Below are 57,671 nucleotides of genomic sequence, written 5' to 3' on the forward strand. Positions count from 1 at the left end.
GGGACGACTGCGATGGCCGATACCGACACCGCTCCGGCAGCCCGGACGGAGTCCCGGAGTACCCGCAAAGTACGGAGGAAGGCACAGAACCGCAGACGCCTGGGCGTGGGCGTCGCCGTGATCGCCATGGCCGGGGCCACCGTCGCCGCGTTCGCCTTCACCCGGAGTGATCCCTCGGAGACCGCCCCACCCGATGCGAAGCTCGGGGCTCCGGGCGGTGCGGCCGACGGGGCCGCCGCCGCGAAGAAGGCCGAGGAGGCCTGGGACGGCAAGGTCAAGGTGTTGGGAGACGGCTCCACCTCCTACACCGGGCCACAGCCGGGACAGCTCAAGCCCGAGCGGCTGAAGCCCGGGGAGAAGCCGCCGCAGTTCGTGGTGTTCTCCTGGGACGGCGCGCTCGAGGGCGACGACCACCTCTTCTCCCACTTCCGCCAGGTCGCCCGCGAGAACAAGGCTCACATGACCTTCTTCCTCACGGGCATCTACCTGCTGCCGGAAAGCAAGAAGATGCTCTACCGGCCGCCGCAGCACAGCCAGGGTTCGGCCGCCATCTCCTACCCGACCGTCCCGCACGTGAAGGGCACGCTGGAGCAGTTGCGCGGCGCCTGGGGCGACGGCAACGAGATCGGTTCGCACTTCAACGGGCACTTCTGCGGGCCCAAGGGCGGCGGGGACTGGAGCCCCGCCGAGTGGAAGAGCGAGATCGACCAGACGTATTCCTTCGTCAAGAACTGGAAGACCAACACCGGTTTCACCAAGGAGGCGCCGCTGCCCTTCGACCCGGACCGGGAAGTGGTCGGGGGCCGGGCGCCCTGCCTGGAGGGCCAGAAGAACCTCCTGACGGCGATCAAGCCGTACGGCTGGCGCTACGACGCGAGTTCCGCGGGAGACTTCCAGCTGTGGCCGTCCAAGCAGGACGGCATCTGGAACTTCCCCCTGCAGCTCGTACCGCTCCAGGGCAAGGAGGTGCAGGTCCTCTCCATGGACTTCAACTTCCTCTTCAACCAGTCGGGCGACAGCACGCAGGGCGACCCGGCGAAGTTCGCGGCGTGGCAGGCGCAGACCCGGGCCTCGTACCTGAACGGCTTCAACCGTGTCTACAACGGCAGCCGCGCGCCCATGTTCATCGGCAACCACTTTGAGGACTGGAACGGCGGCATCTACATGAAGGCCGTCGAGGACGTGATGAAGGACGTCTGCCCGCGCCAGGACGTCCGCTGCGTGTCCTTCCGGGAGCTGTCGGACTGGCTCGACGCCCAGGACCCGAAGGTCCTGGCCCAACTGCGCACGCTGGACCCCGCGCAGGCACCGGACTGGGCTTCGCTCATCAAGTAGACGGGCCGGCGGGCGCCGGAGGGGGGCCGGGCAGCGTGCGCTGCCCGGCCTGCCTCACCGCCTTGATCCGGCCTACTTCACCGCTTTGATGTAGTCCGTCCACAGACGCACCGCCCGCTCGCTGCCGGGTGTGCCCGGGGCGTCGCCGCCCAGTCCCGTCAGCGGCAGCGGAACCAGGTCGGTCAGCGACATCCGGTAGACCACCACGGCCGTGGACTCCTGCTCGGTGCTCGCAACGAACCAGCCCGCCGTTTTCGCGGCCGTCGTTCCGGTCTTGCCCGCCGCCCCGGGATGCGCCTTGGCCGCCGTCTTGGCCGAACCCTCGGTGACCGCGTCCCGCAAGGCGTCCGTCACCGCCTGGGCGGTTTTGGCCGTCACGGCCCGGGTCGGCTGCGGCGTATCGAGCGGCACCGCAGCGCCGTTGCGGGTGGCCGAGCGCACCGAGTAGGGGTCGGTGTGCATTCCGTCGGCGGCGAAGGTCTCGTAGGCGCCGGCCATGCGGATCGCACTGGGCATCGAGTTCTCCCCGAGCGCGAACGTGGGGACCCGTGGCCCGAGGCTCGATCCGAGCAGGCCCGCTCGCTGGGCGAACGACTGCACCCCGTCGAGCCCCACGTCGAGGCCGAGTTGCAGCATGGGGGTGTTGACGGAGTTGGCGACGGCCTGGCGCAAGGTCACCTGGCCCCAGTTGCGCCCGTCGTCGTTGCGGCCCTTGACCACCTTGCCGCTGCGGTCCCAGTACGGCCCCTCGGGCGTCTGCACCGTGACCTGGTCGTCGCCGTTGTACGTGGTGGAGGGGGAGACGGGCGTACGGGTCTTGCCGCGTGAGCGCAGCACCCCTTCGTCGAGCGCGGCGGCGTAGACGATCGGCGTGAACGCCGTGCCGACCGGGATCGTCGTCGCGTTCGACTCGTTGAAGCCCTGCTTCAGGTAGTCGGGGCCGCCGTACACGGCGAGCAGCCGCCCATCGGGGGAGACGCTCGCCGCGCCGATCTTCGCGTGTTTGTCCGTGTCGGGACGCCGCTCGGCGTCGAAGTCCTTCTGCGCCTTCTGGACGGCGGAGGTCAGGGCCGTCATGCGGTTGCGGTCGAAGGTCGTGTAGATCTGGTAGCCGCCGAGGTCGAAGTCGGAGTCCGTGATGTGGCCCGCCTTGATGGCGTAGGCCTTGGCCAGCTCGACCAGATAGCCGGTCTGCGCGCCGGGAGTGCCGGGGAGCGCGGCCCCCAAGGGCTCGGGGAACGTGGTGTAGGTGGCGCGCTCGGCGCGCGAGAGCCGGCCCGTCTCGACCATGCGGTCCAGGATCCAGGCCCAGCGTTCGACGGCCCGGTCGTGGTTCTCCTTGCCGAGGGCCGGGTCGTACAGACCGGCGCCCTTGAGGAGGGAGGCCAGGAAGGCGCCCTCGCTGGCATTGAGCTGCGAGACGTCCTTGCCGAAGTACGCCTGGGACGCGCGCTGGATCCCGTAGGTCCCGCGCCCGAACCAACTGGTGTTGAGGTAGTCTTGGAGGATCTGCTTCTTGTCCCTCTGGTTGTCCAGTTTCACGGCGAGCAAGAGCTCGGTGAACTTCCGGGAAAGTGTGCGGTCCTGGTTCAGGTAGGCGTTCTTCACGTACTGCTGCGTGATGGTGGACCCGCCCTGGGTCTCACCCCCCGTCGCCGCGGCTCCCAGGGCGCGCAGGACGCCGGACGGTGACACGCCGGGATCCGAGTAGAAGCTCGCGTTCTCCGCGGAGAGTACGGCTCCCTGGACCTTGGGGGGCACCTTGTCCAGCGGCATCTCCTGCCGGCTGACCCAGCCCGTCCGGGCCATCGTGGAGCCGTCGGCCCAGTAGTAGACGTTGTCCTGCTGCTTGGCGAACGAGTTGAGGTCTTCGGGTATGTCCGTCGTCGCGTAGGCGTACGTGATGACGCCCGCCAGGACCATGAACGCGTACAGGCAGGCACCCAGCCACTGACGCCAGGAGGGTATCCACCGGCGCCAGCCGCTGCGGCCCGGTCTCGGGAAGGCGGGTCGCAGGCGCCGCAGTTGCGCGCGCGCCGCAGCGGCGGCCGGCGCGAGGCCGGCCGGCATGCCGGCCGCCGCCCGGGGCCGACGGCGCGTCCCCGCCTTCCTCCGGCGGCCCGACGGGGCTCCGCCGCTGCCCTCCGGAACCGCCCGCCTGCCCCACGATCGCCCTCTTGCGGACGTATCCTTCCTGCCCACTAGGAATGCCCCCCTTGCTGTGCTTTCCTGCATACCCTAGAGGCACTTGCTGTGAGGCCGGCGAGGTGGTGTCGGCTTCCGGCCGCGCAGTACTGCGCCGGTGGCGGAAGGGGAACCGGAGGCAGGCCGCCCGGCGCTCGAGGCGACTCCTGTCAGGTGACCGTCGGCGAAGCGGAACGCGCCGAAAGAGCCGTCTGGTTGTGCGAAGATTCCGTCCCCCGGTCCGTGTGGACCGGGTGACAAGGGGAAAAGCAGTGATACCAAAGAGGTTCAGGCTTGCCGTCGGCGCAGCCTTGACCGTGACCCTGTCGTCCGCGACGCTGTTCGCCTACTCCGCGAGTGCGGGTTCCGGGCCCGAAGCAGCCGACCGCGCGACCGTCGACGCCTTCGCCCGCATAGCCGACGACGTGCTCTCCCAGCGCACCCAGGCTCTGGTCGAGGACCAGCCGGGGCACCGCAACTCCGGCCCGTCCTCCGCGAAGACGCGCATGTCGGCACAGCTGAAGAAGGACGAGGACGCCGCGATCTCGTCGCTGCAGTCCCGTAAGACGCGCCTCGCGGCGCTCGGCGAGGCCTACACGGGTGCCACCACCCACGTCGCCGTGGACCGGGCCACGGTGACCGGCGGGAAGGCGACCGTCGAGGTCGCCGAGGACACCACGCTCACCTACAAGAAACTGCGCGGAGACGAGCCGGCCACCACCGACTTCCGGACGCGCTACGAACTGACCTTCACCAGCAAGCGGGGCGGTGCCTGGGAACTGACCTCGATCAAGTCCCAGGACAACGGCCCCGTCGCGATCAACGAGCCCGTGGCGGCCAAGACGAACGTCGCCAAGGACGACGGCAACCAGTATCCGGACGGCACGCCCGCGTCCACCAAGTACCCCGCCCCGGCGAAGCCCAAGGCGAAGACCGGCGGCGCGTACGACTACGCGGCCATGGCGAAGTACGCGGAGAAGTACTGGAGCAGCTACAACCCGGCGTACCGCAAGTTCAGCGGCGCGGGAGGCGACTGCACCAACTTCATCAGCCAGGCGCTCAAGGCGGGTGGCTGGAAGACCGTTCCGGGCCCCACGACGGACTACCGCAACTGGTCCTACGAGAGCACCCGCCAGACCGACTCCTGGGTCGGCGCGAACGAGTGGGCGTGGTTCACCCTCTCCAACAAGCGGGCCGCCAACCTGGCCAACGTCTACCAGACGGACGTCGGTGACATCGTGCAGGTGGACTTCAACAGGGACGGGTCCAAGGACCATTCCATGATGGTGACGTACCGCAGCAACGCCGGAATGCCGTACCTCACCTACCACTCCACCAACACCTACCGCAAGTCGCTCGCGAGCATCATCGCGTCCTACCCGGACGCGATCTACTACGCGTACCGCACCTGACGGTCGCCCCTCGGCTTCTCCTGCCGCGGAACCCCCGCGGCAGGAGAACGCCGGGACCTGGGTCTGGTGCGCGCTCCAGCAGGCAATCAGCGCAGCGACGAGGACTGTACGGAGTCCTGCTCATTGCCCGTGGTGAAGAAGAGCGGCCGAGGATCGGACGGGATGAAAAGCGCCGCGCCTTCCGTCGGCGGTTCGGTGCCCTCCGACGGAAGGCGGGTCTGCAGATCGATCCGTGTCGGCATCATGTCCATGAGACCGTGAGCGTCTGGGCGCTGATCCAAGTCGTCTGCGAACAAGATCAAGTGAATGCCGAGCCGCGGGCCGGTACGGGCGGCATCCTGCATCACGCTGAGCAATTCCGGCGCCGACCGGAGAATCCGCGGGAAGTTCTCCACGGCCACGACAAGACGCGGTAGCCGCGGCAGGAGGGGGTTCTCGGATGCCGCGTCCTCGAGCATCCCAATGTCGTCGTGAGTCGTGATCGTCTCCAGCACGTGCCGGCGACGGCTGAGCTCGTACTTGAGCTTCTCACCCAGTGAGAGAGCGTGCGTCGTGTCGTCGCGCAGGTTGAGGTAGGCCGAACCGCTCACGGCGCCCTCGAAGCGGGCGAGCCCGCTGTGGCCGTCGTGGTCGGCAAGGATGAGCTCCATGCCCGTCCGGGCTTGCCGCGTCAGCTGCTCCAGGACGCGGCCGATGACGTCCCTGCGTACACGAGCCGGACGCCCCAGGCACAGGAGGTGGGGGCCTTGTCCACCGCGGTGTTCGCTCTCAAGGGCCAGTTCCACCGTATCCAGTTCTGCGTTCAACCCGAGAGTCACCGTCAGCGGGTGACGCTGCAGACCCTGACCGTGGGCAAGGGAGTCGAAGGCTCGGACCAACCTGGCCGCGGAAGGTCTGCGGGCAGGATCGGTGTGCGTGCAGGCTCGAAGGATGGCAACCAGGTCGGACGAGAGCCTCGTGTTCGATGACCTCAGACCCTCGAGGAGGTCCACGCTCCCCTTCCGGCCTGTCGCCGCCTCCAAGAGCACGATGCCGAGTGCGTAGACATCGGCCTCCTCGGTCGGGTCGGTTGCGGGGTCCTCCAGTTCCGGGGCCCGATACAGGGGGTTGGGCTCATAGCGTGACCTGTACCGGCTGGACCTGCCATCGAGCGATGCCGTCGTCCACCTCGCGATCTGTACGTCGCGCCCCGCGATCAGCACGCAGTGGGGAGTGAGGGAGCCGTGGACGAGCCGTCTCTGGTGGGCCCTGGACAGCCCTTTCGCGAGCTGCCGGGCCACTGCGACCAGAGCCGCTTGGTGCAGGACCCCCTGCTGCCGCGTGAAGGCCCGTAGGTTCGGCGCCGGTTCCGTCGTGCCGTCCAGTGCGCAGTCGACCGCGAGCCATGGCCGGTCATGACTCGTGTCCCAGGCCATCAGTCGAGGCGCATGGACGCCGTCCATCCGCTTCAGCGCGGCGACTTCGGTCTCAACGAGCTCGTGGGCCTGCCGTGCATCCGGAATGCGGACGACGAGGACGCGGCCCTCTCCGTCGTGCGCCAGGAACATCCCGACCTCCGACCAGCCTCCGCCGTGCTCGGCGAACACGTCGTACGGCAGGTCGTCCCGTTCGAACCGAGGGTCGGCGACCGACAGCCGGCGCCATCCCGTCAGCTCGGGGTCGAGTGTGAAGCCCGCCGGAAGCTCTCGGAGCTCGCCGCGGGACGGCAGCGGCTCCGGCTCCGGCCCTGAGGTGTCGGGGAGCGAGACCCCGAGCCTGCGCCTGAGGGTGTCGTCCACCCAGCCGAACGGCCCACGCGTGCCGGATCGCACCTGGTCAGGGCCCTCGGGATGGGGCAGCCAGGCCGGAAATCCGGCCGACGAACCCGCGAGTTCAGCCAGGTGCGTCGTGACCGCCTGCGCGGTGCGAACCAGTTCGGCGGGCGGCACCGTGCCCAACAGGACCCTCCGGGTCTCGTCCGTGAAGTCGAAGGCCTTCTGGTGCGGGGCGTTCTCGGACCCGTCGACGCCGTGCATCAACCCACCGAGAAAGACCTCCGCCAGGTGGGACGTGTCGACGGCCGGAGTGACCGCGTGCTGGACGAGCCGCATCGCCGGGACGGGCAGTGGGGCCACGGCGGCCAGATGGGCCGCCAGGCGGTAGGCGTCCGAGGACGCTGCGGCCCTGAACCGCAGCACGGCCTCCTCCGCGTCGCCGGCCGTGTCTTGCTGGCCGAAGGCCCGGTCGCCGGTATTCGGGACTGGGGAGCCGGGAAGGGTCAGCAGGGGAAGCACCGCGGTGTCCTCGGGGGAGCCGATCAGTCGGGCCCAGGTGCCCAGGCTGCTCCCGTCCGTGGCCAGCACCGGGACCGGCACCCCGTCGTACGGTGCCAGTTCGGGCGGCAGCACGGGGTCCTCGATGTGCCAGGACCGGTTCGCCTCACCTCTGCGGCGGGTCGTCACCTTCCACGGCTCCGCATGGATGCCCGAGCCCGCCCAGAGGCGCTGCGGGAGCGCGTGCACCACCGCCGTCGGCCCAGCCGACGCGGCACGCAGGAGGGCCTGGTGCATGGAACCGTCCCGCCATGCCCGGCCGACCCCATCGCTCACGACGAGGAGCAGGGTGTTCCCCGAGGGATCGTGCACGGTTGACAGTGGCAGCGTCGTGACGAGCCCTCCGTACGGACGGCTGCTCAGTCGGGGACCAGCGGGATCGCGGCTGTCGAGGCCGTGGACGCGCACGTGCCGGAAGGCTCCGCAGCGCTCCATCAACCCTCGGAGCTCCCCCGCGAGCTGCTGCCACAGGAGCATGGAGACGCCGTCGTCGACGAGGAGTGCCAGATCGAGCCACCTGGTTTTCGCGGGGCGTAGCACGGCGTCCGGCAAGCCGGTCTCGGCAATGGCCGAGACCGTCGCATCGACGTCGAGTTCCGTGCGCAGCGCGTCGGTGCGTAGCTGTTTCAGTGGGCGAAGGGCCCGCCCGAGTCGGAGCTCCACGCCCTCCAGCGCCTTCACCCCGGGAGTGCGTACCGCCATGGCGGCCCGGTCGGTGTGCGCGGCCTGCCTCTCCGCGGAGGCGGGAGCGGCGTGCAGGCCGTTGCTCTGTGCGGCATCGGATCCGGCCCCCGTCGCCGCACTCGGGTGGGCCTTCTCCCGCCGGTCCTCGTCGTGGTCTTCGCTCGACGGCCCGGAGGCGGGCTCGGCAGTGGCGGCACCAGCCTTGCGAGCGGCCGCTGCGGTGCGTGACTCGGCGGCGGTCGCCACCCGCGCCAGCGCTGTGGCCGCTGCCGGGGGCAATCGGGCCGCCAGCCACAGCGCGTCAAGGAGCTCCTCGGCATCGAGGAGCTCGTCGTCGCCGGACAGGACACCGCGAACCCTGTGCAGCATGGATTCGGTCACAGCGTTCTGGCGAGCCGGTGCAGCACGGCGTCCAGCAGGCCGTCCGCGTCGAGTTGGACGCCACCCCGTCGCAGGAACACGGCGTTGAGCAGTTGGTCTGTCGCCAGTTCTCCGCGTGCTCTGCGGGCGAGGAAGGCCCTCATCAGGTCTTCGAGGCCGTCCGTGTCGGTGTCGCCATCGGGGTTCAGGTGTGCGGAGATGATGGCACGCAGACGGTCCTCGTCCGGTTCCGGTAGGTCCAGGCGTACGCAACGGCGCAGGAAGGCCGGCGGGAAGTCGCGCTCGCCGTTGCTGGTGATGACGACGACCGGGAACTCCGAGCAGCGTACGTGGCCGCGGACGACGTCCGTCCATGCGTCGGGATCGGCGGTCAGCACGCGTACCGAGGAGTGTTTCTCGGGGAGCCTCGCCAGCTCCGGGATCTCGAACTCGCCTTCCTCGAAGACGTTGAGCAGATCGTTCGGGAGGTCGACGTCTCCCTTGTCCAGCTCGTCCACGAGGAGCACGCGGGGGGTTTGCGACGCGACCAATGCCGTGCCGAGCGGTCCGAGACGTACGTACGAGCCGATGCTGGGCTCCTCCACCGCGGAGTCGTCCCCCGTGTGGGGTTCGCGTCTCATGTTCGTCTCGCGAAGCCTGCCGATTGCGTCGTACCGGTACAGCGCGTCCTGGAGGGCGGTGCGGCTGTTGACCGGCCAGTGCAGGACACGCCCCAGGGACAGCTCATGGGCGACGGCGTACGCGAGCGACGACTTGCCCGTTCCCGGGTGGCCTGTCACCAGCAGCGGGCGGCGCAGGAGCAGTGCGGCATTGACGACGTCCGCCTCCTGGGCTCCGATCAGGTACGGCCGATTGCGGTGGGAGTCGTCCGCTTCCGCCCCTCCGAACCGTCGCCACGGCGGGGCCTCGGGGAAGGAGATGCTCCTTGCTCGGCCATCGCCTTTGAACAACCGCCACTCGGCGCCTCGGCCGTCATCCGTCGTGTCGTGCTGCCCCTGGAGTTCCTGGGCCGTCATCGGGTGTCCGTTCCTTGTCCGTGAGTCCGTGGGTCCGTCGTACCGCGCACTGGCCGCATCGTCATGAGGGGTCCGCCAATTGCAGCGGACCCGGCAGCGCCAGGTCACCGTCTTCCCACACGAGCGCCGGTCTCGCGGCCGAGGAAGGGGCTTGGGATCCGTACAGGATCGACCTGAAGTCCTGGAGCCGTTGCGGGAGTTTGTGCAGCGATCCGGTCGGATCGAAATCGTTCAGCCGGGCGGCGTCCTCGTGTGACTCGGCGGCCCGGTCCCACAGCACGACGGGAACGCCCATGGCCAGGCATATGGGGAGAAGCCGAGAACGCTGTTCCGGCGAGCCATGGAGCACGACGCGTGTGGTGTCGTGGTGGGGCGCCTTCAGAAGGTCGTGCAGGCGCCGTATGTCGACGGACGGCTCGTCGACGACGAGCGTGCCGGTGCCGCCGGCCGCCCATCGCCTGCGCATGTCACGTGCGGCCGTGGGGACACGACCGCTCAGCTCGGGGCAGCGAAGTGCCACCTGGTACCGGCTGCCGAGCGCGACGCTGAGGTCCCCGAGGTCCGGGAAAACGTCCCCGAGCTCGCTCCCCGTCTGCCAGCTGTCGACAGGGATCTCCAGTCCGTCGGCTCCAACGACCACGTCCACCTGGGTCGGCGGATGGCCACTGCCCGCCTGGCTTCCCTCCGCCGCCCGACGGATCAGTCGTCCGATCTCGTCCGGCGGCAGGGAGCCCTGCGGGACGGTCACCGATGTCCGCGTCCCGTCGCGGCGGCCGAGCCAGATCTCGCACAGGAAGTTTTCCGGGCTGTCAGCTCCCGCCCGTGTCAGGCGGACGACGATCCGGGTGACGGGTGACGGGCGGTGGGACGCCCATGCCTCCGCATCCGCCCGCCGTTCCCCGAGCGCCGAGCGGCTGATTCCCAGGCGCCCGGCGACGCGGTCGCACCACGCGCGCAGGACCATGCGGCCGCCCGGGTCGGCCACCGCGGCCGCCACGAACTCCGCCAGTCTGAGCAGTGCCGGAACGGGCAGGGAATCCGCCGCGCCACCCCGCCCGTCGGGGTAATCCTCCAACGTCAGCACAACGTGGTCGACATCCGCATCGGTCAGTCGGGAAGTGTGTGCCAGCACTTCCGGAAGCTCCATGAAGCGCAGTGCTTCCCGTGCGGCGCGGGAGATCAGGTCCGGTTCCGCCGTGACGACCGTGCGCAGCGCCGTGACCAGCTGCCGGTGCTCCGTGACGGACAGCAGCCGCACGTCGGCCTCCAAGCGGCCGAATGCCAGCAGGTCGTTGAGCGTCCGGCGATCGCCGACGTGGTTCCCGACCGCAGGGGCCAGTGACTCCGTCAGCGTCGCCAGCGCACGCGCCTCGGTCAGCAACAGCGCCGCGAGCTCGTCCAAGGTGGGCGCCGAAAGTTCGTTCTCGGGCGGTGGTTCCCAACCGACGCCGACCGCGAGGTCCCGGCAATGGTCGGCGCGCCGTGCCGGGTCGTCCAGCAGGGCCCGCAGCATCGGCACGATCGCTTGTCCGGGTACCTCGCCGGGCCCGGTACAGGTGGGCCCACTCGGATCGGCGACCCGGCACTCGGCGACGACGTCGTCGGCCCCCGCGCCGGTCAGCTGCTCCCGGACCGTCTGCCAGGGCAGGGCCCAGCCCCGCCGGACGGTGTCCTGCGACCGCAGCGGGCCCGTGTCCGACAGCACCTGGGCAATGACGAGCCCAGCGACGGTGACGTCGGACCTGACCCACAGGGGGCCACCGCTGTACCCGGGCCCGATGGCGGCACCGGTGAGAGTTCCGTCGAGGTACCAGCACCCTCCGTCCTCATGGCCGGCCACGGTGTCGGCATAGGTGATGGCGACACCGCCGCCGTGCCAGGCCCGGAGCTTCAACCCCTCGGACATCTCGCGCCAGACCACGGGGGTGGCCCACTCGGGAGCTGCCTCCTCCAGGTCCAGTACCGCCAGGTCGCCGTCCCACGCGATGCTGTGCGGCCGTGGCCGGGGCGGCAGCCACACCGACAGACGCGCGGCGCCCTGACGCGTGGCCGCCCCAGAGCTGCGGAACGCGATGCTCAGGGGCTGTTCGGCCGCAGGCCTCTCGGTGCTCAGCGGCTCCCGCCCCAGAGCATCGTTGACGACGTGGGCACAGGTCAGAAGGCGGTTCGGCGAGAGGAGTACGGCAGCGCCCGCCGCCTTGGCGTCACTCTCGCGCAACAGCGCGGCGTGGAAGACCGGGGCTGCCGGCCGGCGGAACCAGCCCATCCCTACGCCTGGGAACCGTCGCCGGTGCCCTGGTTCTGCCAGGTGGCGCTGACGGTCATGGTGGCCTTGCCGTTGGCTCCGACGATCCCGAGCTTGAAGTCCTGGCCGATCTCGACGCCGAACTCGACCGTCAGCTCCTGCGGCGGGCGCCCGGTGCGGGTGACCGCGCCGTGGATCTCTTCGAGCAGTGGCCCGAGGGGGCGCAGGGTGGACTGCAGGACGTCCTGGGCGAGCGCGGCGGCACGTCCTCCGCGGGCCACCGGGGTGGCCGTGCCGAAGCCGTCGGGAAGGTCTGCCGTTTCGGAGGGGTCGGCCGGGACGAGGGCCGGTGCCGATTCTCCGGCGTCGGAGAGTTCGACACGTAACGCGGCGCCACCGAGATCGAGTTCGAGGTATTCGGGCATGCGCCACATTGTGCCCGAGAATATGCCCCTGTCGGGTCCGAAGTCTCAAGGATGTGCGGCCTCACCTTGGAGGAACGTTCACCCGCGATGGGTTCAGACGGGCACGAAGTGCCTTGGTTCCGACCCGGGGTGGCGGGCAGGACGTACTCCGCTCGCCGTCCGACGGTGGGCCGGCATACAGGGCCTGCGGCCAACCACAGCAGAGCTCTTGAGCAAAACCACCCGGCCCGATGTCACGCCCCACCAACTGCTCGCTGTGCCTCATCCGCACAAACGGCGGGCCGGGCAGAGAGTCACATACCTCCTCTCAGGACTGTCAGTCCAGGTGGAACACCTCCGTCAGCGGTGCCATCGCCTGGTCAGCCGGCGTTCCGTCCAGGTGCTGGAAGTAGCGGGACATCTCGGCCTGCCAGCGGGCATTGACCTCGGTGGCGGACATCGCCTCGCGGGCGCGATCGAAGTCCTCGGTCTCCAGGTAGCCGACGAGCAGGCCGTCCGGGCGCAGGAACAGGGAGTAGTTGGTCCAGCCGGTGGCCCGGAGGGCATCGAGCATCTCCGGCCACACCCGGGCGTGGCGCTCGCGGTACTCGTCTACGAGTTCGGCCTTCACCTGGAGCAGGAAGCAGATCCGGTGCTTCGTCATGAGGCACCGATCCCCGCCAGCTGCATGTAGTACACGCCGAACTGGTCGGCGGTGAGCGTGGTGCCGGTGACCTTCACGTACCGGGCGGTGGTGGCGGCGAAGGCGAAGGAAAGGCCACCGGCTCCGGGGCGCGGGTACGAGCTCCTCGACACCACGGTGGTCCAGTTCGTGCCGTCGGTCGAGAGCTCGACGGTGAAGGCCGACGGGAAGCCGCGCCCGGTGTTCGGGATGTCGTCGCGGGGGTACAACGTGACCTGGCTGATCCGTGACGGGCCGCCGAGGTCCACCCGCGCCCACTGCGTGGTGTTCGGGGAGCCGGCCCCTGCGCTGCTCCAGCCCGAGGAGTTCCACAGGTCGGTGTGATGGGTCCCGTTGGTGAGGTTGGCGGTCAGCCAGCCCTCGTTGGGATACTCGACCGAGCTGGAGGTGGTCGCCGTGCGGCCCGGTGCCAGATCTCCGCTGACAGCCTCGATCTCCGCGAACTGCATGTGGAAATTGCCGAACTGATCTGTGCTCAGGTTGGTCCCCGTCACCTTCACGTAGCGCGCGTTGACCGTCGCGAACGGGAAGGCCTGCGCCGTGGCGCCGGGCCTCGCGTACCCGGTCCGGGTGCTGACCGTGGTCCAGTTCGTGCCGTCGGTGGAGGTCTGGATGGTGAAGTCGACCGGGAAGCCCTGACCGGCGTTGGCCCCGTCGCTGCGCGGGTAGAGGTCCACCCGGCTCACCGGCCGGGTCGATCCCAGGTCCAGACGCACCCACTCGGTGTGGTTGGTGGCGATACTGCCGGAACTGCTCCACCCCGCGGCGTTCGGCGCCGACGGCCGCTGCCCGTCGACCGCCGAGCGGATACCCCAGCCGTCGGCCTCGTACGAGCTGGAGGCGGTGGCGGCGGCACTCTCGGCCGGGGCGAGAGAGGTCGGCATGATCCGGGCGTTCCAGAAGTTCGCGCTGGCGCCGCCGGTGACCAGACCCACGTCGCCTGCGGTGAACGCCGCGTCGGTGACGGTCAGCACCGGCGCCTGCCCGGTCCCGGAGTACACCGTCAGTGCGTTCCCGCGCGCCACTACGCGCAGGCGGGTGCGCTGCCCCGACACGTAGCCGGGCACGGACGCCGAGCCGATCCTTGTGCCGCTGCGGTAGACGAACACCTGGCCGTTGTCCCGTTGGGCGATCAGGTAGCCGGAGTCCAGGTCCGTGCCGTTGGCCGAACGCACCATCAGACCGGCCCAGTTGGTGTTTCCGCCGGACGAGCTCACTCCGGTGATCTGCAGGTCCACGCCGACCGATACGTCGGTGTAGCCCCGGCCGCGCAGGTAGGAGACGTCCCCCCAGTTCGCCGACGCGTCGGACTGCGTGTACCGGGCGCCGCTGGTCGACCAGGTCCCCCGGGTGTGGGTCCAGAAGTGGTCGCCGCCGCTGAAGTCGTCCGTGAACGGCAGCGCCAGGTCACCGGAGGCCGCGGCCAGTTCGTCGAGGATCTGCTTGTGCCGGCCCTCGACGTTCCACCCGGAGGTGTCGTACGCCGTCGGGTTGGTGATCACCGTCTCGGCCAGGGTGCGCGCCGCCTGCGGCTTGACCGCGGCCAGCTGCTGCAGCAGTTCGAAGTCCTGCAGGCCCGCGGTCTGAGCTTCGCTGCGGAGGCTGTCGTAGATGCCGTAGGCGGCCTTGTTCGGATAGACGAGCCAGTGGTCGCCGGTCTGCGGGGTGTTGAAGGTGTCGGCGGCCGGGTACGGCTCGCTGAAGCCGTCGTGCCAGTAATTCCAGCCCCAGTGCAGGTAGCCGTCGCCGCCGATCTTCCAGGTCAGCCAGGGGAGGAGCCTGGTCCCGCTGAGGTGGTTGCTGGTGAAGCGGTTCATGTACGAGCCCTGCGGGAGGATGCAGCTGTACAGCCACAGGTCCTTCCCGCTGATCCGGTAGCTCTGATAGAGCGCGACGTTCGCGTCGTAGTTCGACGAGAGCGGGGTCTGCGTCGACAGATGAGCCGCGTCCCCGGTGAAGGTGGTCAGCTGCGCCTCGTTGGTACGCGGGTTCGGGAAGTACTGCTCGTAGAGGGTGTAGAGCCAGTTGGCGGCCGTGGCCTGTTGCGTGGTGGTGGGCTCGTCCAGGGCGCTCATGTAGAAGTTGTTCGTCCAGCCCTTGGCGTCCAGGTGGGCCTTCAGCGCCGGGAAGAACTGGTTCAGCCAGTTGTTGGTGTCCGGGCAGCCATTGGCCGCAGCGGAGTTGGGCGGGCAGAGCGCGTGCTTGACCGCGCCGCCGACGCCGTTGGCCGGCACCAGGGTGTCGAGGTACGGAGCGGAGGCGGGCGGCTCCAGCAGGGTCGGGGTGTAGAGGTACTGCATGGCCCCGGCGCTGACGAAGAGGTTGACGAACCGGTCGAAGGTGGACCAGCCGAAGGTGAAGTGGCCCGCGGCGTCGACGGTGGTGTCCGGGATCAGCAGGGCCACCGCGTCGGCGTAGATCACGTTGTTCCGGTGCCGCGCCATGTTCGCCGCGATGTTCGCCTCGACGGTCCACCAGTTGGCGTCATACATCTGCACGCCGTACTCGTTCGGGATCGACGCCTCGGTGCCCGCGTAGTCCCAGCCCGCCGAGGAGAACCAGTTGTTCATCTTGAACGTGGACTGCGAGGTCGGCGGGATCGTGGCGCTGTAGACGGTCACCGACACCGGCACCGTGACGGCGCCCAGGCTGCTGTCCACCCTGGCGCTGCCGGTGTAGACGCCGGGCGCCTGACCGGCCGGCACGTAGACCTGGTAGTAGGCGGCGTACGTGGTGTTCGCCGCCACCGACTGCGGACTGTTGTTCATCAGCGCGTCGTAGTAGGCGATCCCACCGTCGGGCGGGTTCTGGACGTTGCCGACCTTCTGGATGTTCGGGTGGTTGTACTCGTAGCGCGTGGTGATGTTCGCAGCGGGAATGAACGCGCCGCCGGGGCCGGTCAGCGCCCCGGCGGTGACGGACACCCCGGTCTGCGCCGAACCGGACCGCACCAGGATCTGCGCCCCCTCGTAGGCGTTGCGGGCCGCGTACAGCTCGATCCCGGTCGGCGCCCAGCCCGGCGGGGTGGTCGAGGTGAAGGGCCGGTCGGTGGCGTCCAGGATCCACACCGTCGGCCCGTCGGCAGCGCCGGCCCGAGGCGCGGCGAGGACGGCCAGCGGCACTGCGGACAGTGACAGTGCCAGACACACCAGGAGACGCAGGGATCTGCGGCGACGCGTGCGCATGGAAACCCTCCGAACTCTGAGAAATGGCTTCGAGAGCCGAACAGGCCCTTTTTCTAAACCTGTTCGGGCCGCCCGCAATTGTTTTGCGGCGCGGCTTTCGGTCGACGCGGGGCCTCGCCGTTCGGCGTCCTGGTGACGGCATGCGGGCAGGTCACAGCAATGACAGCGAGGTCGGGATGACACGAAGGGCAGCCGCTGGTCGCGCGATCGCATCGGAAATATGCGCACCCGGCCACCTGACGGCCAGCACGTTGCCCTTCGGTAAATGGAGTATTTCCAGAATTACGATCCACAACCATGCGAACTTGAGCGACATTTGACCGATCGTCACTGTCCGGATGACGGGCGGTGACACCGCGTTCATGCCGTGCAGCCAAGGTCAGGCGAGCCCCACACGGGCGGCGGCGAGGTCCCACGCGCGGATGTCTCCGGCGGGCTCGTAGCGCCGCAGGCGCTGGGTGCGGGCGACCAGGCGACGCATGGCGCCGTGGTCCTCGACCAGGCCTTGAGTACGGGCCTGGACGAGGATGTTGCCGATGGCGGTGGCCTCGGCGGGGCCGGCGATGACGGGCAGGCCGGTGGCGTCGGCGGTGAGCCGGCACAGCAGGGCGTTGCGGCTGCCGCCGCCGACGAGATGCACGGCGCGGATCGCTCGGCCGGTCAAATGAGCGGCCTGAAACAGGGTGTGACGGTGCGCCAGGGCCAGGCTCTCCAGGATGCAGCGGACGACGGCGCCCTGGTCCTCGGGCAGGTGCTGGCCGGTGCGGGCGCAGTGCTCGGCGAGGCGGGCCGGCAGGTCGCCGGGGGCGAGGAACTCGGGGGCGCCGGGGTCGACGAGCGCCGCGAACGGGCGGGCGGCGGCGGCGCGTTCGAGCAGCTCTGGCAGGTGGTGCCCCTCGCCACGGGCGCGCCAGGTGCGCTGGCTCTCGCTGAGTAGCCAGAGGCCCATGACGTTGCGCAGGTAGCGGACGGTGCCGTCGATACCGAGTTCGTTGGTGAAGTTGGCGGCGCGCGAGGCGTCGGTGAGGACGGGCGCGTCGAGTTCGAGGCCGGCGAGCGACCAGGTGCCGCAGGAGATGTAGGCGAAGTCCTCGGTGCCGGCGGGGACGGCGGCGACCGCGGAGGCGGTGTCGTGGGAGGCAACCGCGACTACGGGCGTGTCGGGGCGCAGGCCGGTGGCGGCGGCGACGTGCGGAAGGACGGTGCCGGCGTGGTCGCCGGGGCGGCGCAGTGCGGGCAGGAGGGCCGGGTCCAGGTTGAGCGCGGAGAGGACCGGGGCGGACCAGGAGCCGGTGCGGGCGTCGTACAGGCCCGTGGTGGAGGCATTGGTGACCTCTGCGCCGACGGTGCCGGTGAGCCAGTGGGTGATCAGGTCGGGCAGCAGGAGCAGGGTGCGGGCGCGGTCGAGGTGCTTCTCGGCGGCGAGCTGGAAGATCGTGTTGAACGGCAGGTGCTGAAGGCCGGTGATCCGGTACAGCTCACGGGCCGGGAGGCGGCACCAGACCGCCTGGACGGCGGCGGCGCCGCGCGGATCGCGGTAGTGGAACGGATTGCCCAGGAGCGCGCCGTCGGCGTCGAGGAGCCCGTAGTCGACGGCCCAGCTGTCGATGCCGACGGAGGCGAGGTCCCAGCGCGCGGCGGCCTCCCGGAAGCCGTCCAGGACGCCTTGGTACAGGCCGAGGGCGTTCCAGTGCAATCCGTCCGGGAGTCGGACGGGAGTGTTGTCGAAGCGGTGGGTCTCGGTGAGGTCGAGGCGGTCAGGGCCGACCCGGCCGACGAGCACCCGTCCGCTGGTGGCGCCGAGGTCCGCCGCGGCGAAGGCGGCCGGGGTGTGTGGGGTGCGGGGCGTCACGGCCGCCTCAGCGCAGGAAGGCCGCGGCGACGCCGGCGTCGACGGGGATGTGGAGGCCGGTGGTGTGGGTGAGGTCGCCGCCGGTGAGGGCGAAGACGGCGGCGGCGACGTGCTCGGGCAGCACCTCGCGCTTGAGGAGGGTGCGCTGGGCGTAGAACGCGCCGAGCTGCTCCTCCGCGATGCCGTAGGTGGCGGCGCGCTGGGCGCCCCAGCCGCCGGCGAAGATGCCCGAGCCGCGGACCACGCCGTCCGGGTTGACGCCGTTGACGCGGATTCCGTGTTCACCCAACTCGGCGGCGAGTAGCCGAACTTGGTGGGCCTGGTCGGCCTTGGTGGCGGAGTACGCGATGTTGTTGGGGCCGGCGAAGACCGCGTTCTTCGAGGCGATGTAGACGAGGTCGCCGCCCAGGCCCTGCCGGATCATGGTGCGGGCGGCCTCCCGGGAGACGAGGAAGGAGCCGCGGGCCATGATGGCGTGCTGCCGGTCCCAGTCATCGGCGGTGGTCTCCAGCAGCGGCTTGGAGATGGAGATGCCCGCGTTGTTGACCACCAGGTCGACACCGCCGAAGGCGAGGACCGCGGTGCGGAACGCCTCGGCGATCTGCTCCTCGGAGGTGACGTCGACGGTGACGGCCACGGCCCGGTCCGGGCCGCCGAGTTCGCCGGCGACGGCCCGGGCGGTGGCGGCGTTGACGTCGGCGACGACGACGCAGGCGCCCTCGGCGGCCAGGCGGTGCGCGATGGCCTTGCCGATGCCGGAGCCGGCGCCGGTGACCAGGGCGACGCGGGTGTCCAGCGGTTTGGGCGCGGGCATCCGCCGCAGCTTCGCCTCCTCCAGTGCCCAGTACTCGATGGCGAACTTCTCGCGCTCCTCGATCGGGGCGTAGCTGGAGACCGCCTCCGCGCCGCGCATCACGTTGATCGCATTGAGGTAGAACTCGCCGGCCACGCGGGCGGTCTGCTTGTCCCTGCCAAAGGAGAACATGCCGACGCCCGGGACCAGGACGATCGCCGGGTCGGCGCCGCGCATGGGGGGCGAGTCCGCGGTGGCGTACCGCTCGTAGTAGGCCCGGTAGCCGGCCCGGTAGTCGGTGTGCAGCTCCCGCAGACGGGCGATCGTCTCGTCCAGGGGCGCGGTGGCGGGCAGGTCGAGGACCAGCGGGGCGACCTTGGTGCGCAGGAAGTGGTCGGGGCAGGAGGTGCCGAGGGCGGCCAGCCGGGGATGCTCGGCGCGGGCGAGGAAGTCCAACACGGGTGCGGCGTCGGTGAAGTGGCCGACCTGCGGGAGGTCGGTGGAGGCCAGACCGCGGATGACGGGGGCGAGCGAGGCGGCGCGCCGGCGGCGTTCGGCCTCTGGCAGGGCTTGGTAGCCGTCAAGCTGCGGGCCGAACGGCTCGGCCTTGCCGTGCCGGGCCAGGAAGGCCTCGGCGGTGCGGATGATGTGCAGGGCGTTGGCCTCGCACTCCTCGCTGGTGGCGCCCCAGGCGGTGATGCCGTGACCGCCGAGGACGCAGCCGACGGCCTGCGGGTGGGTCCGATTGATCTCGGCGATGTCCAGGCCGAGTTGGAAGCCGGGACGGCGCCAGGGAAGCCACGGCACGGCGTCGCCGAAGCAGGCGGCGGTGAGCCTTTCGCCGTCGGCGGCGGTGGCGAGCGCGATGCCGGAGTCGGGGTGCAGGTGGTCGACGTGCGCGGCGTCGACCAGACCGTGCATGGCGGTGTCGATGGACGGAGCCGCGCCGCCATTGCCGTGCAGGCAGTACGCGAACGCGGCGACCATCTCGTCTTCCTGTTCCACGCCCGGGTAGGTGTCGGCGAGGGCGCGCAGGCGGTCCAGTCGCAGCACGGCCAGGCCCGCCTCGGCGAGGGTGCCGAGGTCGCCGCCGGAGCCCTTCACCCACATCAGGTCGACGGGCTGCCCGGTGACGGGGTCGGTGGCTGCGCCCTTGGCAGAGGTGTTGCCGCCGGCGTAGTTGGTGTTGCGCGGATCCGATCCGAGCCGGTGGGAGCGGGCGAGGAGGGCGGCGACGACGGGGTGCTGGGCCATGGCGGGAGCGGCTTCCTTGTCTGGTGGCGGTGGCGCTCTCGTAGGGGTGCGCGAGGAGGGTGCGGGCCGGCCCGTGGGTACGAGGTGGTGCGGGCCGGCTCGCGTGCCGGACGGGTCAAGCCCCCCATCCGGCCTGGGCGCCGCCGACCCGCTCGGCGACGATCTTCTCGGCCCAGCCGCCGGCCCGGTAGGCCGCGACCGGGTTCGGGTCTCGCCCGGCCTCGGCGCGTACCTCGGCCAGCAGCGGACGGACGTCGGTGGCGTAGGCGTCCATCAGCACCTCGTTGGCGCCGAGTACATCGCCCGCGTTCTGAGCGGCCGTCAGGGCCGAGCGGTCGACCAACAGGGCCTTGGCCGTGGCCTCCTGGACGTTCATCACCGAGCGGATGATCGCAGGGATCTTCGCCTCGATGTTGTGACACTGGTCGAGCATGAACGCGACGCCGGCCTCGGGGGCGAAGCCGCCGTTGCCGGTGACCTCGTGCAGGATCCGGAACAGCTGGAACGGATCGGCGGCGCCGACCATCAGGTCGTCGTCCGCGTAGAAGCGGGAGTTGAAATCGAAGCCGCCGAGCTTCCCCTCGCGCAGCAGGAACGCGACGATGAACTCGATGTTGGTGCCGGGGGCGTGGTGGCCGGTGTCGACGACGACCGCGGCCCTGGGCCCGAGCCGCAGGCAGTGCGCGTACGCGGTGCCCCAGTCCGGGACGTCCGTGGTGTAGAACGCGGGCTCGAACAGCTTGTACTCCAGCAGGATCCGCTGGTCGTCGCCGAGCCGCCCGTACACCTCTGACAGGGCGTCGGAGAGGCGTTCTTGGCGGGCCGAAATATCGTCCTGGCCGGGGTAGTTGGTGCCGTCGGAGAACCATAGCTTGAGGTCGCGCGAGCCGGTGGCGTCCATGATGTCGACGCATTCCAGCAGGTGGTCGAGAGCCTTGCGGCGCACCCGCGGGTCCGGATGGGTGACGGAGCCGAGCTTGTAGTCCTCGTCCTGGAAGACGTTCGCGTTGATCGCGCCGATCTCCAGCCCGAGCTCGCGGGCGTGGGCGGACAGCGCGCCATAGTCCTCGACCCGGTCCCAGGGAATGTGCAGCGAGACCTTCGGGGCGACGCCGGTGGCGGCGTGCACCTGGGCCGCGTCGGCGAGCTTCTCGAACGGGTCGCGCGGCACGCCGGGTTGGGCGAAGACTTTGAAGCGGGTTCCCGAGTTCCCGTAGCCCCACGAGGGCGTCTCGATGCACTGGGCCCGAAGGGCGTCCTTCACGGCGGATCGGTCGGCCACCGGAGCACCTCCCACGATCTGAATCGTTTCATCCCGACGTTAGGCAGGACCGCGGGAAGCGTCAAGGCACCGACGGGGGTCGTTGGTGTGATGTCGTAGCCTGATCTCCGGGTCGGCCGTCGGAGCCGGTGAAACTTTTCAATGGTGGGACATGGGCGGCGCGGCGAGCATCAAGGACGTGGCACGGGCGGCCGGTGTGTCGGTCGGCACGGTCTCCAACGTGATCAACCGGCCGGAGACGGTCGGCGAGGTGACCAGGGCCAGGGTCCGGGCCGCGATCGACCGGCTCGGCTACGTACGCAGCGAGTCGGCGCGGCAGCTGCGCTCCGGCAGCAGCCGGATCATCGGTCTGCTGGTCCTCGACCTGGGCAACCCGTTCTTCGTCTCCGTGGCGCGCGGGGCCGAACAGGCGGCGCGCGCGGCGGGCCTGGGCGTGATGGTCTGCAACAGCGCTCAGCGGCTCGCCGACGAGGCGGACTACCTCGCCCTCTTCGCGGAGCAGCGGGTGCGCGGGGTGCTGCTGACCCCGGCCGACGCGGAGGGATCGGGAGCGGCGGCGCTCCGTCGCGGCGGCGTGCCCTTCGTGCTGGTGGACCGGCTCGCCCCGGGGCTGGAGGCCTGCTCGGTGTCGGTGGACGACGTCGGGGGCGGCGCCCTGGCGGCCGGGCACCTGCTGGCGAGCGGCCACCGACGGATCGCGTTCGCGGGCGGCCGCCACCGGCTGCAGCAGGTCGCCGACCGTCGCAGCGGCGCGCTGCAGGCGCTGGCCGGCCGCGACGCCGTCCTGCTGGACCTGGAGGTGGACGGGCTGGACGTGGCGGCGGGCCGCGACGCCGGCGCCCGCCTGCTGGGGATGCTGCCGAGACCGACCGCGGTGTTCTGCGCGAACGATCTGCTGGCCCTCGGGATGCTGCAGGCCGCGTTCGCCGCGGGCCTGCGGGTACCCGAGGACCTCGCGATCGTCGGCTACGACGACATCGAGTTCGCCGCGGCGGCCGCGGTGCCGCTGACCTCGGTGCGCCAGCCCGCGGAGGCGATGGGGCGGACGGCGGCCGAGATGCTCGCCGAGGAGACCGGCCCGGGCGGCGCGGCCCACCGGCACCGACAAGTCGTGTTCGAGCCGGAGCTGGTGGTGCGGCGTTCGACGCTGGCCGTGCCGCTGCCCGGCTGAGCATGGCGTTGCTGTGCCCGCGCGACTGCCGTCGCTGCGGCACCTCGACGGCGGTACGGGCCGGGACGGATTCAGGGCGCCGGTGAAAGCGGGGATCCGCGTGGTAGCGCGCCGCCGCCTCGCGGCACAGCGTGGAGGCGTGGGCGGCCGGCAGCGACGGGGCGACGCGTTCAGCGCGGCGGCCGGGCCCACCGTGAGCCACATGACGCCCTACCCACGGTCCACTGCCGTCTGGCGGTCGAGATGCCTTGTGCCACGGCGGCGAGGTCCGAGCCTCATCCAGTGTGCGTACGACGGCTGCCACGCGGCACCCACCCAGGGTTTGCCGTGAAAGTCCGGAATCCGGCGCATCGTTGCCGCCAGTCTCATCGGGACCACCATCGAGTGGTACGACAACCCATCCGATCAGAGCTGTCACCTGCGGTTTTCCGGCGCAAGGGGAATCTGAACCAGCACCGAACCAGTTCTCGGACCCCAGCGCCCCAGGCCTCACCAGGTGGCCACCGGAAGCGGGGGGCGTGGCTCAGCCCTCGAGCCACGGCGTGCGCCGACAAACACGTGGGCACCACTGCCCGGCAGGTGGACCCCATCCCCGGGGAATCAGGTGGACGGTGGCCGGCCCGGAGCGGAGTCACTCCTTGCTCAGCCGCACCGTGTCTCCCGTCCGTCCGCCCCCGAGGACGTCGATACGCACGCCGGTCGCGGGGTCTGTGAAGCTCTGGCCGGGTGCGTACGCGGCCAGGTCCAGCGCCGCACACCCGGTGGGCGGGGTCGTGGTCGGGTTCGCGTTCATGATCCGCACCGGGCCTTCGCCGGTCCGGGCTGCGGAGTCGACCTTGTAGATGAGGACGCCGGTGGAACAGGCGGCCGCGTCGTTGCCCTGGGCGCGGCGGGATTCCGCCACGTATGCCGTCGTCTCACCGGTCCGCAGCACGGCGATCTTGGTTCCGCCGGACCGTTCCACCGGGGTCAGTCGTACCGTTCGGCGACCGGACGCGGCGAGGCAGGCGACCTGGTCGTCGCGAGTCCAGCCGAGCTTCCAAGAGTGCCACCCGAGGTACTGCGGGGCGTGGCCGGCGATGTCGCCCATGACGTCCCAACCGCCCGCGTACTGGTGGGTGGCGCCGGCGAACGAGTACAGGTCGGGCAGCCCGAAGGTATGGGCGGTCTCGTGGGCCGCGACCTTGTGGCCCCAACGCCACATGTCCTGCCCGAAGGTGACGGCCCATTTGAGGCGGGTGCCGTCGGCGGTGATGCCGGGCGTCGCCGGGTCGTACAGGTAGGTCGGTGAGAAGGGGATGGCGGTCGCCGTCCTGGCGGGGACGACGTAGACCATGTCGTAGCGGGAGAAGTCCGCGTAAGGGTCGGCGGCCGTGATCGCGTCGCGGAGGTACTTCTCGTGGGCCTCGAAGGTCAGACCGCGCGCGAAACCGTAGGAGGTGGAGTCGGCGGGCATCCGGATCCAGCGGTGCAGCGGGGTGTTGTCCAGTCGTAGACGGCCGTAGCTCGCGCGGCCCGTCCAGTCGGCGGCCGGTGCGAGGTGAGCGGCGTACGGTTCGGTGGATTCGGTGGCCGGGGCGTCGGGGAAGTCCACGTACAGCGTCAGGACGCGGCGCACTCCCGTGGCGGGCTGGAACTGGGTCCGGTCGGTGTCGTGGCCCTCGTCCGTCCAGCCGGTCCGGCCGGGGAGCGCGCAGCTGGCGGCGGGGGGCGGCGAGCCGGGGGCAGCGGCCGCGGTGGGGGCGGACAGGCAGCAGAGGAGTGCGACGGACACGGCCAGAGGCAGCAGGCGGCGGGGCGGGGTTGTCATGTCTCTCCTGTCGGAGGCGGGTTGAGGGGGACGGGGGCCGGGGAAGGCGGGCGGGGTCTACGCGCGGCCCGCTGCCAGGTCCATCAGGCGGGACAGCGCGCGGCCGCCGGAGGCGGTGACGCCGTCGTGCTCCCATTCGTTGGTGATCCACACCCGGGTGGCGCCGACCTCGCGCGCGGTGCGCAAGGAGAGCCCGGAGTCCACGTACATGTCGTCGTGGTAGACGAGTGCGGCGAGCGGGACCCGGTTGGCGGCGAGGCGACGAGGGTCGTACAGCCGCGGCCAGTGGGGGCGTTCGGCGAGCAGCTCGGCGGCGTCGGCGAAGGGGCGCAGGCCCTTGATCTCGCGGAACATCCAGGGGTAGATCATTTCTCCGGTGAGCAGGAGGGGGTCGGCGTCCTCGGCGAACTCGGGGAACGTCGCCATGGTTCTGGACGCCGCCCAGCCACTCGGCCCGGCGCCCTGCCCGTACAGGGTCTCCTGCATGACGGCGAAGAGGGGGTTGTCGGTGAAACCGGTCAGCGTCATCACCTGGTGCAGGAAGGTATCGGTCAACTTGCCTTCCTCGTCGAGGGATTCGTCGAGAAGCCAGTGGATCCGCTCGAAGCCGTCGCCCATGCCGAGGCCGAGCCCGAGCGTGCGCAGGCGGTGGGGGGTGAGCCGGTCTCCGTCGGGCAGGCGCACATCGGTGGCGGCCAGGAGGCGGGCGATCTCGCGCAGCCTGTCGGTGTCATCGGGGTAGCGGGCGTAGAAGTCGAGGACGCGGTCCCGCACCCGGGGGTAGGTGCGGGCGTAGACCTCGTCGGCGGTAGCCGAGAGACCGGGCAGGCCGCCGGTCACGTAGCACGCCCGCAGGCCTTCGGGGGCCTGGCTGAGATAGGTGAGGGTGATGAAGCCGCCGTAACTCTGGCCGAGGGTCTCCCAGGGCTCGTTGCCGCACAGCTGCCGGCGGATCAGCTCGGCGTCCGCGACGATCGAGTCGGCACGGAAGTGGCCGAGATGGTCGGCCAGCCGGGCCGGTGAGGCGAAGCGGGAGGCCGCCCGGGCGGTGACGGGGGTGGAGCGGCCCGTGCCGCGCTGATCGAGGAGGAGGACGCGATGGGTCTTGAGGGCCTGGGGCAGCCAGCCGGGTGAACCGGCAGACGGCCTGGGTGACTTGCCGCCTGGTCCGCCCTGCAGATAGAGCAGCCAGGGAAGTTGCCGACCTGCTCGGGGCGCATCGGTGACCTCCCGGGCGAAGATCTGGATGGTCGGGCCGTGCGGGGCCGCGTGGTCCAGGGGGACGGTGAAGACATGGTCGACGGTCGCGTAGGCAGGGTTCATGGGTCCCCTTCGCGGCCGCATGGCCGCACAGTGACGCAGTGACGTGTGACATTGCGCGACAGCGTGGCGCGGCCGACGGGTGACCGTGGAGCCCCCACTTACCCATAACTCCGCGCTATGGAGGCGCGACAATTGTGGGTGCCATTTCACATAACTATGTTATCGGTCACATTGCAGCTTGCTCAGGCTGCCCGACTGTCCCCGGAGTGACCACTCATGAACAAGCGCACTCTCCACGCAGTCGCCACCGCCCTGGCGGCGACCGTCGCACTCGGCATGGCCGGCTGTTCCAACGGCGGCCACTCCGGCAGCAGTCAGCAGGACGGGGCGGCGAAGAACCCCGCGCTCGCCAACGCGGGGTCCACGGTCGGCGGCACTCCGCAGAAGGGCGGCACGCTGACCGTCCTGTCGAACCAGGACTTCACCCACCTCGACCCGGCCCGCAACTGGGTGATCGGGGACATGGACTTCGGGACCCGGCTGCTCTACCGCACGCTGGTGACGTACAAGGCGGAACCGGGCGCGAAGGGCGGAGAGCTGGTCCCCGACCTCGCCGAGGACCTCGGCGTCCCCTCCAACGGCGCCACGACATGGACCTTCAAGCTCAAGAGGGGCCTCACGTACGAGGACGGCACCCCGATCACCGCCCAGGACGTCAAGTACAACGTGGAGCGCTCCTTCTCCCCCGACCTGCCCGGCGGCCCGGATTACGCCGCCCGCTACCTGGCCGGCGCCGAGGGCTACCGGGGCCCCGCCCAGGGGCAGCACCTGGACTCGGTCAAGACCCCCGACGACCACACGATCGTCTTCGAACTACGCAAGCCCTTCGCGGAGTTCCCCAATGCCACCGTCCTGCCCACCTTCGCTCCGGTGCCCAGGGCCCAGGACAAGGGACCCCAGTACGACAGCCGCCCGTTCTCCTCGGGCCCCTACAAGATCGAGTCGTACGACCGGGACAAGCGGCTGGTGCTGGTCCGCAACCCGCATTGGGACCCGGCGACCGACACCGTACGCAAGGCGTACCCGGACAAGCTGGTCGTGGTGATGGGGCTGAGGGCCAACCAGATCGACGACCGGCTCATCGCCTCCGAGGGCGCGGACGCCTCCGCGGTCTCCTGGGGCAAGCTGCGCCCGGAGAGCACCCCCAAGGTCCTCACCAAGGCCGACGTCAGGGAGCGGCTGCTCGCCGAGTCCACCAACTGCACCGAAATGGTGCAGATGCACACCGGCCGGGCCCCCTTCGACAACGTCAAGGTCCGGCAGGCCGTGCAGCACGCCCTGGACCGCGAGGCGATTCTGACCGCCTCCGGCGGCCCGGCCCTCAACGACCCGGCCACCGCCCTCATGCCCGGCTCGCTCTTCGGTGGCAAGCAGCCCGACACTCTGGGGATCCCGGCCACCGGTGACGTGGAGGGGGCGAAGCGGCTCCTGAAGGAGGCCGGCGAACCGGACGGGATCACCACCCGCATCACCGTCTCCAACGGCGACAAGGGAGTAGCGGAGGCCATACAGCAGTCCCTGGGCCGGGCCGGGATCAAGGTCACGATCGACGCCGTCGACCCGTCAGCCTTCTACGACACCATCGGCGACACCAAGAACCGCACGGACCTCGTCTACACCGGCTGGTGCCCCGACTACCCCTCCGGCTCCACCTTCCTGCCCTTCCTCTTCGACGGCCGCTACATCAAGGAGAAGGGGAACTCCGGCAATCACTCGCTCTTCCGCGACGAGTCGACGATGAAACGGATGGACGAGATCGCCGCCATGACCGACGCCGCGCAGGCCAACACGGCGTGGCGGCAGCTGGACGGGGAGATCCTCGCCAAGGCCCCGACCGCGCCCGCCGTCATCGAGCGCATGCCGCTGCTGCTCGGCACCAACATCGCCGGCGCCTTCGGCCACACGTCGTTCGGCGGCCAGCTCGACTACGCCACGATCGGGCTCAAGGACCCGGCGAAGAGCAGCACCTGACCCACCGCGCGCAGCGCCCCCGGCTCCTGGCTCCTCGGTTCCTTCTCGGAGCCGGGGGCGCTGCCGCATCCATGCGGCTCCTACGACTTCGTGACGCGTACGGTCTCGCCGTAGCCGTCAGCAGCGAGCACGTCGATCCGTACCCCGGCCGCCGAGTCGGTGAACGACTCTCCGGCCCAGAACGGAGCGTCGTCCAGCGGACGGCAGCCGCCGGCCGGTGTGGCGGACGACTTGGCGTCCATGACCCTGACCGGCCCGTAGCCGGTCCGCACGGAGGTGTCGACCCGGTAGACCAGCGCACCGGTCGAGCAGGAGCCCGCGTCCGCCTGGACACCGCGCCTGGACTCGACCACGTACGCGGTCGTGGGTCCGGTGCGGATCACCGCCATCTTGGTACCGCTGCCGTACTCGACCGCCGTGAGGTACACGGTGTCGCTGCCCCTCGCGGCCCGGCACACGACCTGACTGTCCCCGGTCCAACCGAGCTTCCAGGAGTGCCAGGCGAAGAACTGCGACCCCCGGCCGCCGATCAGGCCCATCACGTCCCAGCCACCGGTGAAGCGGTGGGCGTCGCTGCCCGCCTCGAAGGCGTACAAGTCGGGCAACCCGAAGGTGTGCGCGGTCTCGTGGGCGACCAGCTTGGCACCCCAGTGCCACATGTCCTGACCGAAGGTCACGGCCCACTTGACCTGGCGGCCGTCGGCCACCACCCCCGCGCTGCCCGGCTCGTACACGTACGTGGGGGTGAAGGAGATCGCCGCCGCGTTGCGCGTCGGCACGACGTACACCATGTCGTAGCCGGAGAAGTCCACGTACGGATCGGCGGCCGCCACCGCGTCCTTGACGTACGCCTCGTGGGTCTCGTGGGTCAGGCCGCGCGCGAAGCCGTAGTCGGTGGAGGCGCGAGGCATGCGAACCCACTGCTGATGCTGGTCGATCGAGAGCCAGGTCCTGCCGTACGAGGCGTACCACAGCCAGTCAGCCCCTGGCGCGATCTGCGCGGAGTCCTCGCTCGGGGCCTCGGTGGCCCACGCGTCAGGGAAGTCCACGAAGACCATGGCGACCCTGACCGTCCCGACGGGACGCTGGAACACCGAGTAGTCCGTCTCATGCCCCTCGTCCATCCAGCCGGTGGTACCGCGCAGGGCGCAGGCCGACGGACTGTCAGCGGCGCCGGCGGGGGGCGCTCCCAGGAGGAAGAGCAGCAGTGCGGCGGCCAGGGCGGGCAACAGCACCCCGCGCGATGTCGTCAGTCGATGGATGCGTCTCATGGGCGGGCAACCTCCACATTAATGGTGTGTGACATTTCACATAAGCCTGACGGGATCCCACTCCTGTCCGAAAGCTGTCGCCGCTCCATAACATGCGCGGCATGGAACTGGAGGTACGGCACCTGCGGGTGGTGCGCGCGATCGCCGAGGCCGGCAGCCTTACCCGGGCCGCCGCCGCGCTGTCCATGACCCAGCCGGGCCTCAGCACGCAGTTGCGCCGCATCGAGTCGATGCTCGGCGGCGTCCTCTTCGACCGGCAGCGGGCCGGAGCCACGCCCACGGCCTTCGGTGAGCTGGTGCTGGCCCGGGCCCAGGCCGTCCTGCCGGGTATCGACGCGCTCCTCGCCGACACCGCCCGCGCGGCCCGCCACTTGGCTTCCCCGAACCGCGTCCGCGTCGGATCGGTCGGCGCACCCCTGCTCGGCCACCTCATCCTGGCCGTACGGGATTTGCTGCCCGAGGCCGAGGTGACATCACGGTGCCACTACTCCCCCGTCGCGCTCCTGGACGACCTCGCCGCCGGCCGCCTGGAGGCGGCGGTCCTCGGCGACCACCCCGAACAGGTCCTGCCGCCGCGCGACGGGGTGATCCTCACCCCGCTGGTCACCGAACCGGTATTCGCCCTACTGCCCGCAACCCACCCGCGGGTAGGCCAGGAGGCCGTGTCCCTGACCGAACTCGCCGATCACGACTGGGCGATGCCCCGGCCCGATGGCGACCGTACCCGCGAGTACTGGTCCTCCGTGTGCGCACTGACCGGCCGCCGCCCCTCCGCCCCCCACGAGGCCGAGGGGCGCCAGCTGATCGAACTGGTCCGTGCGGGCCTGGCCGTCAGCCTCTGCCAGGCCACCTTCTCGCAAACCCCCGGCGTCACCGTCCGCCCCCTCGCGGGAAACCCCCTCTGGTACCGCCACGTCCTGGCCTGGCACCGTGACGGCCCGCTGGCCGCTCACGGCGACGACATCCTGCGGACGGTGGCGGCCGGATACCTGGACACATGTGCCGCCAGCCCTGTCTACGCGGACTGGCGCCGACGCCACCCGGGCGCGGCCCACCTCCCGCTTCCCCGACCCCGGCGCCCCGATCCTCGGCCCGCACCCTTCCCCTAGGCTGCAAGCGAGTTGAGGGGAGTTCCGGAGCCGGAATCGGAGGGCCCTCGTAGCCCTTCACCTCGCCGTAGCGGGTGCCGTTCATCCAGTCTTCGCGGAACCCTGCGATATCCTCCTGGGACCGTCCGATCCAGTTCCAGAACATGACGATCTCTTCCTCGAACGGCTCCCCGCCAGCAGCGTCAGGACGGCGTCCGGGGCGCGCTGCGGCAGCTCCGTGCGGCGCACCCGTGGTAAGGCGTCGAGCCCGAGGAACGGAACGCCGTCCACGCGGGCTTTGCCCGACATCGTTGCGATCCTGCACTCGAAGGCCAGGTCCAGCGTGGGTCTGGACCTCTTGACGCGTCGGCCAAGGGCCCGCAGCAGTCCAGGTTGGGCCGCGAACTCGGGGTTCGGACGCGAAGGCGCGTCAGCCCACGCCAAGCGCGAATCGGACTTGAGCGGCGGAGCCAGTCCTGGTTCTCTGCATCTTCGTTTTGTGTCGGCTCGACCGAATCGCGTCGGGCTCAACGCTGCGCAACCAGCACCGGGTGGGTGGCGAGGGGTGCCGACATGGGGTTTCAGGTCAGCACCGAACCAGCACGGGAGCCAGCGCCGTATCCCCGAAACAGGCGCAACTCTGCGATTCCGGCAGGGGCTGTCGCCATCGCGTCCGGGGTCGCGGGAGGCACCCGCGCCCGGGGTATGGCGGTCAGGTACATAGAACGGTGGCTGATTGTGATGACCCGCCACATATGCCGTTGACCTGGGGACTTCTACGTTGTGGCGACACCGATCGTCCCCGCAGACCCCCTGGAAGTGGTGTTCATGGCCTCCCCCGAGACCGCTCCCCCGACCGCCGGATCCATCAAGAGAGTCGTCGCCGCCAGTCTCATCGGGACCACCATCGAGTGGTACGACTTCTTCCTCTACGGCACCGCGGCCGCGCTGGTGTTCAACAAGCTGTTCTTTCCGACCGGTGATCCGCTCACCGGGACCCTGATCGCGTTCATCACCTACGCCATCGGGTTCCTGGCCCGGCCGCTCGGCGGGGTGGTGTTCGGGCACTTCGGGGACAAGGTGGGGCGCAAGAAGCTGCTGGTGCTCAGCCTGCTCATGATGGGCGGGGCCACCTTCGCGATGGGGCTGCTGCCCACGTACGCCAGCATCGGCGTCGGGGCTCCCGTGCTGCTCACCGTCCTGCGGCTGGTGCAGGGCTTCGCCCTCGGCGGGGAGTGGGGCGGGGCGGTGCTGATCGTCTCCGAGCACGGCGGGGCCGAGCACCGGGGGTTCTGGGCCTCATGGCCGCAGTCCGGTGCTCCGGGCGGGAACCTGCTGGCCACCGGGGTGCTCGCCCTGCTGGCCGGTGTGCAGTCCGACGCGGCGTTCCTCGCCTGGGGCTGGCGCGTCCCCTTCCTGCTCTCCGGTGTCCTGGTGATCGTCGGGCTGTGGATCCGCCTGTCCGTCTCCGAGTCCCCCGTGTTCCTCGCCGCGCAGGCCGCCCGGCAGGGGCGCAAGGACGAGGCACCCGTGGTCCAGGTGTTCCGCCGCAGCCTGCGTCAGGTGCTGACCGCCATCGGCACCCGGTTCGGCGAGAACATCTCGTACTACGTCCTGACTTCGTTTCTTCTTGTGTACGTCACCGTGCACTTGGGGCTCCCCAAGAGCACGGCGCTGAACGCCGTCCTCATCGGCTCGGCCGTCCACTTCGTCACCATCCCGGCCTGGGGCGCGCTCTCGGACCGGATCGGGCGGCGCCCGGTGACGCTGATCGGGTCGGCAGGCATGGCCTTGTGGGCGTTCGCGTTCTTCGCGCTGGTCGACTCGAAGTCCTTCACCGTCATCACCGTCGCCGTCACCGCCGGACTGCTCCTGCACGGCGCGATGTACGGGCCCCAAGCCGCCTTCATCTCCGAGATGTTCGACACCGACGTCCGCTACTCCGGCGCCTCGATGGGCTCGCAGCTCGCCTCGATCGTCGCCGGCGCGCTGGCCCCGCTCATCGCCGTCGAACTCCTCAAGGACTACGGCTCCTCCGTACCCGTCTCCCTCTATCTCTGTGCGGCCGCCGTGGTCACCACCCTCACCGTGGCCCTCGCCCGCGAGACCCGCGGCCGTGATCTGACTCAGGCGGGTACGGGGCCCGCCACCGCCTCCGGCGGGCGGGCGGCTCCCCTTCCGGCCGCCGCCGACCCCGCCTGATCCCGGCCCTCCGGCCACGGGAGAATGCCTCCATGACCTCCGCGAGGGAATCCGCCATGCTCGAACTGCTCGAACTGCTGCGCCGCGGCGCGCCGGTCGAGCAGTTCAACCGGCCCGCCGCGAACGCCCGCAGCGCCGGGGCGGGCCCCGCCGAGCAGGCCCTCGTGGAGGAGGCCACCCGGGTGGCGCTGGACATCCGGCGCACGCTCGACCAGCACAGGCGGCGCGAGGCCGAGCTCACGGCCCTGTTCGACACGGCGGGCGACCTCGCCGCCCTGCGCGACCTCGACGCGGTGCTGCGGGCCATCGTCCACCGGGCCCGCATGCTGCTGGGCACCGACGTCGCGTACATGACCCTCAACGACCCGGTGGCCGGCGATACGTTCATGCGCGTCACCGACGGCTCGGTGTCCGCCGCCTTCCAGCAGTTGCGGCTCGGCATGGGCGAAGGGCTCGGCGGTCTGGTCGCCCAGACCGCCCGCCCGTACGCCAGCGCCGACTACCGCACCGACGACCGCTTCCGGCATACGGACACCATCGACAACGGGGTCCGCGAGGAGGGCCTGCGCGGCATCCTCGGCGTCCCGCTGCGCGTCGGGACCCGCGTGATCGGGGTGCTGTACGCCGCCGACCGCGCGGTCCGCGACTTCGCGCCCGACGCGGTCGCGCTGCTCTCCTCGCTCGCCGACCACGCCGCCGTGGCCATCGACGGCGCCCGGCTGCTCGAAGAGACCCGTACCGCCCTCGTGGAACTCGGGGTCGCCACCGAGACCGCCCGCGCCCAGAGCGAGGCGATGCGGCTCGCCGCCGAGACCCACGACCGCCTCACCCGGCTCGTACTGCGGGGCGGCGACGTGGCCGACGTCGCCCGGGAGGTCGCCGCACTGCTGGGCGGCAGCCTGGTCGTGCACGACGCCGACGGCGCCGAGCTCGCACGGGTGGTGGTCGGTACGGATCCGGCCGGCCCGTCGGCCGGATCGTCCGCGGGCCCGCCCGCCCACGCGCTGGCGGCGTCACGATCCGGCGGCCGGGCCGTCGCCGTGGACGGCATCTGGGTCTGCGCGGTGCTGGCCGGGCCGGAGCTCCTGGGCAGCATCACCCTCGGCGGGCGCGGCGACGACCTGCCCGACACCGAGCGGCGGCTGTTCGAGCGGGCCGGTCTGGTGACCGCGCTGCTGCTCCTGCTGCGGCGGTCCATCGCCCACGCCGAGGACCGGGTCCGCGGCGAACTGCTGGGCGACCTGCTGGCTCCGGCGTCCCCCGGCCGGGTCCGCGACACCGGCAGCCAGACGATCCGGGCCCGCAAGCTCGGGGTCGACCTCGCCCGCCCGCACGCCCTCGTGGTGCTGCACTGCGAGGCCGCGCTGCGGTCCCGGCTGGCGGCCGAGGCCGCCCGGCACGCACGCGCCCGCGACGGCCTGGCCGGGCTGCACGAGGGCCGCGTCGTCCTCCTCGCCCCGACCGACGGCCCGGGTCCGCTCGCCCGGTCGCTCGCCGCCGAGCTCGGCCAGGCGCTGGGCACCCCGGTCACCGCGGGCTCTGCAGGGCCCGCCGCCGGTCCGGAGGGCCTGCCGGGCGTGTACGCCGAGGCGCTGCGCTGCCTGGAGGCCCTGCACTCCCTCGGCCACACCGGCGACGGGGCCGGCCTGTCCGACCTCGGGTTCCTCGGGGTGCTGCTCGGTGACGGCGCGGACGTGGGCGCGTACGTCGACCGCGTACTGGGGCCGGTGATCGCGTACGACACGCAGCGCGGGACGGAACTGGTCCGCACGCTGGAGGCGTACTTCGCGCACGGCTCCAGCCTGGCCCGCACCAAGGACGCCCTCCACGTGCACGTCAACACCGTGGTGCAGCGCCTCGACCGGATCCGGCAGATCCTGGGCGAGGACTGGAACACCCCGGCCGGGGCGCTGGAGATCCAACTCGCCCTGCGGATCCGGCGGGTGGCGGCGACCCGGCCGCCCCGGCCGGCGCCCGCGCCACCCGCCTCCGGCCCGTCCTATCCGACGTCGCGGTGAGAGGCCCACGCCCCTACGGCGAAGTCCTGCCCCTGGCGGCGGACTTCGACGGCCCCCGCCCCGCCGAAGTGGGCGGGTACGAGCAACTCCGACTGGTCGGCGGCGCGTTCGAGGATGCGGCGACGACTGGCCGCGGCCTCCACCGGATCCAGGCAGAAGCAGCTGTTGCAGGAGGGCTCCAGGATCTGCACCGGGCTGTGCAGCAGATCGCCGACGAAGACGGCCCGGTCGGTGCCGGAGGCCAGCCGCACGACGGAGGATCCGGGGGTGTGCCCGGGTGCGGCCTCCAGGGTGAGGTGCTCGTCGATGCGGTGGGCGCCGTCCCAGAGCACCACCTGTCCGGTGCGGTGGACGGGCGCGATGCTGTCCTCGTAGATCAGCCGGTCGACCTCCCGGGCGCCGCCGCCGTACCCGTTGGCGGGCCCGAAGTGGTGGTCGTCCGCAGCCGGGATGAGGTACTGGGCGTTGGGGAAGGCGGGTACCCAACCGCCGTCCTGCGCGACCGTGTTCCAGCCGACGTGGTCGCCGTGGACGTGGGTGTTGACGACGATGTCCACGTCCTGCGGCCGGATTCCGGCCGCCCGCTCCAGCTCCCCGAGGAAATCGCCGTCCCGGTGGTGGAAGAGGTCCGAACCCGGCCGCTCGCGCCCGTTGCCCACGCCCGTGTCGATCAGGACGGTCTTACCGGCGCTGCGCAGGACCCAGGTCTGGAGCGCGATGACCGCCCGGTCGCTGTCGGCCTCCCAGTGGTCCGGTGACAGCCATTCCTCGTTCTCCTTCCACACCTCGGCACCGGCCTCCGGTACGAAGGTGCGCGTGGGCCCGAGCGGCCCCTGCCACTCGACGACCCGGGTGACCTCGACGTCACCCAGCACGATGCTCTTCCTGCTCTGCGTGCCCTGTATGCCCTGCGTGCCCTGCATGCCCTGCTCGTTCTCGTTGTTCATGACGTCGAGTCTACGAAGGGCAGTTGAGGCTCTCAATGCCTGCCCGGCTCATGTGAATACGCAGCCGTCTCATCTCCGGCGCCTGCGAGTACTCTGGCTGCATGGATGTGGTGAGCGACGCCATCGCGGCCGTCCGGATCGGGCAGCCCTCCTCCAACCGGGTCAGGGTGAGCGGGAGTTGGTGCGCCCGTTTCGCCCCGTACGACGGCGCCGGCTTCCACGTGGTGCTGGAGGGCAGCTGCTGGCTGCTGCCGGACGGGGGCGGCCCGCCGATATCCCTCGCCCCCGGCGACGCGGTGCTGCTGCCGCACGGTACGGGACACGTGATCGCCGACTCCCCCGCCGACGCGGCGGCCGTGGCGCGGGCGGTGCCGTTCGAGCGCCTGCCCGGGGCGGCGGCACCGGGGGCGACCGGGGTTCCGGGCGCGCCTGGGGTGCCGGGGGCGACCGGGGTGCCGGGGGCGCCCGGGGATCCCGCCCCCGGCGGGGTGGAGATGCTGTGCGGCAAGTACCGGCTCGACCGCAGCCGCGTGCATCCGCTCATGCTGGAGCTGCCGAAGGTGGTCCATCTGCCGAACCGGGTCGGTTCGCACCCCGAGCTGCGGGCGGCCATCGCCCTGTTGGGCGGTGAGCTGGGCGAACAGCGGCCGGGGGCCTGCATGGCGGTGCCCAGCCTGCTCGATCTCCTGCTCGTCTACATGATCCGCTCCTGGATGACCGAGGGCTCGGGCGGAGCCTGGTCGGCCGTGCTGGGCGATCCCGTGGCGGCCGCCGCCCTGCGGGCGCTGCACTCGGATCCGGCCGCGCCGTGGACCAACGAGCGGCTCGCGGCCGAGGCGGGAGTCTCCCGGCCCACGCTCGCACGCCGGTTCACCGCGCTGGTCGGCCGCCCGCCGATGGCGTACCTGACGTGGTGGCGGCTGACGTACGCAGCCACCCTGCTCCGGGACACCGCGGACCCGCTGGCCGCGATCGCGCGCCGGGTCGGGTACGGCACGCCGTACGCCTTCTCGCACGCCTTCAGCAGGGAGTTCGGGACGACGCCGGGCCGCTACCGGGCCGGGGCGGCGAAGGCCGCGTAGAGCGAAGGCCTCGTAAGGCGAAGGTCTGGCAGGGCGAAGGCCGCGTCAACAGCGGGACGCCCGCGAGCGGCGGGGGCGGGTCGCCGCCCCCGCCGCTCGCGGGCGTCTTGTCGACCGGGCCGGCTCAGTGGCGCACCGGGCACTGCTTCCAGGAGAAGTGGTACACGGAGCTGATGCTGCCGTCCGTGGAGTCGACGGTCATGTAGCTCGTCTTGCTGCTGTCCGAGGTCCCGACCTCCGCGCGCAGCTCGGTGTTGATGTTGAAGTTGCGCTGTTCGCCGCAGGGGGCGAAGACGAGGGCCTCGATGCCGGTGGTGTCGGTCACCTGCCAGTTGTCGTCGAGCGCGCCATGGAACTGGTGGCTCCGGTTGGCGGTCTGGCTCATGCCCTGGAAGTAGTAGCTGGCCTTCTGGGTGCCGACCGCTCCCGGCTCCAGCTTGCCGTAGCCCCGGTAGTCGACGTGGGACACCGCGTACGTGTAGCCCTGCGGGACGTGCACGAGGAGGGAGAGGAGGCAGTTCTTGCGGCCTTCGGTGGCGGCGATGCCCCCGCCGGCCGCGGCCAGGTACTCGCTGTAGGTGACGGTGAAGGCCGAGTTGTCGGAGGCCACCGCGACGGCGGCGCTGCCGGGGCGGCAGCCCGAGCCGTTGACCGACGCGACGTCGACGGCCACCCGGCCCGGGGGCGCTGCGGCGGCGGTGGCGGTGGCCCCGGCCGACGGGGAGAGCGTGACGAGGCATCCGGCCACGGCGGCGGCGGTCAGTGCGGCGCGGGCCTTGCGGGTGGTGCGAGGTGACTTGATCACGTCGCCATGGATAGCCGCCGCGGGCGGCCGTCGATCGCCACCGGGTACGCGGCTTCACCCGGTCGGACGGGCCGGTTCACCGGAGAAACGATTCAGCGTCACGGACGTGGCGGCCGAATGGCCCACACCACACACCTTCACCCGCTCCACTCGCGTCATTCCGTACTAAAAATGGCATTTTTCATATGATGGGCATCCCGCCGACGGAGGAGAGCTCATGCCCGGCCTGCCCGGTCTGCCCGGTCCGCTCGTACGGCGGTCCGCCGTGCTGTCCGCTTGCGTGGCCGTGGTCGTGGCCGCCACCCTCACATCCCTCACCGCGCCCGCCCCGCCCGCCTTCGCCGCAGCAGCGCCCGGGCACGAATCCCCGCCCGGGCACCATCGGCCCGGCGACGACAGCGCCCACGCCGCTCATGCCGAGGCCGCCCGCGTCGAGGCCGAACGCGTCGAGGCCGACCCCGACGAGGCCGCCGTCATCGGCGAGGAGCACGCCCGGGCGCACGCGCAGCGGCGGACCGCGGTCAAGGGCCCCAAGGAATACCCGCAGAAGAAGCGCACCGAGAGCCTGGCCGCCCTCAAGGCCTCGCAGCGCCTGACCAACACCCCCTTCGCCGCCGGGAAGTTCGGCCGCTTCACGGAGTACTTCCCCTCCCCCGACTTCGGCGTCCACACCGCACTGCTGCCCACCGGCAAGGTGCTCCTCTTCTCCTTCGAGCGCGTGGAGACCAACCCCACCAAGGAGACCGGGCCCACCGACCGGATCGGCCCGACGAACGCCGGCCGCGCCTTCCTGTGGGACCCGGCCAAGGGCACGGGGGCGCGGGCGTTCAAGAAGGTGGAGCCCCCGACCGTCCTGATGCCCGACGGTACGCACACACCCCGCCCGGCCCCGTTCTTCTGCGCGGGGCACGCCTTCCTGCCCAACGGCATGGTCGGGGTCTTCGGCGGCAACACCGGCGGCAAGGGCGGCAGCGGCGCCAAGCTGTCCTTCGTGTTCGACCCGTGGACCGAAACCTGGTTCCGCAACCAGGACATGTCCGTCGGCCGCTGGTACCCCTCGGTCGTGACGGGGGCGGACGGGCGCCAGATCATCATGTCCGGCCAGTCCGAGCGGGGTACGGGCACGCCCACCCCGGTCGTGGAGCGCTTCCCCGCGCTGCGCCATCCCGTGCCCTGGCGGACGTACGACATCCCGGTCGGCCTGGCGGCGGAGCGGTTCCGGGCGGACGCCCCGTTCCGCAACGACTATCCGCATCTCTTCTCGCTGCGCGACGGCATGATCTACGGGCTCGGCCGCGACGCCGATCAGCAGTGGCTCTTCGACCCGGTCAAGGAGACCCGGACCGATCTGCCGCGGCGGCCCGCCGACTTCCGCGGATACGGATCGGCCGTACCGCTGCCGGCCGGGTTGCGCGGCCCGGACTCCGTGCTGGTGCTCGGCGGCGATCCGCACGACCCGAACACCTACCGGCTGTCCGGCGGCCGGTGGACCACCGAGCAGCCGCGGGCCTTCGGCCGTACGCAGGACGACACACTGATCCTGCCGGACGGCACGCTGCTCACGGTCAACGGCGCCCTGGGCACCCGGGATTACGGCAACGGGCCGTTCAATCCGAAGGCCGACCTCTCGTACCGGCAGATCGAACTGCGTGACGCCCGGGGCCACTGGAAGCTCGGGCCGGCGCAGCGGCTGCCCCGCGGCTACCACTCCAACGCCCTGGTGCTGCCGGACGGCCGGATCATGGTGACCGGCGACGAGCTCCAGCAGATCGCCAACGACCCCGACATCCGGGACGAGATGGACGGCAGCATCGAGCTCTACGAGCCCGCGTACCTGCACCGGGGCGGCAGCCGACCGGCCCTGGACCGGGTCCCCGGGGGCGAGTTGGGCTACGGAGCCGGATTCGAGGTGCGCAGCTCCACGGCGGCCAAGGTCACCCGCGCCGTACTCCTGGCACCGACGACCGTCACCCACGCCGTGAACACCAGCCAGCGCCATCTGGAGCTCCCGATCACGCGCGTACGCGGCGCCGCGATCGGACTCCGGACACCGCCGAGCGCGGCGGACGCCCCGCCCGGTTACTACTTGCTGTTCCTCCTCGACGCGCGAGGGGTGCCGAGCACGGCGAAGTGGGTCAAGCTCGGCGGCCGCCGGTAGGCCGTCACGGGACCCTCGCAGTTCAGGGCCCGGGCGGGGGCAGGGGCTCGACCCTCGCCAGCCAGGCGGTGAGGAGCACCTCCAGCTCGGTCCGTCAGGCCGGCCTGCTGCTCTTGGCCGTCTCCTCGTTCGGCTACGTCCTGGCCAAGCGGTGGAGCGCGGAGGTCGACGTCCTCGCGTCGACGGCGTGGCAGCTGCTGGGCGGCGGCCTCCTGCTGCTGCCGTTCGCCGTCGCCTTCGCCTTCGCCTTCGCCTTCGCCTTCGAGGGATCGCCGCCGACTCTCGACGCTCCCGAGCTGCTCGGATTCGCCCATGTAGCGATCGTGGCGACGGCAGTGGCCTTCGCCGCGTGGTTCGCGGGGCTGCGCCGGCTGCCGGCCGCGACCGTCGGCCTGCTCGGACTGCTGAACCCGGTCACGGGCGTGCTGCTGGGCACGGCGATAGCCGGGGAAACGCTCACTCTTCGACAGATCTGCGGACTCATGCCGACCCTGACGGGCATCCTGCTCGGGCGGAGGGGAGGATTCCTCACCGCTCGTGACGGGAGGAATTCGGCATGTAGTAATTAGGTGAATCCCTGACTGAATTACCGTCAACAAGGATTCCCGCCATATCTCGATTTGATAACGAGATCCTTAAAATGGCCTGGACCATTAACGCCCTACGCGCGTAACTGGTCCAATTTTTAAGCGAATTGACTGTTCATCAAATCCAGCCAGCAGGTAACAGTCCGGTATCTCGGGCCCCATTCCCGTTTGTCCGAATTCTCCACCGCGCCGGTCTGGCAGGCTTCCGCGCACCCACTCCTCCGACCAAGGATTTGAGGTGCGCATGACTAGACATCGCAGGAAGCAGCGCGAACACCGGCGCAAACCGCGCCGGTTGATACTCCTCACCGCCGCCATGGCCACGGCGGCGGTGATAGCGGGCGGTATCGCCTACTCCGGACTGGGCGACAACGCCCAGGCGGGGACCGCCCTGGCCGACGCGGCCGCGGAGAACCTCACCCCGGCCGCCGCACCGGCCCGCGACGCGGAGCCGGCGCCCATCGTGGGCGAGCCCGCCAACGAGACCGCCAAGGGCATGGTCTTCGACGGCCTCAAGGCCGCACCGAAGGGCGACCGTTGCGTCGGCGTCTACCGCACGGAAGCCGGGCTCTGCACGCACGGCCCCGACGCCCCGCCCAAGGACGTGGACATCAAGGCCGACGTGGCCCCCGTCGTCAAGACGAAGGCCCCGGCCGCCGACCCGGCGAAGCCCGAGGCCGGCGACGCGGCCGCCGCGGCCGAAGGCAGCGGGCGTCCTCAGGACGCGCCCGCCGCCGACGCCCAGTCCGCCAAGTCCGCCCCCGCCGCGGCGCCCTCGCCCGCCGCGGCCGGCGGCAGCAGCCAGGCCGTCGCCGCCGGTCCCGCCGGCCAGACCGTCCAGTGCGACGGCGACGGCAGCACCGGCAACCGCGTCCAGGTCGTGTACGTCCACGGCTCCGACCGCGACCGGTACTCCGAGTACCTCGCCTCGTTCCGCAAGTGGGCGGCCGACGCCGACCTCATCTACTCGACGAGCGCCCAGGAGACCGGCGGCATCCGCCACATCCGCTTCGTCACGGCCGCGGACTGCACGCCCACGGTGCTCAACATCGAGCTCCCGGCCTCCGCGCTCTCCGAGTTCAGCGCGACCAACAACGCGCTCGCCGGCAAGGGCCTCGACCGCCGCGACCGCAAGTACATGATCTTCGCGGACACCCAGGTCTACTGCGGCATCGGCACCTTCGCGGGCGACGAGCGGCCCGGCCAGGACAACCAGAGCAACTTCGGCCCCTCGTACGGCCGTACGGACTCCGGCTGCTGGGGCGGCCACACAGCGGCGCACGAACTCGGCCACAACCTCGGCGCGGTGAACAACAGCGCCCCCAACACCAGCCGCGGCGCCCACTGCACGGACGAGTGGGACGTCATGTGCTACTCGGACACTCCGTATTACCCGCAGATGCGCAACGTGTGCACCAACCAGGCCGCCGAGAACATCCTGGACTGCAACCACGACGACTACTTCCACACCAACCCCAAGGCGGGCAGCTACCTCGCCACGCACTGGAACATCGCGAACAACCAGTTCCTGATGAAGGCCAACGGCGGCGGTGGCGGCGGAACGAACCCCGACCCGAACCCCAAGCCCACACCGAGCCCCACGCAGAAGCCGACCCCGACGCCGACCAAGAAGCCCACGGGCGGCCCGAAGGTGACGGCGGCCCAGATCCAGGCCAACTCGGTCGTGGTGAGCTGGCCCAAGGTCGACGGCGCCGCGTGGTACCAGGTACTGCTGAACGGCAAGCACCTGACCTGGGTCCAGTCCCAGGCCCTGCGCATCTACAACCTCCAGCCCGGTACGGAGTACAAGATCGCGATCTCGGTCCGCGACACCTCCGGCCGTGACAGCGGAGCCGGCCCGACCACGGCCTTCCGTACGACGGGTGCGGGCGGCGGCACCACCACCCCGGGTGCCCGCTACACCCTCGGCAACGGCAGCACCGGCATGAACGCCGAGCTGTGGGGCGGCCGCAGCGCCGACGGCACGGTGCTCGTCGGCGGCCGCGCCAACGGCTACGCCCAGCAGCAGTGGCTCTTCGAGGACGCGGGCAGCGGCCTCGTCCGCGTCAAGTCCGCCGTCTCCGGCAAGTGCCTGCAGATGGGCGGCGCCCCGGCCGCCGGCATGTGGATCGCGCAGCAGCCCTGCGGCGGCAACTCCGCGCAGCAGTGGAAGCTGTCCTCCCGCGGCGGCGGTGTGACCGTCACCGACGCGAGCGGCGGCTACGCCCTGACCGTGAGCGGCCGCCCGTACTACGGCGCCTGGCTGCTCGACCTCCAGCGCGCGGACGGCCGCGCGTCCCAGGTGTGGACGGTCCAGAAGGTCGGCTGACCTTCCGGAACCGATCCTGCCTCCCGCCGGTGGACGGCCGCCCCGCGCGGCCGTCCACCGGCCCCCTCATCTCCCGCACCGCGGCTCACTCCCGCAGCGCAGCACCTCGCATCCCACCGCACCAGGAGCACCCAACGATGCGTACACGCCCCGCTTTCCCGGTCCGCAGCGGACTCGGCTTCCTGTTCCTGTTCCTCGCCCAGGCCCTGGCCGTGGCCGTACCCACCGCGGCCCACGCCCACGGCGACACCGTCAAGGTCGTGATCACCGGGCAACGGGAAGGCCATGTCACCACCGAGATCACCTGGGAGAACGACGGGGACGCCATCGACGAGGCGGTCGCCGCCACGGTGAACTCGACCAGCCCCGACGGCTCCCGCACGATGGGGCCCTGGCGACTGGTCCGCGACGCCGGGACGCGTACCGGCTGGAGCACGGCCGAGGTGCTGCCGCCCGGCACCTGGAAGGTGAGCGTGGACGTGGGGTTCCCGTCCCTCGGGCACGGCGAGAAGGAGATCGCCGTTCCGGTGGTCGACCCGGCGCCGTCCGCGGCCACCCCGAGTGCGGCCGCGCCGTCTTCCTCCGCCTCGCCCGCCCCGTCCGACGCGCCCGCCGCGCCGGTCTCCTCCGGGTCGGCGGCCCCGGCTCCGGCTCCGGCCGGTGAGGGCAAGGACCGTACCGTGTGGTGGACCACCGCGGGGGTGGCCGTGATCGCCCTGGCCGGCGCCGCCGCCGGCATACTCCTGCGCCGCGCGCGGGCCCGCAGGCGCTGACGCCCCAGGCGGCGGGGAGGGGCGGCGCGGAGGGGCGGATGGCCGGAGGGGCGGATGGCCGAAGCAGGCGGTACGACCTGACAGCCGAACGGGACCGCGTTGACAGTGGAATTCGCCGTACCGTTCATTCGGCGCATGCACATCACCGCCGCCGCCGTACGCTCCACCCTCCGCGTCGTCCGCCCTTTCCACACCTTCGAGGGCGAGGGCTTCCCCGTACGCCGCCCCTTCCCGCAGCCGGAACTTCCACTGGCCGACCCGTTCCTGATGGTCGACCAGATCGGGCCTCACATGCTCGGGCCGGGCGAGGCCAAGGGCACGCCGCCGCACCCGCACCGCGGATTCGAGTCCATCCAGTACGTCATCGAAGGCGCGGTGGAGGACATCGACTCCGCGGGGCACAGGCGGGTCATCAACCCCGGTGAGGTGCAGTGGCTCACGGCCGGGTCGGGGCTCGTCCACCTCGCCCGCCCCACCCCCGAACTGCTCGCCGACGGCGGCCCGCAGCACCTGCTCCAGATCTGGGTGAACCTGCCGGCCCGGCTCAAGGCGACGCCGCCGCGGGTCCGGTACGGCCGCGCCCCCGGCGACATCCCCCGCGTCGTCACCGAGGACGGCGGCGCCGAGCTCACGGTGATCTCGGGCAGCACCCACGGCGTGCGGGGACCGTTCGAGACCCACACTCCGGTGCTCGTCGTACACGCCCGCCTCGCGGCCGGCGGCCGCGCCGGGTTCACCGTCCCGACCGGGCACAACGCCATGCTGTACGTGCTGTCCGGAACGGCCGCCACCCCTGATGCTCTGCTCCCCGACGGCCACCTGGCCATCCTCGGCCGGGACGCGGAGCGGTTCACGGTCGAGGCCCCGGGCGAGGCGGCCGAGGTGCTGGTGCTGGCCGGCGAGCCGCTCGGCGAGCCCGTGGCCCGCACCGGCCCGTTCGTCATGAACACCGCCGCCGAGATCCGCCAGGCGCAACTGGACTACCAGCACGGCCTGATGGGGCACATCGACGTCTGAAACCACGTGCGGCAGGGCCGGCCCCGGACGAGGCGGCGGCCCTGCCACGGATCACGGCTGTCGGATCACGACTGTCGGCACTGGCCCGAGCGCGGGCCCTCCACCGTGTTGCCACTCTGCTGCGGGGCCGGGACGTTGGCATCGCAGCTCAGCGGGCCGACGACCGTGGTGTCCGAGACCTCGACGCCTCCGGTGTTGGCGTTCAGACTCACCGGGCCCCGTACGGTATTGCCCGCGCAGCCCGCGGTGGCGTCGTTCGAGCCGATCAGCACCGAGCCGGTGGTCCGGCCGATGGTGACCGGGCCGGTGAGCTTCGAGCCGCAGATCGCGACCGCGAGCGCGCCGTCACCCGAGACCGGGCCGGTGATCTCGGCTCCCGTCACGGCCAGCGCACCGCCGGAGCGGACCGTCACCGGGCCGGACTGGCTGCCGCCCGCCGCGATGCAGACCGACTCGCCGCCGGCCACGGTCAGCGGGCCGCGGTGGGCGGTCGTGATGCACGGGCGGCTGAAGCCGACGGTGACCTCGGTGGCTTCCGCCGCGGCGCTCGCCTCGTACGCCGGGTCGCCGCTGTAGGTGGCGGTCACCGGGTGCGCGCCGGGGCGCAGCGCACTGGTCCGGAACTCGGCGCGGCCACCGGTCAGCGGCAGCGTCGCCAGCCGGTTCGTCCCGTCGGAGAACGTGACCGTCCCGCCCGGGGTTCCCGCGGCGGGGTGCGCCGGGCCCACGGCCGCGGTGAGCGTGACCGTGTGGCCGAACAGCGGGGTGGCCGTGTCCGCGGTGAGCGAGAGCGTCGTCCCGTACCGGAAGGAGACGACCGCCTTGCCGTCGCCGCGGTTCACGCCCCGCAGGAGGGAGACGTCGGTCGCGGAGGGCGCCGCGAAGCCGCTGCCTCCGCCGCCGCCCGCGCCGTACAGGTTGCCGGGGTTCCCGCCGCCGGAGCCGCCCGCGCCGCCGAAGTAGCCGCCGCCACCCCCGCCGCCGCCGTTGCCGCCGCGGCCGCCGTTGCCGCCCGGGCCGCCGCTGCCGGGGTTGGGCAGGCCGGTGTTGGGGTCGGTGTCTCCGCCGGGCGCGCCCGGACCGCCCTGGGCGGAGTTGGGGCTGCCGGCTCCGTGGGCGTGCTGCGTACCGCCGCCGCCGGCGACGCCGGAGCCGATGGGGCCGCCGCCCTGGCCACCGTCTTCCGCCTCGGGGCCGCCGCCGTTGCCGCCGTGCAGCAGGGGGCCGCCGTTGCCGGCTCCCCCGCCGCCGCCCGCGACCAGGATCCGGTCGGCCGGGCCGAAGGCGCCGACGCGGACGTCGGAACCTCCGCCGCCGGATCCGCCGCCGCCGTGCGCACCGCCGCCGCCGGCGCCGTGGCCGGTGCCGCCGGGGCGGGCGTACTCGCCGTGCCGGGAGGTGCCGGAGCTGCCGGCCGCGCCCAGGGTGATCTGGAGGCTCTGGCCGGGGCTCACGGCGAGGGTGGCGCGGGTCTCGCCGCCGAGGCCGCCGGGGGATCCGTCGTTCGGCGGGTTCGGCGAGACGAATCCTGCCGCGCTGCCGCCCTCGGCGCCGAACAGGTCGACGCGGATCGCGCCGACCCCGTCCGGCACGGTGAAGGTGTCCGTACCGGTGTCGGCGTACGTACAGGCGGGCGGCGAGGCGGTGAAGACGCCGGCGGAGCCGCAGGGCGAGGGCGCGGGGGAGGCCGCCGGGTCCGCGGCGGCGAAGGGGGCGAGGACGGCGGCGAGCAGGCCCGTCGCGCCGAGCACGATCGCCGTCTTCGATGTCGATATGCGCGTACGAGGGGTGGCGCGCGGGGTGGAACGAGGGGTCGAACGGTGGTTCATGGAAGGGACGCTGCCTCTCCGGGCCCGTTGGGGCGACCGAGCTGGGATGGGGTGACCGGCGGGCGGCGGACACGGTGCTGCGTGCCCCACCCTCCCGCCGGTCAAGGTCGTTGCCGTTGCCGTTGCCGTAGCCGTTTGCCTGGCCCTGAGGCAGGGTCAGGCGATCGGTCAGACTCCGTCGTCGGCGCAGAGGGCCCATACGTCGGAGGACGTGCCCGGCGAGCTGGTGCCCCCGGTGTGGGTGGAGGCCGTCCAGTAGGACGCGGTGGTCGTCCCGTCGCCGACGGGGGTGGCGCCGGAGTCGCTGGGGTAGCTGCCGTTGAGGTGGTCGCCGACGGAGCCGGGGCCCGTGAAGTCGGTGGTCGTCACACTGCCGCCGCTGATGGCGGCGCCCCCGCCGACCAGCTTGCCGTCGTTGCCGCCGCAGCCCACCGTGACCGTCTGGCCGGTGGTCGCCGAGGTCGGGCCGCTCACCTCGCTGAAGCGCACCTTGACCGTGGTGCCGCTGATGTTGATGTTGTTGCCGCTGCAGATGGCGTAGGCGTACGTGGTGTTGTTGCTGTTGCCACCGCCGCCGTTCCAGCCGACCGCCGCCCAGGAGTCGGGATTGGTCTCGCCGTCGGCGGCCGCCTTCTGGCCGAAGTCGTGCCCGGCGTTGTTGAAGGTGGGGAAGCTCGCGATCGGCTTGAGGCTGCCGACGCTCGCCGGGGTGATCCGGGCACCGCCGCCGAGGAGGCGGGTGTTGGCCGGACAGGTCGCGACGACCAGCCCCACCGTTCCGCTGGTGGTGGGCCCGGCGATCTTGTTCATGACCACCTGGGTGTGGTTGATCAGGCTGCTCGTGAAGCACATCGCGTACGGGGTGCTGGAGAACGAGGCGTTGACCGCTCCGCCGCTGCCGCCGATGCCGAGCCAGTGGGTCACGTCGGTGCCGACGACCCCGGTCGTACCGAGGTACTCGGTACTGCCGTCGGGGCTCGGCGAGGTGCCGTTGATCTTGTTGCCGTTGGACGTCGTGCCGGTGCCGATGGCCTGGTTGATCCCGCCTCCGGAGATCAGGCCGCTGCTGCAGTCCGCGTGGGTGGAGATCTCGGAGAAGGTCGACCCGGGCCCGGAGGTGGCCCCGGGGGTCTTCACGGTGACGCTCACGGTGTTCGCGTAGGCGGTGCCCGGCACGGCCAGGGCCAGTGCGGCGCCTACGACCAGTGCCTTGGCTGCGACATGGCGCCGCAGAAGTCCCGTGTTCACTTGTGTTCTCCCCATCTGATAGGCGATGAAGGCGGCATGGCTCGGCATCCGGCGGCTGACAACCGGAGTTCGCGCAGGTGCTGGGCGCACGACGGCCGCGCCCCGGGGTACGGGGGCGCAGAAGTCGTCGGTACGGAAGTGCCACGGCATCACAGCTGCTGTCTGCCTGGCGGATGTACGCCGCTCAGGGGCAGATCAGGGTGTGCGGACCGGCCATATCGCCACCCCCATCTCGGAGTCGCGCATGCGGACTCTAACAGGGTCTCGACCCGGCATCTACTAGGTGTTTCACTCTATGAACTGGCAGATGCGGAAGGGTGAAATGCAAGCCGGAGCGGGCTCCGATGTGACTTTCCAGTAGCTCCGGCGGGGCTGCTGAGCAGGCGCCGGCGCCAGGCGGTAGCGCGCGGCAGCGCCTGAGCCGTCAGGGGAGGTTCTTCTCCAGGGCGCCGATGTAGCGCTGCATCGCGTGGTCCCTCACCCCGTCGCTCGCGGGGGCGAACAGATCGGCGGTCATCCCCTTGGCCCGGTCGCCCAGCGCCTGAAGCATCGGCATCGACTCGCGGAGCCTTCCGTCCGCGTCGATGTAGCGCAGGGTGTCGACGTGGTGGAAGGCCGGCTCCGGCGGGAGCTGCGGGACGATGTCGTTGTTGTTGACGAAGCGGTGCATGCGCTTGCTGAACGCGGTGTTGTACGCCTTCGCCAGCATCCGGTCGCAGGTGCGGGGCTGGCCGTACGTGTAGACGCCGTCGGCGCGCAGCCTCGGGTCTTCGAGGTGCAGGCGGGCCCCGGTGAGCATGGCCAGCGCGCCGCCGAGGCTGTGGCCGCAGAGGAAGACGGTCTGTCCGCGGTCCCGGAGCTCGGTGATCCCCTTCGCGACCTCGGGGAAGACGGACTGCAGGGCCTGGGCGAAGCCGTAGTGGACGTACCCCGTCGCGGCCGGGCCGGGCCACGGCGGCGTGGTGGCGTCGGAGAGCCAGTCCTTGAGCTGCGCGGGCTCGGTGCCGCGGAACGCGACGACGATCATCCGGTCGGACGCCATCGCGTAGGCCTGGGTGTCTTCGAGCGGAAAGGGCGGCGTGAACCGGGTCCGGTGGTGGCGTACCCGGTCGAAGCCCCAGGCGCGTGCGTCGGCCTCGACACGGGCCTCGTCCTGATAGGCCAGCGCGGCCGCCCGTGCCATCCAGTACGCGTGCTGCGGGCTGTAGTCACGGGCTTGGTGATCGAACGTCGTCGGAGCCGGCACCGGTCTCCCCTTCGGGCGGCGGCCGACGGCCCTGCGCCGATCAGCCGGGACTCCGTCGTACCGCGTACGCCCGAGCCCCGCCGCCCGACGCGCGCGGGCTTCACTCGGACGGCGCCTAGGAGTTCCGGGGGAAGCCGTAGTTGTGGACGGGGAAGACCTGGGGGCTGCCGCCCGTGCTCTGCCAGCCCTGGGCCTCCACGACGGGCATCAGCTTCTCCGTGAACACGTTCATGTCCCGCTCGCTCTCCCAGAGGTCGTAGATGTCCAGGCCCTCGGCGCTCGCGACGCAGACGTGGGAGATGCACCCGTCGAAGATCCCGGGGATCGAGCGGAGCTCCACGTGGAGGGCGTCGTACTGGTCCGCCGTGATGCCCGGGACGGTGGCGTGCATCAGGATCGCCATGGCAGGTCACTCCTCACATGCGGGGGTCAGGTCCCTCCCCGCCGCCCGGTGGCGGCCCCTGCCCACGGGGACAGGACAGCACGCATACGAGGGGACGGCATCCGCGATCGGTGCCGTCCCCTCGAAGGGCCAGGTCAGACGGTCTTCGCCGGCTCCGGCTCCGCCGCCTTCGCGGGAGCCGCGGCGGGCGCGGCCGCCTCGACGGTGCGCGGTCCGTGCGCACCGCGCAGGCCGATCCAGCTGATCACCGCGACCAGGGCGAAGGCGACGGCCCCGATCCAGAAGGTGAGGGTGAACCCGGACTCGGCGGGCAGGGCCGGGACGCCGGCGGGCAGGTGCTCGATGGTCTTCGACGCCAGGATCGTGGTGACGATGGCGCTGCCGATCGCGCTGCCGGTGGAGCGGGAGATCGAGTTGATGCCGTTGGCGATGCCGCTCTGGTGGTGCGGGACGCTCGCCATGATGACGGCGGGCATGGCCGCGTAGCCGAAGCTGACGGCCGCGCCGACGACCAGGCCGGCGCCGATCACCGAGAAGCTGTGGCCGTGGTCGAGGGCGAGCCAGCCGAAGCCGACGGCGCCGAGCCCGGCGGCCAGGCCGAGGGCCACGCGCGGGCCGCGGTGGCGGACCAGCTGGCCGCCGATGGGCGAGGCGAGCAGGGAGACGATCGCGCCGGGCAGCAGGAACTGTACGGAGGCGCGCAGGATGGAGGCGTCGAAGCCGTAGCCGGTGAGCTTCTCCGGCATCTGGACGAGGTACGAGACGCCCAGGAAGTTCGCGAACATGCCGAAGCCGACGAGGATGCCGGCCAGGTTGGCCATGAGCACCGGGCGGTGGACGAACATCCGCATGTCCACGAGCGGCTCGCTGACCTTGAGCTCGGTGAAGACCCAGACGGCGGTCATGACGACGGCGCCGGCGAAGCTGCCCAGCGTACGGCCGGAGGTCCAGCCCCACTCGTGGCCCTGCGAGATGGGCAGCAGGAGCAGCAGGAGGGTGATGCCGAGGGTCAGCGCGCCGAGGAAGTCGGTGCGGCCGCCGGTCTTGTGCCGGGTCGCGGGGACCAGGAAGGCGACGGCGAGCAGGGCGAGGGTCGCGAAGCCGGTCGCCATCCAGAACGCGTTGCGGTAATCGGCGTCGGAGCCGGAGGTGAGCAGGCCGGTGGCGACGAGCGCGAGGCCGCTGCCGAAGGCGAGGGTGCCGCTGACCAGGGCCATCGCGCCGGGGAGCTTCTGCGGGCGGACTTCCTCGCGCAGCACCGAGAGGGCGAGCGGGAAGATCGCGGTGGCGGCGCCCTGCAGGACGCGGCCCAGGATCAGCAGCGGGAGCGAGGTCGCGAGGGCGGCGATGACGGAGCCGACGACCATGACGCCGAGGACGGCCACCAGCGTGGGCTTCTTGCCGTGCTGGTCGCCGAAGCGGCCGAGCAGCGGGGTGAAGACGGCGGCGGACAGCAGGGTGGCGGTGGTCACCCAGCTCACGTTGGCGGTCGAGGTGCCCAGGTCGGTGCGTATGAGGCCCAGGATCGGAACCGGCAGGGTCTGCATCATCGACACGACCATGGCGGCAAGGCTCAGGGCGAAGACGATGACCGTCTCGTTCCTGTTCTTGGCCTCGGCGGGGGTGGGGGCGGCGGTGCTCATGGCTGGCAGGACCTTCTTAGTGCTTCAGATCGCAGATGTTTGATGTCATCAAGTAACTCCGTAGACGGTAGACGTCGATAGTTAAGGTGGTCAAGTAAACAATTGACAATGTCAATGACCTGAGTACGCTCGACGGCATGAGCGCCACCACCCGCCCCGCCCCCACCAAGCTCGAGCTCCTTGAGCTGCTCGCCGCCATCGGAACCGCCCAGTGGCGAGATTTCGCGGCCGCGGCGGCCCACTACGGCCTCACCTCCACCCAGGCCCGGGTCCTCGCCCAGCTCAACGGCCCGCTCCCGATGCGCGGCCTGGCCACCCTCCTGGTGTGTGACGCATCGAACGTCACCGGGATCGTGGACCGCCTGGAGGCCCGCGAGCTGGTGCGCCGCGAGGCCGACCCCGCCGACCGCCGCGTGAAGAACGTCGTGGCGACGGACGCCGGCCGCGAGATCATCCGGCGCGTGCGCGAGGAGATGCAGGCGACGCACGGCGCGCTGGACACCCTCGACGAGACCGAGAGCGCGACGCTCTACGCCCTGCTGGAGCGGCTGCGCCCGACCATGGAGAAGGACGCTTAAGCGGCCGTCAGGCCTCGCGCAGCGCCGCGGCCGCCCGCTCGGGCGCGATGTCGTTGATGAACTGGCCCATCCCCGACTCGGTCCCGGCCAGGTACTTGAGCTTGTCGGCGGCCCGCCGGGTGGTGAACAGCTCCAGGTGGAGTGCGTACAGCTCCCGGCCCGTCCGTACGGGGGCCTGGTGCCAGGCCGAGATGTACGGGGCCGGCGCCGGGAAGAGCCGGTCGAAGCGGCCGAGCAGATCCAGGTGGAGGACGGCCAGCTCGGCCTGCTCGGGCCCGGTCAGGGCGGGCAGGTCGGGGACGCGCCGGTGCGGGTAGAGGTGCACCTCGTACGGCCAGCGCGCGGCCTGTGGCACGAAGGCGCTCCAGTGCTCCCCCGCGACCACCACCCTGCGCCCGTCGGCCAGCGCCTCGTCGCGGACCTCGTCGAAGAGGTTGCGGCCGGTGGCCCGGTGGTGGCGGGAGACGGTGTCCACCATGCGCCGGGTGCGCGGGGTGAGGACGGGCAGGGCGTAGACCTGGCCGTGCGGGTGGGTGAGCGTGACCCCGATCTCGGGGCCCCGGTTCTCGAAGCAGTACACCTGCTCCACGCCCGGGAGCTCGGCGAGCTCGGCGGTGCGGTCGGCCAGGGCGGCGAGCACCGTACGGGCCTGGGCCGGGCCGAGGTCGGCGTACGAGGCCTCGTGGTCGGGGCTGAAGCAGACGACCTCGCAGCGGCCCCCGCCCGGTCCGGACAGGGCGGGGAAGCGGTTCTCGAAGACGGCGACCTGGTAGTCGGGGGCCGGGATCTCGGTGGGCCGGCCCGGGGCCGACGGGCAGAGCGGGCACTGGTCGGCGGGTGGCAGATGGGTGCGGCCCTGGCGGTGCGAGGCGATCACCACCCACTCGTCGAGGAGCCGGTCGTGGCGCCGCTCGGAGCGCGTCGCGATGGGCGGCAGGCCGCGGGGGTCGGCGTGGTCGCGGGCGTCGGTGTGGCCGCGGGAGCCGGTGTGGCCGCGGGAGCCGGTGTGGTCGCGTACGAGACCTTCCGCGACGGCTTCGTCGTAGTAGATCAGCGCCCGTCCGTCGGACAGGGTCGTACGCGTCTTCCTCACCACGGGCGCTCCTGCGCGGGGCCGCCGGGACCGGCGGCCAGCAGCACCTCGCCGACCCGCTCGGTGACCGCGGCGGCCTCCTCCGCGGGAAGGGAGTCGGTGACCAGTACGTCGACCTCCTCCAGGGCGGCGAAGGTGGTCAGCCCCACGGTCGACCACTTGGTGCGGTCGGCGAGGAGCGCGGTCCGCCGCGCGGAGCGCAGGAACGCCCGGTTGGTCTCCGCCTCGGCGAGGTTCGGCGTGGTCAGCCCGGTGGCGGTGCCCAGGCCGTGGCAGCCGAGGAACAGCAGGTCGACGTGGAGGGACCGGATGGCCTGGTCGGCGATGGGCCCGACGAGCGCGTCGGAGGGGGTGCGGATGCCGCCGGTGAGGATGACCGTCAGGGTGCCCCCGGCGCTGCCGGTCCGGCGGGCGGCCTCGAAGACCTCGGCGGTGCGGACCGAGTTGGTGACCACCGTGAGACCGGCGACCTCCGTGAGCTCACGGGCCAGCGCGTGGGTGGTGGTCCCGGCGGACAGGGCGATGGCCGAGCCCGGTGCGACGAGGGCGGCCGCCGCCTTGGCGATGGCCTGCTTCGCCGCCGTCTCCCATTCCGACTTGGCCTCGAACCCGGGCTCGTGGCTGCTGGCCTCGTCGCCGAGCACGGCGCCGCCGTGCACCTTGCGCAGCAGGCCCTCACGGGCGAGCACGTCCAGGTCGCGGCGAACGGTCATGTCGGAGACGTTCAGGGAGCGGGTCAGCTCGTTCACCCGTACCCCGCCGCGCCGGCGGACCTCGTCGAGGATGAGGGCGCGGCGCTGATGGGCCAGCAGGCTGCCGGGATCGGCCATGCGGCGGTTCCTCTCCTGGGGCACCGGTGTCCCCGGTCAACCGAAGCATCCTGACGGATCGAACAGAAGTCAACAGACTTCAACAAAGCCGCAGTTGGGGGCCGGGGTCGGGTCCTTGGCCGTCGGCGCGGCCGCCGGGAGGCGGCGGATTGGCGCAGTCCACTCTCTTGACATGTCCCTGCGGTGGCAGTGTGATGTGGGCCTTCCCGTTGGAGTCCGTTCGTTCCTGAGGACTTCTGCGGGAACCGACGTACCGGACGTACGCGTCAGGGCGCATTTCCGCACACGCTCTCCCGGAATTCCGGGCCCCACTCCCACCCCAGGAGCCGTCCGTGCACTCGTTACGAAGCGCCGTCGCCCGCCGTCTGGCGGCGGTCCTCACGGCACTGCCGTTACTGGCCCCGGCGACGGGGGCCGCCGCACTGGCCGGTACGGCGGTGCTCGCGGGCGCCGCGCCGGCCGCCGCCGTGGCCGACGGCCAGGCACTGACCCCGCCCATGGGGTTCAACAACTGGAACTCCACCCACTGCCGGGCCGAGTTCAACGAGGCGATGGTCAAGGGCATCGCCGACCTCTTCGTCGCCAAGGGCCTCAAGGCCGCCGGCTACCAGTACGTCAACCTCGACGACTGCTGGGCCCTGCCGAACCGCGACGCCTCGGGCAACCTGGTGGCCGACCCCGTCCGCTTCCCCGGCGGCATCAAGGCACTCGCGGACTACGTCCACGCCAAGGGCCTGAAGTTCGGCATCTACACCAGCGCCGGCACCAAGACCTGCGACACCGCGGGCTTCCCCGGCGGTCTCGGCCACGAGCAGCAGGACGCCGACCTCTTCGCCTCCTTCGGGGTCGACTACCTCAAGTACGACAACTGCAACAACTGGGGCGTGGACGCGAAGAAGCGGTACACGGACATGGCGGTCGCCCTGAAGAGGACCGGCCGTCCCATCGTCTTCTCGATCTGCGAGTGGGGCCAGAACCAGCCCTGGACCTGGGCCTCGAGCGTCGGCCATCTGTGGCGCACCACCGGGGACATCGGCGACAGCTGGTCCTCGATGATCTCCATCGCGCACCAGAACCAGCCGCTCGCGCCGTACGCGGGCCCCGGCCAGTGGAACGACCCGGACATGCTGGAGGTCGGCAACGGCGGGATGACCGCCACCGAGTACCGCACCCACTTCACCCTCTGGTCGATGATGTCGGCGCCGCTGCTGATCGGCAGCGACCTGCGCAAGGCGACGGCCGAGACCTTCGACATCCTCTCCAACCCCGATGTCATCGCCCTGGACCAGGACGCCCTCGGCAAGCAGGGCACGGTGGTCTCCAGCTCGGGCGGCCTGGTGGTGATGGCCAAGGAGCTGGCGAACGGCGACCGGGCGCTGTCGCTGACCAACGAGACCGGTTCCACCGCCACGATCTCCGCCGGGACGGACGCCCTCGGCATCGGCAACCGGGCCCCCTACACCCTCAAGGAGCTGTGGACGAAGGCCGCCTCGACCAACACCAGCGGCACCGTCAGCGCCTCGGTCGCCCCGCACGCCACCGTCGTCTACCGGATCACCCCGGGGCCGGCGCCGCTTCCGCCGGCCGGCACCTCCCACCTGTCGGACCTGCCCTGGACCGGTGTGAGCAGCGGCTGGGGCCCGGCGGAGAAGGACCGGAGCAACGGGGAGCAGGCGGCCGGGGACGGCAGGACGCTGACCGTGGGCGGCGCCACGTACGCCAAGGGCCTGGGCGTCCACGCGGCGAGCACCCTGACCTACCACCTCGGGGGCAGGTGCACCGCCCTGACGGTGGACGTCGGCGTCGACGACGAGAGCTGGCGCACCGGCGCGGTCGCCTTCCAGATCTACCGCGACACCACCAAGGTCGCCGACAGCGGGGTCGTCACCACGTCGGACGCGGCCCGCAAGCTCACCGCCGATCTGACGGGCGGCCAGACGCTGCGGCTCGTCGTCACCGACGGCGGCAACGGCATCGACTACGACCACGCGGACTGGGCGGCGCCCCGGCTCACCTGCAACTGACCCGCCGACCCGGCCCGATGAGGGAGCACACGTACATGTCCATGATCCGGTATCGCCGCGGCGCCGCCCTGACCGGCCTCCTCGCGCTGGCACTCACCCTGGGGGCCTGCTCCTCCGGCAAGCCCGCCTCCGCCCCCGGTACGGGAACCGGAACGGGCGCCGGCAAGAAGGCGGACGGCCCGATATCCATCGCCTACCTCCAGAAGCAGGGCGACCAGGAGTACTTCGTCTCCGAGGCCGCGGGCGCCAGGAAGAAGGCCGACGAGCTGGGCGTCAAGCTCACCGTGGTCAACCTCGGCAACGACGCCTCGAAGACCATCACCGAGGTCAAGTCCGCGATCGCGCAGAAGAACTCGGGCGTCATCATCGTCGTGCCGGAATCGGCGGTCGGCCCGCAGGTCGCCGCCGAGGCCAAGAAGGCGGGGATCCCGCTGCTCACCTCCGACGACCAGGTGTGCGTCAGCGGCCCCAAGCCCGCGGCCTGCGACAAGGCCGATCTGGTGGCCCGGGTGGGCTTCTCGGGGGCCCAGATGGGCGGCGAGGTCGGCAAACGGGCCGCGGCCGAATTCGCGAAGGCGGGCTGGAGCCCCGCGGACACCCGGATCGTCTACGCCTGGAAGCAGGACACCACCGTCTGCACCGACCGGATCAACGGGGCCAAGGCCGCCTGGAAGGAGGCCGGGGCCCCCGAGGTCCAGACGATCGAGCTCGGTACGGACAACACCCCGGCGGGCGCGCAGGCCAAGGTCGAGGCGACGGTGACGGCCAACCAGGGCGTCAGGCACTGGGTGGTCATGGGCTGCAACGACGAGAACGTCTCCGGCGGGGTCAAGGGCCTGAACAACGCGGGCGTCAAGGGCGCGGACATCGTCGGTGTCGGCCTCGGCGCCTATCTGGCCTGCAAGGACTGGCAGGCGGGCGCCGACAACGGGATGAAGGCGGCGCTCTACATCCCCGGCGACGAGGTCGGCAAGCTGGCGGTCCAGGCGATGTACGACAAGCTCAAGAACGGTACGGAGTTCGCCCCCGAGGCCTTCGCCCCGACCAGGATGGTCGACGCGGGCACCTGGCGGGACGCCGGATTCGGCTGCAAGTGATGGCGCCCGCCCCCGTGACGGCGCGCGGACTGCGGGTGGCCGGCGTCGCCAAGAGCTTCGCCGGGGTCCCGGCCCTGCGCGGCGTCAGCCTCGACTTCCCGGCCGGTTCGGTCACCGCGCTGATGGGCGAGAACGGCGCCGGGAAGTCCACCCTGTTGAAGATCGTCTGCGGTGACCGGCCGGCCGATTCCGGCACGGTCCTCGTCGACGGCTCCGAGGTGCGGCTGCGCTCCCCCGCCGACGCGCGGGCCGCCGGCATCCGGCTCATCCCCCAGGAGCCGGAGATCGTCCCGCACCTCACGGTCGCCGAGAACGTCTACCTCGGCGCCCTGCCCACGCGGGGCGGCCGTCGCTTCGACCGGGCGGCGCTGCGCCGCCGGCTCCGGGAGGACCTGGTCCGGATCGGCTTCGGACACGTCCTCGACGCGGACACCCCGGGGATCCGCCTCACCCCGGCCCAGCGGCAACTGGTCGAGATCCTCCGGGCGTTGACCGGAGAGGCGAGGGTGCTGGCCTTCGACGAACCCACCTCCTCCCTCTCCGAGCACGAGGTGGAGGCCCTGTTCGCGCTGATCCGCAGACTGCGCGAGCGGGGGCTCGCCGTCGTCTACGTGTCCCACCGCATGCAGGAGATCTTCCGGCTGGCCGACCGGGTGGCCGTCCTGCGCGACGGGGCGCTGGTCGGCGTCAAGGACGCCGGGGCCACGGACGAGGGCGAGATCGTACGGATGATGGTGGGCCGGGACCTGTCCGTTGCCCGGAGGGGTCCCGCCCGCCCGCACGCGGCCACCGGCCACGTCGTCCTCGACGTACGCGAAGTGACCACCGACGACGTGCGCGGGGTCAGCTTCAAGGTCCGGGCGGGCGAGGTGGTGGCCCTGGCCGGGCTGGTCGGCGCCGGGCGATCCGAGCTGGCCCGGGCGCTGATCGGCGACCTGCCGCTGCGCGGCGGAACGGTGGCGGTGCTGGGCGAGGAAGTGCGGCTGCGCCGGCCCTCCGACGCGATCCGCGCGGGCATCGGCCTCGCCCCGGAGGAGCGCAAGGCGCAGGCGCTGTTCCTCGACCGGTCGGTCCGCGACAACATCGCCCTGGCCGTCCTGGACCGGCTGAGCCGCCTGCGGTTCGTACGCCGGGCGGCGGAGAGGGAGCTCGCCCTGGAGTACACCGGCCGGCTGCGCGTGCGCACGCCGTCGGTGGAACGGGAGGTGCGCACGCTCTCGGGCGGCAACCAGCAGAAGGTGGTGCTCGCGCGCTGGCTGGCCCGCAGGCCCAAGGTGCTGATCCTCGACGAGCCGACCCGGGGCATCGACGTCGGCGCGAAGGCCGAGATCTACCGGATCGTGGCGGACCTCGCCGAGGCCGGGGTGGCGCTGCTGGTCATCTCCTCCGAGCTGCCGGAGGTGCTGGGGCTGGCCGACCGGGTGCTGGTGATGCAGGGCGGCCGGATCACCGGCGAGCTCGACCGGTCCGAGGCCACCGAAGAGGCCGTCCTCGCCCTGGCGATGGCCGACGACCTCACCACGACGGCTACGGGCAACGGAGGAACCGAGTGAACGCGAACCCGGCCAACATGGCCAACCCGGCGAACCCGGCCAACCCGCCGGACACGCCGGACACGGCGGACACGCCGAACACGCCGAACACGGCGACCGCGGGAGAGGGCGTGTCCGGCCGGACGGCCGGGGCGACGGCCGCCGAGCCGTCCGGTACGAGCGGCACCCCGGCCGCCACCGACCGGGGCGGACCGGCGGCGGGGCCCGGGCAGCGGCTCGGCTCGCTCCTCGGCTCCGTCGGCGGCCAGAACCTCAGTCTGATCGGCGCCCTGGTGCTGGTGCTGGCCCTGTTCGGCTGGCTCAACCCCGCCTATCTGACCTGGGCGAACATCAAGGTCATCGGCGACGCGGTGACCATCTCCGGACTGCTCGCGCTCGTCCAGACCGTGGTGATCATCTGCGGGGCACTGGACATCTCCGTCGGCTCCCAGGTCGGCGTGGCCTCGGTGGTCTCCGCCATGGTCTTCACCTCCACCGGCGGGAACGCCCTGTTCGGCATCGCCGCCGCGCTCGCGGCGGGCCTGCTCGCCGGG

Annotated in this window: 40 protein-coding genes and 1 pseudogene (1 of these 41 only partly in view); 18 read left to right on the plus strand and 23 right to left on the minus strand. The window is 71.4% G+C overall.

The genetic code is table 11. From position 1 onward, the window contains the following. The first annotated feature begins 126 nt into the window (after positions 1-126). Positions 127-1,335, plus strand: coding sequence for a hypothetical protein (locus tag IF02_RS0104335; RefSeq protein ID WP_030153883.1), 1,209 nt, complete (start codon positions 127-129; stop codon positions 1,333-1,335). A gap of 72 nt (positions 1,336-1,407) precedes the next feature. On the opposite strand, the gene IF02_RS0104340 is transcribed toward IF02_RS0104335, so the two are convergent. Next, a complete protein-coding gene (locus tag IF02_RS0104340; RefSeq protein ID WP_078621863.1) occupies positions 1,408-3,405 on the minus strand; it encodes a transglycosylase domain-containing protein in 1,998 nt (665 codons plus the stop codon). Positions 3,406-3,791: 386 nt separating this feature from the next. Between IF02_RS0104340 and IF02_RS0104345 the strand changes: the two genes are divergently transcribed. After that, the gene (locus tag IF02_RS0104345) at positions 3,792-4,931 is read left to right on the plus strand and encodes an amidase domain-containing protein (protein WP_030153885.1); all 1,140 of its coding nucleotides are present in this window, start codon (positions 3,792-3,794) and stop codon (positions 4,929-4,931) included. Between the two features lie 86 nt (positions 4,932-5,017). On the opposite strand, the gene IF02_RS0104350 is transcribed toward IF02_RS0104345, so the two are convergent. From IF02_RS0104350 to rhaI, 10 genes are all read right to left on the minus strand, one after another. Next, positions 5,018-8,308 (minus strand): SAV_2336 N-terminal domain-related protein, encoded by a 3,291-nt coding sequence (locus IF02_RS0104350; protein WP_158708449.1) that lies wholly within the window; start codon positions 8,306-8,308, stop codon positions 5,018-5,020. Further along, complete coding sequence (locus IF02_RS0104355; RefSeq protein ID WP_030153887.1) at positions 8,305-9,324, minus strand: AAA family ATPase; 1,020 nt, start codon at positions 9,322-9,324, stop codon at positions 8,305-8,307. The genes IF02_RS0104350 and IF02_RS0104355 overlap by 4 nt, the downstream gene beginning before the upstream one ends. Before the next feature lie 61 nt (positions 9,325-9,385). After that, positions 9,386-11,590 (minus strand): trypsin-like peptidase domain-containing protein, encoded by a 2,205-nt coding sequence (locus IF02_RS0104360; protein WP_030153888.1) that lies wholly within the window; start codon positions 11,588-11,590, stop codon positions 9,386-9,388. A 2-nt stretch (positions 11,591-11,592) separates the two neighbouring features. Next, positions 11,593-11,994: a CU044_2847 family protein gene (locus IF02_RS0104365; protein WP_030153889.1), complete on the minus strand. Its 402-nt coding sequence runs from the start codon at positions 11,992-11,994 to the stop codon at positions 11,593-11,595. Between the two features lie 316 nt (positions 11,995-12,310). After that, a complete protein-coding gene (locus tag IF02_RS0104370; protein WP_030153890.1) occupies positions 12,311-12,637 on the minus strand; it encodes an L-rhamnose mutarotase in 327 nt (108 codons plus the stop codon). Beyond that, complete coding sequence (locus IF02_RS0104375) at positions 12,634-15,861, minus strand: discoidin domain-containing protein (protein WP_158708450.1); 3,228 nt, start codon at positions 15,859-15,861, stop codon at positions 12,634-12,636. Before IF02_RS0104375 ends, IF02_RS0104370 begins: the two co-directional genes overlap by 4 nt. Positions 15,862-16,012: 151 nt before the next feature. After that, positions 16,013-16,177, minus strand: a complete 165-nt coding sequence (locus IF02_RS34705; RefSeq protein ID WP_158708451.1) for a hypothetical protein — start codon at positions 16,175-16,177, stop codon at positions 16,013-16,015. Positions 16,178-16,240: 63 nt separating this feature from the next. Next, entirely contained in the window at positions 16,241-17,713 is a 1,473-nt protein-coding gene (locus IF02_RS0104380; protein WP_030153892.1) for a rhamnulokinase, read from the minus strand. A 7-nt stretch (positions 17,714-17,720) separates the two neighbouring features. Beyond that, on the minus strand, positions 17,721-19,760 hold the full coding sequence (locus IF02_RS0104385) for a bifunctional rhamnulose-1-phosphate aldolase/short-chain dehydrogenase (protein ID WP_030153893.1): 2,040 nt from the start codon (positions 19,758-19,760) through the stop codon (positions 17,721-17,723). 115 nt (positions 19,761-19,875) lie between these two features. Beyond that, on the minus strand, positions 19,876-21,042 hold the full coding sequence (gene rhaI, locus IF02_RS0104390; protein WP_030153894.1) for an L-rhamnose isomerase: 1,167 nt from the start codon (positions 21,040-21,042) through the stop codon (positions 19,876-19,878). 151 nt (positions 21,043-21,193) lie between these two features. On the opposite strand from rhaI, the gene IF02_RS0104395 reads away from it, so the two are divergent. Next, positions 21,194-22,213, plus strand: a complete 1,020-nt coding sequence (locus IF02_RS0104395) for a LacI family DNA-binding transcriptional regulator (RefSeq protein ID WP_030153895.1) — start codon at positions 21,194-21,196, stop codon at positions 22,211-22,213. A 631-nt stretch (positions 22,214-22,844) separates the two neighbouring features. Here IF02_RS0104395 and IF02_RS0104400 read toward each other — a convergent pair. Both IF02_RS0104400 and IF02_RS0104405 read right to left on the minus strand, forming a co-directional pair. After that, positions 22,845-24,023 carry a M6 family metalloprotease domain-containing protein gene (locus IF02_RS0104400; protein ID WP_030153896.1) on the minus strand — a complete coding sequence of 393 codons (1,179 nt, stop codon included), beginning with the start codon at positions 24,021-24,023 and terminating at the stop codon, positions 22,845-22,847. A gap of 57 nt (positions 24,024-24,080) precedes the next feature. After that, positions 24,081-25,346 (minus strand): alpha/beta fold hydrolase, encoded by a 1,266-nt coding sequence (locus tag IF02_RS0104405; protein WP_030153897.1) that lies wholly within the window; start codon positions 25,344-25,346, stop codon positions 24,081-24,083. A 216-nt stretch (positions 25,347-25,562) separates the two neighbouring features. Here IF02_RS0104405 and IF02_RS0104410 point away from each other — a divergent pair, with 216 nt between their 5' ends. After that, positions 25,563-27,317, plus strand: coding sequence for an ABC transporter substrate-binding protein (locus tag IF02_RS0104410; RefSeq protein ID WP_030153898.1), 1,755 nt, complete (start codon positions 25,563-25,565; stop codon positions 27,315-27,317). A gap of 80 nt (positions 27,318-27,397) precedes the next feature. Here IF02_RS0104410 and IF02_RS0104415 read toward each other — a convergent pair whose 3' ends face one another. Beyond that, complete coding sequence (locus tag IF02_RS0104415; protein ID WP_030153899.1) at positions 27,398-28,588, minus strand: peptidase M6; 1,191 nt, start codon at positions 28,586-28,588, stop codon at positions 27,398-27,400. 101 nt (positions 28,589-28,689) lie between these two features. Here IF02_RS0104415 and IF02_RS0104420 point away from each other — a divergent pair, with 101 nt between their 5' ends. The 3 genes from IF02_RS0104420 to IF02_RS0104430 all read left to right on the plus strand — a co-directional run bounded on the left by IF02_RS0104420 (position 28,690) and on the right by IF02_RS0104430 (position 33,896). After that, a complete protein-coding gene (locus IF02_RS0104420) occupies positions 28,690-29,697 on the plus strand; it encodes a LysR family transcriptional regulator (RefSeq protein ID WP_037835548.1) in 1,008 nt (335 codons plus the stop codon). 807 nt (positions 29,698-30,504) lie between these two features. Continuing rightward, positions 30,505-31,878: an MFS transporter gene (locus IF02_RS0104425; protein WP_030153901.1), complete on the plus strand. Its 1,374-nt coding sequence runs from the start codon at positions 30,505-30,507 to the stop codon at positions 31,876-31,878. A gap of 32 nt (positions 31,879-31,910) precedes the next feature. After that, positions 31,911-33,896, plus strand: coding sequence for a helix-turn-helix domain-containing protein (locus IF02_RS0104430; protein ID WP_051695729.1), 1,986 nt, complete (start codon positions 31,911-31,913; stop codon positions 33,894-33,896). Here IF02_RS0104430 and IF02_RS0104435 read toward each other — a convergent pair. Beyond that, complete coding sequence (locus IF02_RS0104435; protein WP_420708092.1) at positions 33,878-34,843, minus strand: MBL fold metallo-hydrolase; 966 nt, start codon at positions 34,841-34,843, stop codon at positions 33,878-33,880. The genes IF02_RS0104430 and IF02_RS0104435 overlap by 19 nt on opposite strands. A gap of 101 nt (positions 34,844-34,944) precedes the next feature. Here IF02_RS0104435 and IF02_RS0104440 point away from each other — a divergent pair, with 101 nt between their 5' ends. Then, positions 34,945-35,925 carry an AraC family transcriptional regulator gene (locus IF02_RS0104440; protein WP_030153904.1) on the plus strand — a complete coding sequence of 327 codons (981 nt, stop codon included), beginning with the start codon at positions 34,945-34,947 and terminating at the stop codon, positions 35,923-35,925. A gap of 124 nt (positions 35,926-36,049) precedes the next feature. Here the strand turns inward: IF02_RS0104440 and IF02_RS0104445 are convergent, their stop codons facing one another. Next, the gene (locus IF02_RS0104445; protein ID WP_234318085.1) at positions 36,050-36,730 is read right to left on the minus strand and encodes a DUF4360 domain-containing protein; all 681 of its coding nucleotides are present in this window, start codon (positions 36,728-36,730) and stop codon (positions 36,050-36,052) included. 217 nt (positions 36,731-36,947) lie between these two features. On the opposite strand from IF02_RS0104445, the gene IF02_RS0104450 reads away from it, so the two are divergent. The 5 genes and pseudogenes from IF02_RS0104450 to IF02_RS0104470 all read left to right on the plus strand — a co-directional run bounded on the left by IF02_RS0104450 (position 36,948) and on the right by IF02_RS0104470 (position 43,594). Next, positions 36,948-38,888, plus strand: a complete 1,941-nt coding sequence (locus tag IF02_RS0104450; RefSeq protein ID WP_106977209.1) for a glyoxal oxidase — start codon at positions 36,948-36,950, stop codon at positions 38,886-38,888. Continuing rightward, positions 38,873-39,457 (plus strand): annotated as a pseudogene (locus tag IF02_RS0104455) (DMT family transporter); the annotation flags it as partial. The gene IF02_RS0104450 and the pseudogene IF02_RS0104455, both read left to right, overlap by 16 nt. A 262-nt stretch (positions 39,458-39,719) precedes the next feature. Continuing rightward, positions 39,720-41,804 (plus strand): RICIN domain-containing protein, encoded by a 2,085-nt coding sequence (locus IF02_RS0104460; RefSeq protein WP_234318086.1) that lies wholly within the window; start codon positions 39,720-39,722, stop codon positions 41,802-41,804. 137 nt (positions 41,805-41,941) lie between these two features. Beyond that, entirely contained in the window at positions 41,942-42,577 is a 636-nt protein-coding gene (locus IF02_RS32960) for a hypothetical protein (protein ID WP_030153909.1), read from the plus strand. A gap of 135 nt (positions 42,578-42,712) precedes the next feature. Further along, positions 42,713-43,594 carry a pirin family protein gene (locus IF02_RS0104470; protein WP_030153910.1) on the plus strand — a complete coding sequence of 294 codons (882 nt, stop codon included), beginning with the start codon at positions 42,713-42,715 and terminating at the stop codon, positions 43,592-43,594. 65 nt (positions 43,595-43,659) lie between these two features. Here IF02_RS0104470 and IF02_RS32965 read toward each other — a convergent pair whose 3' ends face one another. The 5 genes from IF02_RS32965 to IF02_RS0104495 all read right to left on the minus strand — a co-directional run bounded on the left by IF02_RS32965 (position 43,660) and on the right by IF02_RS0104495 (position 49,963). Then, positions 43,660-45,423 (minus strand): Ig-like domain-containing protein, encoded by a 1,764-nt coding sequence (locus IF02_RS32965; protein ID WP_078621867.1) that lies wholly within the window; start codon positions 45,421-45,423, stop codon positions 43,660-43,662. 168 nt (positions 45,424-45,591) lie between these two features. Continuing rightward, the gene (locus IF02_RS0104480; RefSeq protein WP_030153912.1) at positions 45,592-46,671 is read right to left on the minus strand and encodes a hypothetical protein; all 1,080 of its coding nucleotides are present in this window, start codon (positions 46,669-46,671) and stop codon (positions 45,592-45,594) included. Between the two features lie 424 nt (positions 46,672-47,095). Continuing rightward, a complete protein-coding gene (locus IF02_RS0104485; protein ID WP_030153913.1) occupies positions 47,096-47,917 on the minus strand; it encodes a lipase family protein in 822 nt (273 codons plus the stop codon). A gap of 115 nt (positions 47,918-48,032) precedes the next feature. Next, positions 48,033-48,320: a hypothetical protein gene (locus IF02_RS0104490; protein ID WP_030153914.1), complete on the minus strand. Its 288-nt coding sequence runs from the start codon at positions 48,318-48,320 to the stop codon at positions 48,033-48,035. Positions 48,321-48,454: 134 nt separating this feature from the next. Beyond that, positions 48,455-49,963: an MFS transporter gene (locus tag IF02_RS0104495; RefSeq protein WP_030153915.1), complete on the minus strand. Its 1,509-nt coding sequence runs from the start codon at positions 49,961-49,963 to the stop codon at positions 48,455-48,457. Positions 49,964-50,100: 137 nt separating this feature from the next. Between IF02_RS0104495 and IF02_RS0104500 the strand changes: the two genes are divergently transcribed. After that, positions 50,101-50,541: a MarR family winged helix-turn-helix transcriptional regulator gene (locus tag IF02_RS0104500; RefSeq protein ID WP_030153916.1), complete on the plus strand. Its 441-nt coding sequence runs from the start codon at positions 50,101-50,103 to the stop codon at positions 50,539-50,541. 7 nt (positions 50,542-50,548) lie between these two features. Here the strand turns inward: IF02_RS0104500 and galT are convergent, their stop codons facing one another. Next, positions 50,549-51,634 (minus strand): galactose-1-phosphate uridylyltransferase, encoded by a 1,086-nt coding sequence (gene galT / locus IF02_RS0104505; protein WP_030153917.1) that lies wholly within the window; start codon positions 51,632-51,634, stop codon positions 50,549-50,551. After that, the gene (locus IF02_RS0104510) at positions 51,631-52,464 is read right to left on the minus strand and encodes a DeoR/GlpR family DNA-binding transcription regulator (protein WP_030153918.1); all 834 of its coding nucleotides are present in this window, start codon (positions 52,462-52,464) and stop codon (positions 51,631-51,633) included. The genes galT and IF02_RS0104510 overlap by 4 nt, the downstream gene beginning before the upstream one ends. A 497-nt stretch (positions 52,465-52,961) precedes the next feature. On the opposite strand from IF02_RS0104510, the gene IF02_RS0104515 reads away from it, so the two are divergent. The 4 genes in view from IF02_RS0104515 to IF02_RS0104530 are tightly spaced (at most 35 nt apart) and all read left to right on the plus strand, a layout consistent with a single transcriptional unit that may run on beyond the window. Further along, positions 52,962-54,488: an NPCBM/NEW2 domain-containing protein gene (locus IF02_RS0104515; protein WP_106977218.1), complete on the plus strand. Its 1,527-nt coding sequence runs from the start codon at positions 52,962-52,964 to the stop codon at positions 54,486-54,488. Positions 54,489-54,523: 35 nt separating this feature from the next. Further along, positions 54,524-55,585, plus strand: coding sequence for a substrate-binding domain-containing protein (locus IF02_RS0104520; protein ID WP_030153920.1), 1,062 nt, complete (start codon positions 54,524-54,526; stop codon positions 55,583-55,585). Beyond that, positions 55,585-57,138 carry a sugar ABC transporter ATP-binding protein gene (locus IF02_RS0104525; RefSeq protein ID WP_037835490.1) on the plus strand — a complete coding sequence of 518 codons (1,554 nt, stop codon included), beginning with the start codon at positions 55,585-55,587 and terminating at the stop codon, positions 57,136-57,138. Before IF02_RS0104520 ends, IF02_RS0104525 begins: the two co-directional genes overlap by 1 nt. Further along, positions 57,135-57,671, plus strand: partial view of an ABC transporter permease gene (locus IF02_RS0104530; RefSeq protein ID WP_234318087.1) — the 5' portion only. 654 nt of this gene lie beyond the right edge of the window; the window shows 537 of its 1,191 coding nt (coding positions 1-537); its start codon is at positions 57,135-57,137; its stop codon lies off the right edge, out of view. Before IF02_RS0104525 ends, IF02_RS0104530 begins: the two co-directional genes overlap by 4 nt.

The sequence above is a fragment of the Streptomyces sp. NRRL S-244 genome, from assembly GCF_000717915.1.
Taxonomy (GTDB): Bacteria; Actinomycetota; Actinomycetes; order Streptomycetales; family Streptomycetaceae; genus Streptomyces.

Bases quoted from the DNA above. Each gene is read 5' to 3' on its own strand.
- IF02_RS0104335 (WP_030153883.1), top strand. From the start codon at position 127: ATGGCCGGGGCCACCGTCGCCGCGTTCGCCTTCACCCGGAGTGATCCC.
- IF02_RS0104340 (WP_078621863.1), bottom strand. From the start codon at position 3,405: ATGCCGGCCGGCCTCGCGCCGGCCGCCGCTGCGGCGCGCGCGCAACTG.
- IF02_RS0104355 (WP_030153887.1), bottom strand. From the start codon at position 9,324: ATGACGGCCCAGGAACTCCAGGGGCAGCACGACACGACGGATGACGGC.
- IF02_RS0104360 (WP_030153888.1), bottom strand. From the start codon at position 11,590: ATGGGCTGGTTCCGCCGGCCGGCAGCCCCGGTCTTCCACGCCGCGCTG.
- IF02_RS0104365 (WP_030153889.1), bottom strand. From the start codon at position 11,994: ATGCCCGAATACCTCGAACTCGATCTCGGTGGCGCCGCGTTACGTGTC.
- IF02_RS0104370 (WP_030153890.1), bottom strand. From the start codon at position 12,637: ATGACGAAGCACCGGATCTGCTTCCTGCTCCAGGTGAAGGCCGAACTC.
- IF02_RS0104375 (WP_158708450.1), bottom strand. From the start codon at position 15,861: ATGCGCACGCGTCGCCGCAGATCCCTGCGTCTCCTGGTGTGTCTGGCA.
- IF02_RS34705 (WP_158708451.1), bottom strand. From the start codon at position 16,177: ATGTCGCTCAAGTTCGCATGGTTGTGGATCGTAATTCTGGAAATACTC.
- IF02_RS0104385 (WP_030153893.1), bottom strand. From the start codon at position 19,760: ATGGCCCAGCACCCCGTCGTCGCCGCCCTCCTCGCCCGCTCCCACCGG.
- IF02_RS0104395 (WP_030153895.1), top strand. From the start codon at position 21,194: ATGGGCGGCGCGGCGAGCATCAAGGACGTGGCACGGGCGGCCGGTGTG.
- IF02_RS0104400 (WP_030153896.1), bottom strand. From the start codon at position 24,023: ATGACAACCCCGCCCCGCCGCCTGCTGCCTCTGGCCGTGTCCGTCGCA.
- IF02_RS0104405 (WP_030153897.1), bottom strand. From the start codon at position 25,346: ATGAACCCTGCCTACGCGACCGTCGACCATGTCTTCACCGTCCCCCTG.
- IF02_RS0104410 (WP_030153898.1), top strand. From the start codon at position 25,563: ATGAACAAGCGCACTCTCCACGCAGTCGCCACCGCCCTGGCGGCGACC.
- IF02_RS0104415 (WP_030153899.1), bottom strand. From the start codon at position 28,588: ATGAGACGCATCCATCGACTGACGACATCGCGCGGGGTGCTGTTGCCC.
- IF02_RS0104420 (WP_037835548.1), top strand. From the start codon at position 28,690: ATGGAACTGGAGGTACGGCACCTGCGGGTGGTGCGCGCGATCGCCGAG.
- IF02_RS0104425 (WP_030153901.1), top strand. From the start codon at position 30,505: ATGGCCTCCCCCGAGACCGCTCCCCCGACCGCCGGATCCATCAAGAGA.
- IF02_RS0104430 (WP_051695729.1), top strand. From the start codon at position 31,911: ATGACCTCCGCGAGGGAATCCGCCATGCTCGAACTGCTCGAACTGCTG.
- IF02_RS0104435 (WP_420708092.1), bottom strand. From the start codon at position 34,843: ATGAACAACGAGAACGAGCAGGGCATGCAGGGCACGCAGGGCATACAG.
- IF02_RS0104440 (WP_030153904.1), top strand. From the start codon at position 34,945: ATGGATGTGGTGAGCGACGCCATCGCGGCCGTCCGGATCGGGCAGCCC.
- IF02_RS0104450 (WP_106977209.1), top strand. From the start codon at position 36,948: ATGCCCGGCCTGCCCGGTCTGCCCGGTCCGCTCGTACGGCGGTCCGCC.
- IF02_RS0104460 (WP_234318086.1), top strand. From the start codon at position 39,720: ATGACTAGACATCGCAGGAAGCAGCGCGAACACCGGCGCAAACCGCGC.
- IF02_RS32960 (WP_030153909.1), top strand. From the start codon at position 41,942: ATGCGTACACGCCCCGCTTTCCCGGTCCGCAGCGGACTCGGCTTCCTG.
- IF02_RS0104470 (WP_030153910.1), top strand. From the start codon at position 42,713: ATGCACATCACCGCCGCCGCCGTACGCTCCACCCTCCGCGTCGTCCGC.
- IF02_RS32965 (WP_078621867.1), bottom strand. From the start codon at position 45,423: ATGAACCACCGTTCGACCCCTCGTTCCACCCCGCGCGCCACCCCTCGT.
- IF02_RS0104490 (WP_030153914.1), bottom strand. From the start codon at position 48,320: ATGGCGATCCTGATGCACGCCACCGTCCCGGGCATCACGGCGGACCAG.
- IF02_RS0104495 (WP_030153915.1), bottom strand. From the start codon at position 49,963: ATGAGCACCGCCGCCCCCACCCCCGCCGAGGCCAAGAACAGGAACGAG.
- IF02_RS0104500 (WP_030153916.1), top strand. From the start codon at position 50,101: ATGAGCGCCACCACCCGCCCCGCCCCCACCAAGCTCGAGCTCCTTGAG.
- IF02_RS0104510 (WP_030153918.1), bottom strand. From the start codon at position 52,464: ATGGCCGATCCCGGCAGCCTGCTGGCCCATCAGCGCCGCGCCCTCATC.
- IF02_RS0104515 (WP_106977218.1), top strand. From the start codon at position 52,962: ATGGGGTTCAACAACTGGAACTCCACCCACTGCCGGGCCGAGTTCAAC.
- IF02_RS0104520 (WP_030153920.1), top strand. From the start codon at position 54,524: ATGTCCATGATCCGGTATCGCCGCGGCGCCGCCCTGACCGGCCTCCTC.
- IF02_RS0104525 (WP_037835490.1), top strand. From the start codon at position 55,585: ATGGCGCCCGCCCCCGTGACGGCGCGCGGACTGCGGGTGGCCGGCGTC.